Below are 42,265 nucleotides of genomic sequence, written 5' to 3' on the forward strand. Positions count from 1 at the left end.
GTCCGCCACCGGCACGCCCGCCTCCTGCTCCCGCAGGATCCCAATGATCTGCTCTTCCGTGAACCTTGATCGCTTCATTCGTCCGTCCTTCCATGGGGCGGACTCTAGCTATTTCTGGCTGAGTTTCAGGGGGTCACGTCATGACCCCGCACCAGCCGAGCACCTCACCGTCCGAGCGCCGCTCGACGCAAAACCGGCCATAGCCCAGGCGATCGAAGGTCTCCTCGACCCGCGCCAGCCGGGCGTCGGCCTCCTCAGGGCTCAGCACGCCGCCCAGCCATTCCATCACCTGCGGGTCGGCGCAGATGGCGTGAAAGGCGGGGCGGTCGTCTTCGCGCCAGCGCCGTAGAACGAGCCGCTCGGTGTCGATCATGGGGCGAGCCTAGGGCGCAAGCTCGGTCCCCGCCAGGGTTCAGGCCGGCCGCGGTCCCGTGAGATCGCCATAGAGGTCGGTGCGGCGATCCCGGAAGAAGCCCCAGGCGGCCCGGTGGGTGGTCAGGAAGTCCAGGTCGAACTCGGCGGCCAGCACCCCTTCCTCGTCAGCGCCGAACTCGGCCACCAGGTCTCCGCGGTGATCGGCGATGAAGGACGAGCCATAGAAGCGCTGGCCGCCGCCGGGATAGTCCGCCCAGGGTTCGAACCCCGTGCGGTTGGCGCCGACCACCGGGATCACGTTGGAGACCGCATGCCCCTGCATGGCCCGGCGCCAGGGGGCGGCGGTGTCCAGGGTCTCGTCATGGGGCTCAGAGCCGATGGCGGTGGGATAGAACAGCACCTCGGCGCCCATGAGCGCCATGGCCCGGGCGGCCTCGGGGTACCACTGGTCCCAGCAGATGCCGACGCCGACCTTGCCGAACCGGGTGTCCCAGACGCGGAAGCCCGTGTCGCCGGGGCGGAAATAGTACTTCTCCTGATAGCCCGGCCCGTCGGGGATATGGCTCTTGCGATAGACGCCCATGGGCGAGCCGTCGGCGTCGATCATCACCACGCTGTTGAAGTAGTGCGGGCCTTCGCGCTCATAGATCGAGATCGGCAGGACGATCCCCAGCTCAGCCGCCAGGGGGGCGAGCGCGGTGACGCAGGGGTGCTCGCGCCAGGGATGGGCTGTGGAGAACCAGCGCTCCTCCTGGGTCACGCAGAAATAGGGGCCCTGGAACAGCTCGGACGGCAGGATCACCTGGGCGCCCTGGCCGGCGGCCTGCCGGATGAAGTCGGCGGTCTTCTTGATGTTGGCGGCGAGGTCCAGATCATAGGCGGTCTGGATGGCGGCGACCTTGATGATGCGGGCCATCAGGCGGGCTCCTGCTGGGTGATGCAGTGGAAAGAACCGCCGCCGGTGAGGATGGCGGCGGACGGCAGGCCGATGACCTCGCGCCCAGGAAACACGGTCTTGAGGGCCTCCATGGCCATCTCAGCCGGACGCTGCGCATAGGTGGGCACGATCACCGCCCCATTGGCGATGATGAAGTTCATGTGCGAGGCCGGCACGTAGTCGCCCTCAGCATTCTCGATCCAGCCGGGCGAGGGAATCCGCACCACCTTCAGCCGCTCACCTCGAGCATCCGTCATGCCAGACAGGCGCCGGGCGGCGTCGTCATAGGCGTCCATATTGGGGTCGCCGCGGCCGTAGGCGACGGGACAGACCACCACGCCGGGGGCCACGAACCGGGCCAGATTGTCCACATGGCCGTCGGTGTGGTCATTCTGCAGACCGTCCCCCAGCCAGAGGGTCTTCCGGACCCCAAGGGCCTCGGAAAGCGCAGCCTCGGCGGCCTGTTCGCTCCAGCCGGGATTGCGGTTGGAATTCAGCAGGCACTGGCCGGTGGTGAGCACCGTGCCGAAGCCGTCATGGTCCAGCGCCCCGCCTTCCAGGATGAAGTCGTTGGCCGCCAGCGGCAGGCCGGCGTGATCGGCGATCTGACCGGCCACGGTCTCGTCATGGGGATAGACATACTTGCCGCCCCAGCCGTTGAAGCGGAAACCCCGCGCGCTCCAGCCCTCGCCGTGGCGGGCGAAGATCGGGCCAGTGTCCCGCAGCCAGATGTCGCCGAAGGCGCCGGCTGTGATCTCGATCCCGGCCTCATCGCCCAGCCGGCGGCGGGCCTCGGCCTCCCCCTCGGGCGAGCCGGTCATCAGCCGCACACGCTCGGCCCCAGGCCCGGTGAGGGCGCGGGCCAGGGCGGCCACCTCGGCCTGGGCCTGGGCGTAGTCCTCGCCCCAAAGATCCTCATGGCTGGGAAAGCCCAGCCACATGGCCCGGTGCGGCGCCCACTCGGCAGGAACGATCAGGGGCATGGCCATCTCGCGGTTAAAGGTGGAGGCCAGATGGAGGCGGGCGCCCCCGGCGTCAAGCAGCACCACGCCAACAAAAAAGGGCGGCCGCGTCTCCGCGACCGCCCCTTCATTTGAGTGCGCCTGACTTAGAACTCAGCGTGCAGGGTCAGCACGTAGGTCCGGCGGTAGCCGGGCTGGGCCAGGGCGGTCCCCGTCAGGTTGGCGGAGATGTCGCCCAGGAAGCGCTCGTCGAAGAGATTGCGGACGTTGGCCTGGATGTAGGTCCGCTCAAGACCGAAGGTGTCCAGTTTGAACCGGACATCCAGGTCCCAGAGCGAGTAGCCTGGGAACTTCTCGGTGTTGACCAGGTTCGACCAACGATCGCCGACGAACTTGCCCTGGACGCCGAAGCTCACCAGTTCGATGGGGTCAAACTGAACCCGGACCCCACCCTGAAGCTTCGGGATCTCGTAGAGAGACTTGCCCTTAGTCTGCAGCGTCAGCCCCGCGCTGGCGCCGGGAATATTGTTTTGGATTTCGGACTCGATGTAGGAGGCCGAGGCATAGACGCTGAGTTCTTCAATCGGCTTGTAGCCGATTTGGCCGTCAATACCCCAGAGCTGCACATCGCCCACGTTCTGCGAGAAGGCGATGCCCGCAGGTTCGTCGAAGACGCGCTCAATGCGGTTGCTGAAGTCATTCCGCCAGATCGAGAGCGCGCCCATCACCGTTGGGGTGGTGTAGCGCAGGCCAAGATCGTAGGCGGCGGCTTCTTCGGGGCCCGGATCGACATCGTCCCGATCATAAAGATCGTCCGTCCGCGGCGCCGACAGGGTCTGGGCGTAGGAGGCGAACACCGTCAGGTCGGGCGTGAGGTCGAAGCTGACGCCGACGTTCGGCAGCACCTTGTTGTACTCCCGCTCGAACGAACGGGGGCGCGCATAGAAGGGGCTGTTGGCGGCCGTCGTGTTGAAGAAGGCGCGGTAGGCGGCGAGGTTGGCGCCCGTCAGCGCCTGCGCGCCAGAGCCGGTGCCGGCCAGCGCCGATGTCGGGAAGACCACCAGGGGATTGCCCGAGCCGTCATTGGTCCCCGGCACAACGAAGCCGCTCTGGGTCGTGCAGTAGGCGTTGAACGTGTCACGCTGGAAGCAGAAGTTGGTCAATTCGCGCTTGAAGAAGGGCGCGCGCAGGCCAGCGTTGAGCAGCAGGCGGTCTTCGACGAAGCGGCCGCGATACTCCAGAGCCACCTGATTCAGCAGGGCGACTGAAGCCCGGTCACGTCGCCGGAGATTGGTGCCGTCGGGGAGCGCAACTTGGCGGCCGTAACCGTCCTTGCCAGCGAACACATCCTCGACATTGCCATTGGCGTCGATGTAGCCGGCGTCGCCGGTCTGGCGATGCTTGGCCCGGTCAAAGGTGTAGGCCATCCGGACGCTCTGGTTGTCCGCGAACTTCCAGATCAAGGACGAGCTGACGCCATAGCGGCGGGTGTTGGTGGTGTTGGGACGATACAGATAGACAGTGTCGAGGAAGTCCCCGTCGCCGTTCAAATCCACGCCCAAGGCGCTGGAGTTGCCGATGAGCTGGCGATCGGTCTCGGAGAAGGCCGCGACGCCGCCGCCGTTCGCCAGGACATACTGGAAGGACGGGTCGACCGTCAGGGTCAGGCTGTCGCTCAGATTCCAGCTCGAGAGACCGCGAATATTGCCGGTGTTCGAGGGATTGATGTTGAAGTCATAGTAGCTGGTCGGGCAGTTGGCGGCTGAATCGGCTTGAACTGTGCCAGCCTGGGGAGTCGGACGCACGCAGTTGCTGGGGCTGACCATCCCAGTGTCGGGCAGACCTGCAGCCGTGACACCCTGGCGGTTGAAGGTCGCCAGATTGATGCGGTTGATGAAGTTGTTGCGGTTTTCGTTGTAGTGGAAGATCAGGCTACCCTGACCTACGACACCAAATTCCTGGTCGATCCGCGCGTTGAACTGCTTCTTTTCGATCTCGCCCGGCGCCTTCAGCGGCGAATTGTGGGGCTTGAACAGATCATTGGTGGCGTAGAGGCCGGAAATCCAAGCCCGAGTGCCAAAGGGGCCGATCGCGCCGGTTTCCACGGTCGCGTAATAGCGTTGGAAGTTGTTCGAACCACCCGCCACCTGGGCGCGGACGCCGAAGTTTTCCGATGCGCGCCGGGTGACATAGTTGATCGTGCCACCAGCCGCAGCGGCGGTGGGGCTGTCAACGTCCGTAGTGCCGAGATTGACCGTCGCCCGGGCGATCAGGTCAGAGTCGAGCTGCTGGTTGGGATAAATCTGGTAGTTGCCGCTGTCGTTCAGCGGGACGCCATCCTGCAGAAGCGCAACGCGCTGCGAGTCGAAGCCGCGAACGGTCAGATCGCCGCCGGCGGAACCAAAGGCGTCATTGTTCGTGAAGTTGACGCCCGGCAGCAGATTGATGGAGTCCAGGACCGTGAGGCCCGGGGCCTGACGGGAGATGAACTCTTCGGTGATAGACGAACGGGACTTGGGTTCGGTCTCAGCGACGATCGCGCCGTCCAGGCCGCGCGGCCCCCCGCCGGTGACAACCAGCTCTTCCACCACCGTGGTGCCGGTCGATTGCGCCAGCACAGGGCTGGTGATGAGAAGGCCTGTCGCGGCCGCCGTCGTTGCGCACAGCAGGCGCTTGAGCGTCATATTCATGAGTAGATATCCCCTTTTGACCCGTCGGGCCCGCCTTCAACGGACCGCCCCTAGATTTGTCCGTCCTATACGCCGAAATCCGCTGGTATTAGGTGATGGATTTATGACGGCCCCGACCTGTTGTTGCGGCGCCACACACAGGGGCGCCTGGGGCTTTACAGCGCCTCTTGCACGGGCAACGGTCCGCGCGGTTTCGGGAGCCGTCCTTGTCCAACTCGCCCTCTGATCCGTCCCTGTCCGCCTGGCGTATGGCGCTATGGATCACCGTGGCCCTGACCGCGGTGCGACTGGCGGCGATCTTCATCACCCCCCTGGAGCTCTATCCCGACGAGGCGCAGTACTGGCTTTGGTCGCGGACACTCGATTTTGGCTACTTCTCCAAGCCGCCCATGGTGGCCTGGAGCATCTGGGCGACCACCCTGGGCAGCGACGCCGAGCCCTTTGTGCGCCTGTCAGCGCCGCTGTTTCAGGCGACGACGGCCCTGGGCGTCTTCATCCTGGCGCGGCGGCTCTATGGGGCGGAGGTCGGCCTGGCCGCCTGCGTCCTCTATCACCTGATGCCTGGGGTTCAGCTCTCCTCGGCCGTGGTCGCCACCGACGCGCCCCTGCTGGCGGCCCTGGTCTGGGCCCTGGCGCTCTATGTTTACCTTCCGCAGGCGGAGGGACGGCGGCGATGGGTCGCAGCCGGGGGGGCGGGTGTCCTCCTGGGTCTGGCCTTCCTGTCGAAGTATGCGGCCATCTACGCCCTGATCGGGGTGGGATTGCATCTGGTCCTCAGCCGCGAGGCCCGCCGGGTCTGGACTCCGGGCGTCATCGCCGCGGCGGCTGGCGCCGCCCTCCTGGTCATGGCGCCCAATCTGATCTGGAACGCCCGGCATGGCTTTTCCACGGTCACGCACACGGCCGCCAACGCCAACTGGCGCGCGAGCGACCTCTTCCACCCCGGCGCCATGCTGGAGTTTCTCGGCTCCCAGTTCGGGGTGTTCGGCCCCATTCCCTTCGCGGTGTTGGTCGGGGGCGCGGTCCTGCTGGCCTGGCGGCGGCGACTGACGGCGGCGGACATCACCCTGCTCTGCTTCGCCCTGCCGCCTTTTCTCATCGTCACGCTCCAGGCCCTGCTCAGCCGGGCCAACGCCAACTGGACGGCGGCGGGCTATGTGGCCGGCGTCATCCTGGTGGCCGCCTGGCTGCTGCGTTGGCGGGCAAGGGGCTGGTTCATCGCCGCCCTCGCCACGCAAGGCGTGCTGGCGGCCGCCTTCCTGGCCTTCGTCATCTCGCCGGACCTGGCGGAACGGGCAGGGATGGCCAATGGGTTCAAGCGCGCCAAGGGCTGGTCGCAGATGACCGAGGCCCTGACCAACCGGGCCATGCACGACCTGCGGGTCTCCGCCATCGCGGTGGATGACCGCTTCATGTTCAACGCCGCGGCCTATTACGGCCGGAACTATTTCGCCCGGCCGGACGCCGCGCCCCTGCGGATGTGGGTGCGCACCGCCAGCCCGCAGAACCAGGCCGAGGCCGAGACGCCCCTGAGCTCGGCCGACGGCGAGCGTATCCTGGCCCTGAGCCTTGAGCCCGACTTCACCCCGGAGATGAAGGCCGACTTCGCCACGGTCGGCGAGGTGGAGTTCGTCAATGTTCGGCTCGACCGTGAGCGAAGCCGGCGGGCGGAGATCTTTGTCGGCGAGGGCTTCGCCCCTCAACCGCGGGACCCGGTCACCGGCCTGCCCATACGGCCTTGATCGCCCGCTCACGGCCGCAGCCGGTCTTGTAGGCCTGGTAGCGGCCGGGATTCTTCTCAGCGAAGTCCTGATGATAGGCCTCGCCCATCCAGAAACGGGCGGCGGGACGAATCTCGGTGGCCACCGGCTTGCCCAGGGTCCGGGCCACCTCGCCCTTGACCCGCAGGGCTGCGTCGCGCTCGACGCCGGTCGAGTAGAAGACCGCCGTGCGATAGGAGGGCCCCTGATCGCAGATCTGCCCGTTGGGATCGGTGGGGTCGATGCGACGGAAGAAACCCATGGTCAGCTGTTCATAGCTCAGCCGCGCCGGGTCATAGGTCACCTGAACCGCCTCAAGATGCCCTTGGTGATCGCGATAGGTGGGATTGGCCTTGGCGCCGCCGGCATAGCCCACCACCACATCAACCACCCCGGGGATCTGCTCGAGCTCGTGCTCCACCGACCAGAAGCAGCCGCCGGCGAAGATCGCCGTGCTGTGGCCAGCCTTCGGAGCTGGCGGCGCCTGGGCCGGGGCGGCCGCGGCGGTAAGCAGGGCGAGCGGGCCGAGCACCATGGCCGCCAGGGTCTTGGTCTTCATGGACGTCCTCTCCGAAGTGCGCGCAGCCTCAGAGGCCTGACGCTCCATCTCTGAGCGCCCCTTGAACTAGGTTACGCGCCAGGCGCCTCAAAGGACGCTTCGGTCTTGGCCCGAATCTCGTCCAGCCCGACTCCATCGGCCAATTCCAGCAGCCGGAGAGGCGATCGCCCGCGATTCACCTCAAAGACGCCCAGGTCGGTGATGATCAGGTCCACCACCCCTTGGCCGGTCAGCGGCAGGGAACAGGCGTTCACCAGTTTGGGCGCGCCGGACTTCTCGGTGTGCTCCATGACGATGACCACGCGCTTGACGCCGGCCACCAGGTCCATGGCCCCGCCCATGCCCTTGACCATCTTGCCCGGCACCATCCAGTTGGCCAGGTCCCCATTGGCGGCCACCTGCATGGCGCCCAGGATCGACAGGTCGATGTGCCCGCCGCGGATCATGGCGAAGCTATCGGCTGAGGAGAAATAGGAGGATGAGGCCAACTCGGTGATGGTCTGCTTGCCGGCGTTGATCAGGTCGGCGTCCTCTTCCCCCTCAAAGGGAAAGGGGCCCATGCCCAACATGCCGTTTTCGCTCTGCAGGGTGACCTCGACGCCATCGGGGATGTAGTTGGCCACCAGGGTCGGAATGCCGATGCCCAGGTTCACATAGAAGCCGTCCTGCAGTTCGCGGGCCGCACGGGCGGCCATCTGGTCCCTTGTCCAGGCCATCAGACTTCCCCTCCGGCGGCGGCGCCCTCGACGGCCTTGGGCCGCGTGGTCACTCGCTCGATGCGTTTCTCGAAGGCCGCGCCCTGGAAGATGGCGTCCACATAGATGCCCGGCGTGTGGATGTGGTCCTTGTCCAGGTCCCCAGGCGCCACCAGGCGCTCCACCTCGACCACCGTCCTGGCGCCGGCCGTGGCCATCATCGGATTGAAGTTCCGGGCGGTCTTGCGGAAGACCAGATTGCCGGCGGTGTCGCCCACATCGGCCTTGATGATGGAGAGGTCAGCGGTGAGGCCGCGCTCCATCACATAGAGCTCGCCGTCGAACTCGCGGACTTCCTTGCCCTCGGCGACCAGGGTCCCGACGCCGGTCTTGGTGAAGAAGGCCGGTATGCCGGCGCCGCCGGCGCGGATGCGTTCGGCCAGGGTGCCCTGGGGATTGAACTCCAGCTCAAGCTCTCCGGAGAGATAGAGCTGCTCGAACAGCTTGTTCTCACCCACATAGGAGCTGATCATCTTCTTGATCTGCCGGTTCTCCAGCAGGACGCCCAGGCCGAAGCCGTCGATCCCGCAATTGTTGGAGATGACCGTCAGGTCCTTCGCCCCGTGGGCACGGATCGCTGCGATCAGATTCTCAGGAATGCCGCAGAGGCCAAAGCCCCCGGCCATGATGGTCATGCCGTCGAACAGCAGCCCTTCCAGGGCCTCGCCGGCGTCTTTGCGAACCTTGTTTGCCATGGCCCCATACTACGCCGCAGCGCAGCAATTGGGAAAGTCCTGAAAACCGGCGACCCTATGGGGGCCGCCGGTCTCAGGTCACGTCCTGATCGATCGTTCGATCAGTTGGTCAGGGGCCGCAGGATGATCTCCACCCGACGGTTCTGGGCGCGGCCCTCAGGGGTCGCGTTGGTGGCGCGGGGCTCATTGATCCCACGGCCGGCCACATAGAGACGATCGGGCATCACGCGGCCGCGGCTGACCAGATAGTTGGCCACCGAGCCCGCACGGCGCTCGGACAGGGCCTGATTGTAGGCCGCAGCGCCGGTGGAATCGGCGTGACCGATCACATCCACCAGGGTCTGGGGATAGGCGTTGATGGTGCGGGCGACGTCGTCCAGCACGGTGTAGAACCGCGGCTGAATGTCTGACTGATCGACGGCGAAGGTCACATCGCCGGGCATGTTGAGGATGATGTTGTCGCCCTGACGGGTGACGTCCACGCCCGTGCCGGCCAGCTGCTGACGCAGTTCGGCCTGCTGGCGATCCATGTAGCTGCCAGCCGCCGCCCCGGCGAGGGCGCCGACGCCGGCGCCGATCAGGGCGTTCTTGCGGCCCTCAGAGCTCTTGTTGGTGTTGGTGAGATAGCCGAGCGCCGCGCCGCCCAGGGCGCCAGCCAGGGCGCCGGTGCCGGTGTTGTTTCGGACCTGCTGGCCCGTATAAGGGTCTGTGGTGGCGCAGGCGGTAAGGGCGAAGGCCCCGAGAAGCCCCACCGAGGCTGCGGTCAGGTGACGCATCTGGTCTCTCCATAGGTTGATAGCGCTACAGCAACGCTAGGCCAGCTTAATAAGTTCCGATATGGCGCTTTTAAGTCCGCCCCCGCCGGTCACATCTCGCTCAAAGGCCCAATCTTGACAGCTGACTCCATCTCACCGGTCTCATTCAACGCCTTCGAGGCCGACTTTGAAGGCTTCGCCCAGGCCCTGGGGGACTCCTTCACCCGTTACGGGTTCGCGGTGATCAGCGACCACCCCCTGGCGCAGGGCCAGATTGACGGGACGCTGGAGGCCGCCAAGGCCTTCTTCGCCCTGCCCGAGACCGCCAAGCGGGCCTATGTGGTCGGCCAGGGCGGGCAGCGGGGCTACACCCCGTTCGGGGTGGAGACCGCGAAGGGGGAGGCGCACCACGACCTCAAGGAGTTCTGGCACATGGGCCGCGACCTGCCTGCGGGTCACCCCTATGCCGGGTTCATGCCGCCCAATGTCTGGCCTGCGGAGGTTCCGGAGTTCCAGCCGCAGGTGAGCTGGCTCTACAACGCCCTGGACGCCATGGGCCTGAAGGTTCTGGAGGCCCTGGCGGTCTATCTGGGGCTGGATCGACAGTTCTTCGACCCCACGGTGAACGACGGCAATTCTGTGCTGCGCCTGCTGCACTACCCGCCCACCGCCGGCGACGGCCCGCACATTCGGGCCGCGGCCCATGAGGACATCAATGTCATCACCCTGCTGCTCGGCGCCGAGGAGGCCGGGCTGGAGGTGCGACGCCGGGACGGCGGCTGGCTGGCCATCAACCCGCCCCCAGGCGCCCTGGTCTGCAATATCGGCGACATGCTGCAGAGATTGACCAATCACCGCCTGCCCTCGACCACCCACAGGGTGGTCAATCCGGCCCCTGAGCGACGCGGGGTCGCCCGCTATTCGACGCCCTTCTTCCTGCACTTCAATCCAGACTACGAGATTCGCACCCTGGCCGGCTGCGTGGATACGGACCATCCTGATCGCTACCCCGAACCGATCACCGCCGACGGCTACCTCCAGCAGCGCCTGCGGGAGATCAAGCTGCTTTAGCGGCATCTGGATTTTTGGCGCCGCCACAGAAATTTAACCGGCTGTGCGCGACTCTGCCCGATCACCAGGAGGCAGACGCTCAGGTCCATGGTCGATTTCCCAGCCGCCATTGAGGCTCGCGCCCGTAAGATCGCGGTGATGGACGCCCTTGACCTTGCGTCGCTGAAATCGCCTTTCGAGCGGATCGGCCGACTGGCCCGGGCCCTGATGGGAGGGGGGCTTGGGGATGTGATTCTCGTCGACGGAGACCGGACCTGGCACGCCAGCGCCGGGGAGGGGTTCACCCAGCAGGTCCGCCAGGGTCAGTCCTTCGCCGCCTACGCCGCCCAGTCCGAGGACGTCCTGTGGGTCGCAGACACCCATGCAGATCCCAGATTCGCCGATCATCCCTATGTGACGGCGGAGCCCCATGTGCGGTTCTTTGCCGGCGCGCCCATCCTGCTGGCCGACGGCTCGACGCTGGGAGCCGTCGTCGTCGCCGGAACCGAGATTCGCCCCTTTGATTCCGCAGTGGCGGACTGCCTGAAAGACATGGCCGCCCTGGCGGCGGGCGAGTGCCGTCGCCATCAGGCGGTCACGGACCTGGCGCAGGCCCATCTGCAGACCCAGGCGGCCAGGACGCTGATGGCCGCCTTCGTCGAAACCGCGCCGGTGGCCCTGTGCCTGACCGACGCCGACATGCGGATCATCCAGGCCAGTCCCCGCTGGCGGGCCGAGCGTGGACTGACCGAACCCCTGGGGCATGTGCTCTACGACATTCATCCCCGCACAGCGCGCTGGCGGTCGGTCTATGAGAAGTGCCTGCAGGGCCAGCCGGCCCAGTATGACCGGGTGTCCGTGGAGACCGCCACGGGGGACCCACGCTGGTTGCGGGTCGAGATCTCCCCGTGGAGGGACGCCGCCGGTGCGGTCGGGGGTCTGCTGATCATGTCGGTGGACATCACCGATTCCGTTGTCGCCCTGGAAGAGGCGCAGCGCTCGGAGGAGCGTCTGAAATTCGCCCTGGAGATCGGCGACCTGCAGATGTGGGAGATGGACTACCGGCGCAGCATCCTCACCGCCGCCGGCGCCAAGTCGATGCATGGGGGGGCGACCTTCCGAGATGTCGACCGCGGAATATGGGACGCTGTCCACGCCGCAGACCGTCCCAGACTGATGGCCGCGTGGGATCGGCATATTCGCCGCGACGAACCCTTCCGCGAGACCTACCGGCTCGTCCCGCCAGATGGCGGCCGCGCTCGCTGGGCGACCTCTGCGGCCCGGGCGTTCAAGGACGCCGAAGGGCGCATCGAGCGGGTGATCGGCGTCATTCGGGATATCGACCGGCAGAAGCAGGACGAACTGGAACTGCTGCAGGCCAAGGAGGCGGCTGAGGCCGCCAATCAGGCCAAGAGTGAGTTCCTGGCCAATATGAGCCATGAAATCCGCACGCCCCTGAACGGCGTCATGGGGGTGGCCGGCGCCCTGGCCCGCACAGAGCTGGCGCCTCGCCAGGCCGAGATGGTCGGCCTGATCGAGACCTCGGCCCAGACTCTTGAGACCCTGCTCTCGGACATTCTGGACCTCGCCCGGATCGAAGCTGGACGCCTGGAGCTGCGTCCCGAACCGTTTGATCTGGCCACATCCGTCGCCGCCTGCGCCGCCCTCTTCCAACCGAGCGCCGAGGCCAAGGGCCTTGAATTCCGCGTAACCATCCACCCTGGAGCCCAGGGCGCCTACGAGGGCGACGCCGCCCGGCTTCGCCAGATCCTGTCCAACCTGTTGGGCAATGCGGTCAAGTTCACCACCCAGGGCCAGGTGAGCCTTGAGGTGCTGGCCGAGCGGGGAGAGACCGGGTCGCGGCTGATCTTCCAGGTCGCCGATACCGGCATCGGTTTCGATGAAGCCACCCGCCAGCGCCTGTTCAGCCGCTTTGAGCAGGCCGACGGCTCCATCACCCGACGCTTCGGCGGGACCGGTCTTGGCCTGGCCATTTCAAGGTCCCTGGCCGAGGCCATGGGGGGAAGCCTGACGGCGGAGTCAACGGGCGGCGAAGGTTCCGTCTTCGTCCTGAGCCTGGACCTGCCGCGTTGCGCCGGCGCCGTCGAGGTCTGGGAAGACCAGGCCGCCGAGGCCGCCGCCCGGGCGCCCCTGGACGGAATGAGAGTGCTGCTGGCCGAGGACCACCCGACCAATCGCCGGGTGGTGGAATTGATCCTGGGGGCGGCGGGCGTCCAGCTGACCTGCGTCGAGGACGGCGCCCAGGCGGTGGAGGCCTGGGACTCCGGCGCCTATGATCTGGTGCTGATGGACATGCAGATGCCAGTGATGGACGGCCTGACCGCCATTGGCGAGATCCGTCGGCGGGAGCAGGCCAGCGGCCGCGCCCGGACCACCATCTATACGCTCACCGCCAACGCCATGCGTGAGCATGGCGCCGCCGCCGCCACAGCCGGAGCTGACGGCCATGTGACCAAGCCGGTCACCGCCGAGCGCCTGTTGGCGACTGTTGATGAGGTCTGGGCCGCCCGACGCCCCGATGGGGCCGGCGAAGGCGCCCTGCAGGCCGCCGTCAGTTAAAGACCTGATGGCATTGAGGGCGCGCCCGACATCGCGGCCCATCTACGCGCCTTTTGATCGAGGAAGGGGGGCGGTCCACGGGCCGCCCAGCCTCACTTGGTCAGGCGCAGGTTGTCGATGGAGCCGGCGATGGCGTCGAATGCGGCGCCCAACTGGGCCACGTTCTGGACGTCAAAGAACTTGTCGGGGTCGGTGGCGCAGTCGCGCAGCAGGGCGCTGGAGCCGGTCTTGACCTCCACCCGGACGGTATAGAGGACAATCTCCTTGTCCTTGATGTTCTTGCACAACAGAGCGAGGCGATCGTCCATCCTTTGGGCGCGCGCGCTGTTGGAGCCGCTGGTCATGCCAAGGAGGCCCTGCCACATATAGCCCAGACCATTGTAGCGCGATGCGTTGTGGTTGGAGACCGATCCATAGACATTGTCGCCGTCGGTCATCAGGATGATTATCTTACGGTGGTTCTTTGTGCCATAGGCGACGCCGTCCGCCAGGGGCGCATTGGGCGACAGGGTGTGCCAGCCCCAGACCAGTCCCATGGGGATGTTGGTCTCACCGACCGCGACCATCCCGTCGATGGCGGTCTTCAAGGCGTTCATATTGGTGGTCAGCGGCATGATCGGCTGCAGGTCGCAGCCCTGGTTGGGGCCGCCGCCGCTGGGGGTGGCGTTGTTGTATTTGGCGACGTTTCCCTGGCGTTGCTGACTGGTGCCGGTGTTTCCGTCGCTCAGATAGTTGTTGTAATAGGGCGTCCACCAGGTCCCGTTGTCCGGCTCATCCGGAGCGAAGTAGGGCACGAAATAGCTGTTCACATTGCCCGAATAGGGCGCGGTGTCCTGGACATCGAAGGGCTGGCGTCGGCTCTCGACACATCCGCCCCAGACCTGACCGCCCTTCATGGATTTCAGGACGGCGAACCGGTCGGTGTTGATGGTGGTGAAGATGTCCACGCCGGCCGCGCCGTGGCCGCGGGCGCGGCTGTCCACCCAATTGGGAATGCCGGGGCCGGTCCGGGTCGAGGTGTTATAGTTAGTCAGGCTTACGGCCGGGTACACCCGCACGGTGCTGGAAAAGGGCACCAGGGAAATCTGGATGGGGTCCTTGGCGGTGCTTCGCTGGCCGGCGGCATGCAGCTTGTCCACCAGATCCTTGGCCGCGCTCTTCAAGGTGGTCATCTTCGTCCCGGCCATGGAGCCGGTGGTGTCCAGGACAAGGGCGACCTCGAGCCGGTCCATGGCCCGCAGCACCTCGGCGCCGGCCTTGACGTTGCCGTGCTGGAAGAAGCCGGTCGCCACCGCCATGGGCGTCATCTCGGCCGAGGCCACCACCTTGGGACCATCCAGCACGAAGCTTGAGGTGATCAGGGCCGAGCCGGGGAAGGCGGTCAGATTGGCCTTCAGGGCCCGCTGACCGACCTCGTTGATCTCCTGCTGGGTCTGAGCCGAGGACCGGGCGGCGAACAGGGCCGCGGCGTCCAGGGCGTCCTGCAGCTTCTGCTTCTGATTGGCGCCGAGATAGAGATCGAACACGCCCAGGGTCAGCGGCGCCAACAGCACCAGGGCCACGGCGAAAATGATCGCCGCCGCCCCGCTCTCGTCGCGGGCGCCCGATTTCAGCCGGGCCGTCAGGCCCTTGAGGATAGAGGTTCGCACGTCTGCGCCCCGCTCATGCTTAGGTTTCAAGACGGCATGATGGGCGCTCAGGGTAAACGAACCCTCCGCAGAACACGGTAAACAAGCCCTGCCCCCGATTGACGGGGACATGGGCCTGGGGCTCCACTAAACCGCTGCAAAAGGCGAGGGCGGGGGAAAGCTGATGACGCCGAGCGACGAAACGCCCACGGAAACGGCCCATGAGCCGGTGGGTCCCGACAGCGCCCCCCCGGCCCCGAAGGCGCCCTGGTGGCGCACCTTTGGCCGCCGAATGACCCAGGGTCGCGGCCCCGTGGTTCTGGCCGGCGTGCTCATCATCGTCGCCTTTGGCAGCGGTTTCCTGACCGCCAAAGGCGTGGACATCCTGAGCATCCCCCGGGCGGCGGTGTCCGGCGGCGAGGTCCTGCCCGGCGGCTGGTCCCTGTTCGGCCGCCCCCGGGCGGCGGATGCGCCCCGGCGGGGAGAGCCCATGCCAGAGGGCTTCGCCGTTTGGCGCACCCGGGTCGACACCACCGGCGCCCAGCCCAGGGCCTGCGTGGAAATGAGCCGCCCCCTCGATCCCGAGGCCTCCTATGGCGACTTCGTCCTGGTCTCCCCGGACCTGGGTGAGACGCCGGCCATCGCCGTGCAGGGCTCCGAGCTCTGTCTGGCCGGCCTGGGCTTCAGCGAGCGGCGGGTCACCCTGCTCAAGGGGCTGCCGGCCCGGGGCGGTGAGACCCTGGCGGCGAACGCCGACATCGACTTCACCTTCGGAGAAAAGCCGCCCTTCGTCGGCTTCGCCGGCGACGGGGTCATCCTGCCCCGGGAGGATTCAGACGGGGTCGGCATTGAGACGGTCAATGTCACCCGCCTGCAGGTCGAGGTCTGGCGCGTCGCCGACCGCAATCTCGTGCGCACATCGATCAGCGCCCCGGAGCCCACCGCGGAGGGAGAGTGGCCCTATGACTGGGGCTCAGACAGCCCCGACCAGGAGGGCCAGAAGGTCTGGACCGGTGAAATCGCCGTCGCCGGCGAGGCCGGGCGGCGGAGCACCACGGTCTTCCCCCTGGGCGCCGTCCTGCGGGAAATGAAGCCCGGGGGCTATGTGATCCGGGCCCGCGACGCCTCGGGCGGGCGCAGCCTGACCGGTGGGGACGACGGAAATCCGCCTGCCCAGGCGCGGCGATGGATCATGTTCACCGACCTGGCCCTGAGCGCCTATGCCGGCGCCGAGGCCACCGACGTGGTGGTCCGATCCCTGAAATCCGCCCGACCTCAGTCCGGGCTGCGTGTCGCGCTTGTGGCGGCCAATGGCGAAGACCTGGCTGAGGCGCGCACTGACGGCCAGGGCCGGGCCCAGTTTCCCGCCGCCCTGAGCAAGGGGAGCGGCGCCCTGCGTCCCAAGATGATCATGGCCTATGGTCCCCAGGGCGACCTGGCGGTCCTGGACCTCGACCGGCCCCCTGCGGACCTGTCGCGCCTCGGCGTGGGCGGCCGTATCGAGACCGCTGCGGTCAGCACCTCCGGCCGGGCCGCGGGCGCGGTGGTGGACGCCTATCTCTACGCCGATCGGGGGGTCTACCGCCCTGGCGAAACCGTCCATCTGAACGCCCTGCTGCGCGACCGTGAGGCCCGAGCCGTCAAGGATCGGAAGGGCGCCATCGTGGTCCGCCGGCCCTCGGGCGTGGAGTTCCGTCGCTACGCCTTCGACGGCGCGCCCCTGGGGTCGGCCGCCGCTGACATCGCCCTGCCCCGCAGCGCCCCCCGCGGCCGCTGGCGGGCGACCCTGGAGATCGAAGGGCTGGAGAGTCCGGCCGGGGAGGTCACCTTCTCCGTCGAGGACTTCGCCCCCCAGCGTCTGGCGGTCACCGCCACCGGACAGGAGGCCAGCCCCGTCGCCGTCGGACAGAGCCGCAATCTCGATATCAGCGCCCGCTTCCTCTATGGGGCGCCGGGTTCTGGCCTGCAGGCTGAGGGCGAAGCCAGGCTGCGGGTTGATCCCAATCCCTTCCCGGCCTTCGAGGCCTATCAGTGGGGCGACCAGCGCGAGCCCTTCCAGGAGCTGTTCGTCGACCTGGGCCGCACCGTCACGGACGGCGACGGCCGGGCGATCATCACCTTGCCGCCGCAGGCCCAGGACAGCGCCCAGCCCCTCGTGGCGGCGACCACGGTCAGCGTCTTTGAGCCCGGCGGACGCCCGGTCCGGGAGTCCCTGAACCTCAAGATCCGGCCTCGCTCGACCTATCTGGGGGTCAAGGTTGATCAGGCCGAGGCCGCCCGCGGCGGCGATCCTACGGTCAGCCTCGACCTGATCGCCGTCGATCCCACCGGCCGGCGCATCGCCGCCCCTGGGGTCACCTGGCGCCTGGTGTCGGAAAACTGGGACTATGACTGGTTCCAGCAAGACGGCCGCTGGCAGTGGCGACGGACCAGCCGTGACACCCTGGTCGATCAGGGCACGGTCAATCTCGCCGCCGGCGAGCCGGCCCGTCTGAGCCGTCGATTGGGCTGGGGGGACTACCGGATCGAACTCACCGGGCCGGACGGCGCAGCCAGCGTCATCCGCTTCACCTCCGGCTGGGGCGCGCCGGCAGAGGATGTCGAAGCCCCCGACATCGTCCGGGTCAGCGCCGGCGACCGGACCTACGCCCAGGGCGACACCGTCGAGATCACCCTGAAGCCGCCCTATGCCGGCGAGGTTCAGGTGGCCGTGGCCACCGACCGCGTGCTCGACTTTCGCACCCTGACCGTGGGCGCGAACGGCGCCACCGTGCGCTTCCAGACCAACGCCGCCTGGGGGGGCGGGGCCTATGTGATGGTCACGGTCGTCCAGCCCCGGGACCCTGTCCAGACGCCCAAGCCCCGACGGGCGCTGGGCCTGGTCTATGTCCCCCTCGACCCAAAGGGCCGCAAGCTGGAGGTCGATCTGGGCACGCCGGAGAAGGTTGGCGCCCGGGACGCCCTCTCGGTGCCCGTCACCATCCGCGGGGCCGGCCTGGGGCAGCGGGTGCGCGTCACCCTGGCGGCTGTCGATGAAGGCATACTGCGCCTGACGAAGTTTGAGAGCCCCGACCCGGCCAAATGGTACTTCGGCAAACGGGCCCTGGGGGTCGACTATCGCGACGACTATGGCCGGCTGCTGGACCCCAATCTGGGGGCGCCGGCCAATGTGAGCTTTGGCGGCGATGAGATCGGCGGCGAAGGGCTGACGGTCACGCCGATCAAGACCGTCGCCCTGTGGTCCGGTGTCGTGGAGACCGGCCGGGACGGCAAGGCGACCATCCAACTGCCCGCCCCCGACTTCAACGGCGAGCTGCGGCTGATGGCCGTGGCCTGGACCGACGACGCCGTCGGCTCGGCCTCCAAACCCCTGGTGGTGCGCGAGCCGGTGGTGGCCGAGCTGGCCCTGCCCCGCTTCCTGGCGCCGGGCGACAAGGCCTTCGCCACCCTGGAGCTGCACAATATCGAGGGCCGGGCTGGCGAATATATCGCCCAGCTGACCGGCGAGGGGGGCGTTCTGGCTCCCTTCCGCAAGGCCTATCAGCTGATCATCGGCCAGCGATGGGCCGAGCGCGTCCCCCTGGAGGCGCCGCGCACGGCAGGCATTGGCAAGGTCAGCCTGGCTGTGACCGGGCCCGGCTTCTCCAGCACCAGGGACTATCCGTTGGAGACCCGGCTGGGCTGGGGCCGGGTGACGCGGACCACGGTGGCCCTGCAACAGCCCGGAGCCGTTTTCACGCCGACGCCGGACCTGCTGGCCGGACTGGCGGCGGGGGATGCGACCCTTCAGGTCAGCTATTCTCCGTTCCGCGGCTTCGACCCGGGGCCGATCGCGGTGTCCCTGCTGCGCTATCCCTATGGCTGCACAGAGCAACTGGTCTCGGCGGCCTATCCCCTGCTGTACGCCGCCAACGTCTCCCAGGACCCCAGGGCGCGGCGCTCCAGCGCAGGGCTGAACGCTGCGGTCAGTCGATTGCTGGATCGCCAGACCCTGGATGGCGCCTTTGGCATGTGGCGCGCTGGCGACGGGGAGGCTGACGCCTGGCTCGGCGCCTACGCCACCGACTTCCTGATCGAGGCCCAGAAGGCCGGCGCCCCGGTGCCGGCCGCGGCCCTGGACCGGGCCTTGGGGGCCATGCGGCACATCTCCCGGCCTGACGGCTGGGCCAACATCTCCTACCGGCTGGAATATCCCCGCTGGTGGGCAGGTTCGCCCCAGGCCTCGGAGGTCGCGACGGCCACCATGCGCCGCCGGGCTTCGGCCTATGCGCTCTATGTCCTGGCCAAGGGCGGTCGTGGCGACCTGGGTCGCCTGCGGTGGTGGCACGACGTGCAGATGAAGACCGAGGCCTCGCCCCTGGCCAAGGCGCATGTGGGGGCCGGTCTCGCCCTGATGGGCGACAAGGCCCGCGCCCGTTCATCCTTCCGCCAAGCGGTCCGTTCATTGAACTATCGCGAGGAGAGCGACTGGTATCAAAGCCCGCTGCGGGACCTCGCCGCGGTGATCGCGCTGGCCTATGAGGCCGGGGAGACCGAGATCGCCCGCGAGCTACAGGGCCGGCTGGAAAACGCCGTCACCGACCCCGAGGCGCTCAACACCCAGGAGCAGGCGAGACTGTTGCAGGCGGCCAACGCCATGATGGCGGCGGCCGGTCCCCTGAAGATCGAGGGCGCCGGCGCCATTCCCCTGGCCGCCGTGGCCGGCGGACCCCGCTGGGCGGTGGGCAAGCTGGCGGAGTCCCGCTTCACCAATTCCGGTGAAGGCGAGGTCTGGCGCACGGTGACCGTCACCGGCGCCCCGGTGGCGGCCCCAGCGGCGACCAGCAATGGCCTGACCTTGCAGAAGCGCCTGTTGAGCTTCACCGGCGGGGCGGTCAACCCAGCTGACCTCACCCAGGGCGACCGGGTGATCATCATCGTCTCGGGGCGGGCCCAACAGGCGCGCTCCATGGCCCTGGTGATCGACGATCCGCTGCCGGCGGGCTTCGAGATCGAGACGGTGCTCGGCCCGGACGACGCCCAGAGCGGGCCCTTCCGCTTCCTGGGCGCGCTGTCCTCGGCCGATGTCCAGGAGGCCCGGGATGACCGCTATGTGGCGGCCATGGACCTGCCCGGTCGTGAGGACTTCGCCTTCGCCTATGTGGCGCGGGCCGTCACGGCGGGGGACTTCCTGCTGCCCGGGGCCGAGGCTCGGGACATGTACCGGCCGGCGGTCAACGCCCGCACCAGCGTCGGGCGCACGGTCATCGCGCCGGCCCAGTGACGGCCGGCGCCGCCATCAGGGCCTGGGGCCGGCGAACGGCGGAGTCCCCCGTCGTGATCCGGGGCCTGACACTGGCCCTGATGGGCGCCTTGGGGCTTCAGGTCGCAGCGCTTGGCCTGGACGCCCTGTCGCCCCCGGACATGTCACGGGGGGCGGACGCCTCGCCCGTGGCCCTCGACCGCCGGGGCGCCTGGCTGCGCGCCCTGCCCGTGGAGGACGGCCGCTGGAGAATCCGCGCTGATCTGGCCCGGACGGATGCGAGCTTTGTCGAGCGCCTGATCGCGGTGGAAGACGCCCGCTTCTGGCGCCACCCAGGCGTCGATCCCCTGGCGGTGTTCCGGGCCGCCGGCTCGGCGGCGCTCACCGGGCAGGTTTCCTCCGGCGCCTCCACCCTCACCATGCAGACCGCCCGCCTGCTGACGCCCCGTCCCCGCACGCTGAGCGCCAAGCTGGTGGAGATGATCCGCGCGGTGCAGATCGAGGCGCGGCTGTCGAAACGCGAAATCCTGGCCCTCTATCTGACGCTGGCCCCCTATGGCGGCAATCTGGAGGGCGTTCGGGCCGCCAGCCTCTCCTATTTCGGCCATGAGCCAGCAAGCCTGACCCCTGGCGAGCAGGCCCTGCTGATCGCCCTGCCCCAGTCGCCGGAGGCCCGCCGGCCAGACCGGCGGCCCGAGGCGTCCCGCCGGGCCCGGGACCTGGTCCTCGACAAGATGGTTCGGGCAGGCGTGCTGAGCCCGGTGGAGGCCGCCGAGGCCGCCGAGGAGCCGATGCCAGGCCGCGCTCCCTTCCCGGCCCTGGCCTGGCATGCGGCGGGCGAGTTGGCGCGCAGCGCCCGGTCCGATCAGGCCTCAGTCATCTCAACCCTGGACGCCGGCCTCCAGTCCAGGCTTGAACCCCTTGTCGCCCGCGCCGCCCGGGCGCAGGGGCTCGAGGCCACCGCAGCGGTGATGGTGGTGGAGCTGGACGGGCGGGCGGTGCGCGCCTCGGTCGGCTCAGCGGGCCTGGATCGGGCCGGCGGGTGGATCGACATGACCCGCGCCCTGCGCTCGCCCGGCTCGGCGCTGAAGCCCTTCATCTACGCCATGGCCTTCGAGCAGGGCCTGGCGGCGCCCGACACCCGTATGGCGGACGCCCCGCGGCGATACGCCGACTACCAGCCCGAGAATTTCGACCGGGTCTTTCACGACCAGGTCACCGCGCGAGAAGCCCTGACCCACTCGCTGAACGTGCCGGCCGTCGACACCTTGGCGCGCCTGGGGCCGGCGGCCTTCGAGGGTCGGCTTGAGGCGGCCGGGGTTCGACTTTGGCGGCCCAGGGCTGAAACCCGGGACGCAGGTCTGGCCATCGCCTTGGGGGGAGTGGGCGTCACCTTGCGGGATCTGGCCGTCCTCTACGGCGCCTTGGGCGACGGCGGCCTGGCGCGGCCCCTGTCCTGGACCGAGGCCCAGGCCCAGGCGCAGCGCGAAGAACGGGGGGTGCGGCTGGTGAGCCCCTCCGCCGCCGATGAGGTTCTGGCTATCCTGCGTGAAACCCCGCCGCCGGCCGGGGTGACCCCCGCCGCCCTGAGCCAGGGCCGCCCGCTGATGGCCTACAAGACCGGCACCTCCTACGGCTTCCGCGACGCCGTGGCGGCGGCTGTGGTCGGCGGCTATGTGATCGTCGTCTGGAGCGGCCGCGCCGATGGGGGCGCCCGGGCGGGGCTGACCGGTCGGGACGCAGCCCTGCCCTTGCTGTTCGAGGTGGCCGACCTGCTGCAGGCCCCGCCGGCCGCAGCGCCGCCCCTGGCGCCCCGCGCCGCGCCGGTCGCCCTGGACGACCAGACCCGCGCCACCGAAGGCCCCCGGCTGATCTTCCCACCGGACGGGGCTGTGGTGCAGGTGGACGCCTATGGCCCGGCCTCCCGGGGCCTCGTCCTGGCCGCCAGCGGTCAGGATCTGTCCTGGTATGTGGCCGGTCGCCCCCTGACCCCTGATCCGCTCAGCGGCCAGGTGCTGTGGCGACCCGATGGGCCGGGCTTTTACGACTTGAACGTCGTCGACGGCGCCGGCCGCACCGCCCGCGCGCAGGTGCGTATCCGCGGCGGCTAGTAGAGGCGGGCCACATCCTCAGGCCCGCTGCAGGTGACGTTCATGTCGTTCACCAGTCCGTCGGAGAGAGCGTAAACCCATCCGTGCACGCTGATCGGCTGGCCCCGCAGCCAGGCCTCGCGGATGAAGACGTCGGAGGCCACATTGCGCACTTGGCGGATGACGTTCAGCTCGCACAGGCGGTCGTGGCGGGCGTGCTCGTCCATGGCTTCCAGTTCCGCCCGATTGGCGGCGTAGACCTCGCGGATCGGATGCAGCCAGTGATCCACCAGCCCGCGCCGCTGGCCATCGATGGCGGCGACCACGCCCCCGCAGCCGTAGTGGCCCACAACCATGATGTGCTTCACCTTCAGCACGTCGACGGCGAACTGCAGCACCGACAGGTAGTTGGCGTCCTGGGGCGGGGCGAGGTTGGCCACATTGCGGTGGACGAACAGCTCGCCCGGATCGAGGCCGACAATCTCATTGGCGGGCACCCGGCTGTCGGCGCAGCCGATCCAGAGATATTCCGGGCTCTGCTGGCCCACCAGGCGCTGGAAGAAGCTGGGGTCGACCGCGAGCTTGCCTTCCGCCCAGGCGCGGTTGTTGTCCTTCAGGTGGTCGAGCATCTTAGTGGCCCCTCGCCCTACGCTATACAAGTCCGGGATCAGGCCGACGCCGGGGCGTCTGGCTGTCGATCGGGATGGGCGGCCACAAAGGCGGGAAGCGTCTGGGCCGCCGCAGCCGCGGCCCTTATGGCGGGATAGGGCGAAAGGTCCACCCCATAGCGCTCGGCCGAATAGACCTGGGGGACCAGGCAGCAGTCGGCCAGTCCAGGGGTCGACCCAAAGGCGAAGCCATCGCCGTGACGGGCGACCATCGGCTCCAGAGCCTCAAACCCCTCATGCATCCAGCGGGCGACCCAGGTCTGCCGGTCGGCTTCGCTGACGCCGAAGGCCGCCAACTGCTGCTGGATTCGCAGATTGTTCAGGGGGTGGATGTCGCAGGCGATGATCCCAGCCATGGCCCGGACCACCTGACGTCCCGCCGGATCAGCCGGAAGCAGCGAGGGCTGCGGGTGCGTCTCATCCAGCCATTCCATCAGGGAGAGGCTCTGGGTCATGGCCGTGTCCCCATCGACCAGCATCGGGGTCAGACCCTGGGGGTTTTGTTGGAGATAGTCGGCGGCCCGCTGCTCGCCCTTCGGCAGGCTCACGGGGATGTAGTCATAGGCCAGGCCTTTGAGCCCAAGCGCGATGCGAACCCGGTAGGGAGCGGTGGCCCGCCAGTAGCTGTAGAGGGTGAGCCCCATGGTCAGACCACCTTGAAGCTGAGTTCGCCGACGCCCTCGACGGCGCCCTGGACCAGATCGCCCCGGGCGATGGGGCCGACGCCCTCCGGCGTGCCGGTGAAGATCAGGTCGCCGGGGGCCAGCCGCCAAAGACGCGAGGCCTGGGCGATGATCTCGGCGACATTCCAGATCATGTCGGACACCACCGCGTCCTGACGGGCTTGGCCGTTGACGGTGGCCGATATCCGCCCCTGGGGGGTTGGACCGCTCCAGCGGCGGATTGCTGAAATGGGCGCGGACTGATCGAATCCCTTGGCGGCGTCCCAGGGATGGCCCTTGTCCTTGGCGGCGGCCTGCAGATCGCGCCGGGTCAGGTCAAAGCCCACCGCATAACCGAAGACGAGGGCCAGGGCCTGGTCCACCGGCACGTCGGCGCCGCCGCTGGCCAGGGCCACGACCAGTTCCACCTCATGATGGAGATCCTGAGTCAGGGGCGGATAGGCCACCTCGGCGCCCGCCCCCACGAGGGCGTCGGCCGGTTTGGCGAAGAAGAACGGCGGATCGCGATCATCCCCACCCATTTCCGCGCGATGGGCCGCGTAGTTGCGGCCGACGCAGAGGATGCGGCGAACGGGAAACACCACGGGCTCTCCCAGCACGGGCAGGGTGACAGGGGTCGGCGGCGAGATCGCGTGTTCGGTCATGCCGAAGGTCTATTCCGGGCCTCAGCCAAAGAAAAGGCTCCCGCCGGGAGGCGGGAGCCTGATCATTGTAGAGAAAGCCGAGCCTACATGGCCGAGAGGCGGTCCTGGATCGCCTTGGCTTCGTCCAGGTGCTGCTGGATCGACGGGGCTGTGGCCGCAGCGAAGGCCTGCAGGCCCGGGGTGTCGCCGTCGTTGGCATAGCGCTGCATCAGGTTGAGCGCCGACTGATGGGCGTCGACCTGCATGTCGATATACTTCTTGTCGAAGTCGGCGGCGTTGGCTTCCCGCAGATCGTTGACCTTGCGGCTCACGTCCTCGTCCGGGGTGGTGGGGAGGGTGATGGCCTGGCCAGTGGCGCCCACGGCGGTCTGCAGATCCTGAGTGGTCCGGGTGTGGGCGTCGACCATCTTGCGGGCGAAGGCCTTGACGTCATCATGCTGGGCGCGCTCGACGGCGAGTTGCGAGCTGCGGATTTCAAGCATGTCGCTCTGGGCCGCCAAACGGGTGAAGTCGGGGGCGGAGGCCTCGTCGGCAGGGGTCGGAATGGTGGCGGCGGGATTGGCGTCAGGCACGACGCTCTCGGCCGGAGCGGTGGCGGACTGGTCGGCCGGCTGACCGCAAGCGGCGAGCGAAAGCGCGGCGATCGCGGCGCCCGCGATAAGCAGGTGGCGAGTCATGTGAACTCCTGGGACGTTGACAAAATCAGACGCCGCATCCGAACGATGTGGCTGCCGTCAAAACTCACGACGCCGTGATCTGTTCCCAGAAAGTCGGAATCATCCATGACCGAAACCGCCGCCGCCGGCCCCTTGAGTGGGCTCAGGGTCATAGAGATGGGCACCCTGATCGCTGGTCCCTTCTGTGGTCAGATCCTCGGGGATTTCGGCGCCGACGTGATCAAGATCGAAGATCCGCGCAAGGGCGACCCCATGCGTCAGTGGGGCCGCAGCCTGCCGCAGGGCCTGTCGCCCTGGTGGCCGGTGATCGGCCGCAACAAGAAGTCAGTTGGCCTGGACCTCCGCCAGCCGGAAGGGCAGGACATCGCCAGGACCCTGATCGCCAAGGCCGATGTGCTGATCGAGAACTTCCGCCCCGGCGCCATGGAGAAGTGGGGGCTAGGCTATGAGGTCCTTGCGGCGACGAACCCGGGTCTGGTGATGGCGCGCATCTCGGGTTACGGCCAGACGGGGCCGCTGTCAGGGCGGGCTGGATATGGCTTGATCGGCGAGGCCATGGGCGGCCTGCGCCACATCACCGGCGAACCGGATCGGCCGCCGGCGCGGGCCGGCATCTCCATCGGCGACAGCCTTGCGGCCATGCATGCGGTGATGGGAATCACCATGGCGCTGCACGCCCGCCACAGCACCGGCAAGGGCCAGGTGATCGACGCGGCCCTCTATGAGAGCGTGCTGGGCGTCATGGAGAACCTGGTCACAGAATATGACCTGACCGGCTATGTGCGGGAGCGGTCCGGCTCGATCCTTCCAGGCATCGCGCCCTCCAACGCCTATCCCTGCGCAGGCGGCGACATGGCGGTGATCGGCGGGAACGGCGACACCGTCTTCGCCCGCCTTTGCGAGGCCATGGGCCAGCCCGATCTGGCCACGGACCCTCGCTTCGTCACCCACGCCGCCCGCGGCCAGCGACAGGGGGAGTTGGACGAGATCATCGGCGCCTGGACCTCAGGCCTGACCCTGGAGGATCTGTTGGCCCAGCTTGAACGCCATGGTGTTCCGGCCGGGCGCATCTATCGCGCGCCCGACATGCTGGTGGATCCGCACTTCATCGCTCGGGAGGCGATCATCAGTGTTCCGCATCCGGTCTTTGGGGAGATCCAGATGCAGAACGCCTTCCCCAAACTGTCCGCCACGCCCGGCAAGGTCCGTTGGCCTGGACCCGAATTGGGCGCCCATACAGATGAGGTGCTGCAGGATCTGGCCGGTCTGTCGACCAACGCCCTGGCGGAGCTGCGCGCCCGCGGCGTGATCTGACCCTCAGTCTCGAGGGGTCAAGAGATCAGCGACCGCAGCCGTCACCTGGGTGACGTCATAGGGCTTGCGAATGACAGGGGCGTCGAAGCCGCTTGGCGCTCCGCCAGCATCCCCATAGCCGGTGGCGAAGACGAAGGGCACGCCCCGTTCGGCCAAAATCTCGGCCACGGGACTCACCGAGAGACCATTGAGGTTGGCGTCCAGGGGCTGGTCAAGGAGGGCCAGGGCCTCTTCCAACTCATAGGCCGGCCCCACCACGAGGGCGCCGGCCTCTGACAGACCTGTCTCCAGCTCCATGGCCAGCAGGGCCGCATCTTCGACGATCAGCACCCGCGCGCCAGCCAGATTCACCGGCCCGGCCGGTCCGGCCGCCGTCTCCGGCGCGCGCCGCGCCGGGGTCTCTGGAATGGTGTCGGGACGCGCGACGACAGCGGCGGCGCCGGCCTCAAGAAAGGCCCGTGCGCCCGTGGGGGGGAAGTCCAGCCGGGTCTGGCCGTTGAGTTCCCGCCGGGTCACCTGGCTCAGAAGGGTGGCGCCAAATCCGGTCCGCAGGGGCGGCGAGACCACCGGCCCGCCAGACTCGGTCCAATCAAGGGTGAAGCCCCCCGATGGGCTAGCGCGCCAGGCGACGTCAACCTGTCCGGTCTCGACCGAGAGGGCGCCGTATTTCAGGGCGTTGGTGGCCAGTTCATGCAGGGCCAGGGAAAGGGCGTTGGCCGCCCGAGGGGTCAGAAAAAGCTCCGGGCCCGCCCAGCGGGTCTGGCTTGGCGCCAAGCCCCCAAGCTCGGCGGCGACCAGATGATCGATGGCCGCGCCCCGCCAGCGGGCCGCCGTCAGCAACTCGTTGGCCGACCCCATGGATTTCAGGCGACCGAGAAAGGTCTGCAGAAAGCCGTCCATGGATGATGTGCGCTTGGCGGTCTGAACCGCCAGGGCCTGGACGGTCGCCAGGACGTTTTTCACCCGATGGTCGATCTCGGCCATCAGGGCATGGCGCTGCTGCTCTTCAACCTTTCGGGCGGTGATGTCCTCGACAATGCCGATGACCCCTTGGATGTCGCCCTCATCGTCGCGGATTCGTTGGCCGACGATGCGCAACCAGACGACAGGGTGGTCCGGGCGGGGCGCAGCGCGGCATTCCACCTCATAGCGGTCGGCCCCTTCAAAGCCTGCGAGCATCTGGCCCAGGGTGTCTTCGAGGTCGTCTGGGTGAATGCGCGGCAGCAGGGCCCGCCCCCCATCGGCAGGCAAATAGCCCGATGGGCCGCCCGTAATGGCCGCCATGCGCTCGCTGACAATGCAGAAGTCGCCAGGAACATCATACTGGAACTCCCCCAGACCCGCGGTCTGAAGCGCCAGCTCAAGATGCTCCATTGTCAGGCGCGCGCGCCTCGGATCAGCGGCCATGCATAAAGCCTAGCGCCGGGTGGCGCCGGAAGCGACAAGAACCGTGCAGCTGATGCGAAGATTTGTCGCAGCTTGGCCTGGAACCTGGAACCGCGCTGGCCTATGTGACGTTGTGGCAGAGCCCTGTGCGAGGCGTGCGGGGACCTCGAACCTCAGGAGATACTGCATGTCGAACGCTGCTGAACGCGCCACAAGCGAGGCCAAGGCCGCCGCCACCTCTGCGGCTGCGTCCGCCCAGGTTCTGGCTGAAGACGCCCAGCGCACCTTCCGTGACGCGGCCCACCATTTTGAGCGCGCCGTCCAGGAAGGCGTAGAGCAAATCCGCGCCCAGTCGCGCGCCTATGCCGACACCGCCGGTGAACAGATCGAAGAGGCCCAGCGCTACGTGGTCGAACACGTGCGTGAACGTCCCCTGGCCGCCACTGGCGTCGCCGTGGGTCTTGGCGTGGTCATCGGCATGCTGCTCGCGGGCGGCCGCCGTTGATTGAAAAGGCGCTTATCGCCGTCATCGCACTGGCCGCCCTGTCGGCCCTGACCGTTCTCTGTGTCGGGGCTGCGGGGTTCGCTCTGTTCGCTGTGCTGGATGGACCCCTGGGTCCGGCGGGGGCCGCGGGCGTTGTGGCCCTGGTCTGCGCCCTGCTTTTGCTGGTCGCCGTCTTTGCGGTCCGCGGTAAGGGTCCTGCCCTGCCCGCGGCGCTTCAAGATGATGACAGTCTCGCCGCCCGGGCCTTCGAACTTGCAAGGCAGCATCCGATGGCGGCCAGCGGCGCGGCTCTCCTGGCCGCCCTGGCGGCCGGAGTGTTGGCTGTGAAGAACCCCAAGGTGATCGCCACCGCCCTCAGCGCCTATCTTGCAGGTCGGTCGTCAGGTCGCCATTAGGCCCCCGGCCCGCCCCATCTGAGCATTCTCCGACCATCCTGCAGAGGACAGGTCGGAGAATGTTCGAGGCCACCAGTGTGGCCGCGACTGTAGCCAAGCCACGGCGCCCGCCCCATCTGCCAGGCCATCCGTAGCGCGCCCAACTGGCGCGTCGTTCGCCGTTAAGCCTCCCCATAGGATGACACATGTTCAAGCTTCCGGACCTTCCCTACGCCTATGACGCCCTTTCGCCGGTGATCTCGGCGCAGACCATGGGCTTCCACCATGACAAGCACCACGCCAAGTATGTGGACACGCTCAACGACCTCCTGAAGGCTGCTGGCGAAACCCCGGCGACCCTGGAAGAGGTGGTGAAGGCCGCCGCCGGCGACCCCGCCAAGAAGAAACTCTTCAACAACGCCGCCCAGACCTACAACCACACCTTCTTCTGGACCTGCATGATCGGCGAGAAGCAGCAGCCGCAGGGCGATCTGGCCGCCGCCATTGATCGGGACTTCGGTGGGCTGGACAAGCTGAAGGAGGCCTTTGTCACCGAGTCGGTGAACCATTTCGCTTCGGGCTGGGGCTGGCTGGCCGCCGAGGGCGACAAGCTGAAGGTGCTGTCGACCCATGACGCCGACGACCTGCTGACCCATCAGGGCCTGACGCCGCTGCTGACCTGCGATGTGTGGGAGCATGCCTACTATCTGGACCACCAGAACGATCGTAAGGCCTTCGTGGAAGCCTGGTTCGACAACCTGCCTCACTGGACCTTCGCCGCCGCCCAGTACGATGCGGCCCGGGGCAAGGGTCAGGCTTGGCGCCACCCGGTTCCCGCATATTGATCAGGATCGTTCAAGCCGGGAACGGCCTACAGTCAAGCACGTTGAAATCCCGCGGCCTCCGACGGCCGCGGGATTTCTTTTTGCCGGGGCCAACGCCCCCTCTCACAGGAGCATGACAGATGCTGAACTGGGCCCTGATCTTTCTGGTGGTCGCCCTGATCGCCGGCCTTCTTGGATTCACCTCGATCGCCGGCACAGCCATCGGCATCGCCAAGATTCTGTTCGTCGTTTTCCTGGCGCTATTCCTGGTCTCGGCGATCATGCACATGGTGCGCGGCCGCCGGGTCTAGCTCCGGCGGCGGTCCAGGGACCAGGTCCGGTATGCCTCGAACTGGCTGCCGGACCAGGTCATGGCCTTCACCCTGATGGCCTCGGGGTCGACCTCGATCATATTGAAGCTGGCGGCCACACCACGTTCGCGCACCGACAAGGTTCCGCAGCCCACCGCATAGGTGCGCTCGTCCGCAAAGGGATAGGGCAGGGCGAAGGGGGCGTGCACATGTCCCGAAAGAACAAGATCCACCTTGGCCTCACTGAAGGCGCGGGCGGCGTCCCTGCCCCCCCAGACCTTGGCGGTCATCGGCCCGGCGATCATCTCCGTCAGGGGATGATGCAGGGCCACGAGGCGGAGGTGGGTGGCCGGCGCCCCGTCGAGGATACTGACCGCCGTCCGGACCTGATCACGGGAGATTTGCCCCTTTGACCAGTTGAACCGCCACTGCGCGCCCCGGGCTGTATTGATCCCCGCCACCACCAGCTGGTCGTCGATATGAGACTGGCTCCAGGCGGGACCAATGATCCGCTCGAAGCGGGAAAACGGCGCGAAAAGCCGCTCGATCCAGGCGAGATAGGGGGCGTCATGGTTACCCGGGGTGACCAGCCACGGTCGCGGCAGCTGCTCCAGCCAGTCCCGCGCCGCTTCAAGTTCGCCCACCTCGGCAAAGCGGGTCACGTCACCGGTGACCAGCACCAGGTCTGGGGGGTCGCTCTGCAGCAGCGCCGTAGCGGCCTCCACCGCCGGCAGGTTTTCGTCGCCGAAATGAATGTCCGAAAGCTGGGCGATCCTGATCATGCCGCCCCCGAATTTGCCACACCCATCATCACCGCCTTCTCGGCGCCGGCGGGCTCATCGGGGGGGGCCAGCACCCGGGCGACATGGGGGACGAAGGTGACGTCGGCGAAGGAGCCGACCTGTACGGTCTCGCCATCCAGCAGGGCCGGAATGCTCCGCGGCGCCCATACCCGAGCCTTGCGGCACAGTCCCAGGTCAACGGCCGGATCGTCGCGCCAATCGCCGACAGCCGCATGAAGGCCCAGGCGAAAGGCTTCCAGCGCCCCGTTCAGGTCGAGGCCCGCGGCCTCGAGCGCCTGCTCGTCGTCAGACAGCCGTCGACTGGCCGTCGGACACAGGAAGATCACCGCCTCGCCCTTCTGCCGGGGACCATCGCCGATCACATAGCGGAGTCGGCTGGAGAAGGCTCTTGACCAGGCGGTGCGGGCCCGCTGCAAGGCCAGCCTCGCCTTGCCCTCGCGCATGGCCTCACGGGCCGGCGCCCAAAGGGCGGGCGTTCCCAGGATAGCGGCCACAAGGAAGAGCTTTCCGTCCACAGCTCCCCCAGCCAGCGGACGTTCGACCCCGTTTTCGAGAATATCGGCCAGGGCCTCCTGCCAGGGCCGAGCGCCATAGATGGCGTGGGGGAGCATGTTCATGGTCCCTCCGGCGAGGGGCGCAAACAGTGGACCGTCCGGTCCGCACATCTCGGCCGCCGCCCGCGCGGTGCCGTCGCCGGCGACCACGGCGAGCAGGTCTGGGCCAGAGTCGAGGGCTGTCCTCAGGCAGCGCTCCAGATCGCCGGACGAAGAGGCGCACACCCTCGCGCTTAGCCCATAGTTCGCCAGGATCGCCTCGGCCTCCATCGGCGCGGTCTCCGACACGCTGCCAGACGCCAGGTTGAGAACCACTTCTATCTTGCGCACGCCCCCGATCACCGCGTGGCCTTAGAGATTCTGTTCAGGAGGGATGACGGCCGGCGCTTCGCCGTCCAACGGCGCGGTGGGGGTGGAGCTTCCCTGCTGATCGCGTCCGGCGCCGCTGATCACCGCACCGGCCTCGTCAGCGGCGGCGCGCAGGGTTGGTTCGGCGCGATCGGCCGCGACCGCAAGTTTCTGGTCCACCACCTCACCGCCCTTGCCGAACGAGCCGTACCAGGCCGCCACGCCCAGAACCGCGCCCCCGGCCAGGGCAAAGACGCCGATCAACAGATTGCGGATCGGATGGCTACGGCGGCGGCGCTCAGCGCGCTGGCCCTCAAGGAGCCCCTGCTCATACGCCCTTTCCACATCCCGCGGACCTACAGCGATCGGATCCACAGCTTCCGCCGGAATGCCCGTGTGCCGGGGACGTCCAAATCGAGGCCACATTTGAGGCGCTCCATAATTAATCTGCGGCCAAGCTAACGGCGGGGACTGCCCTCGGTTCCCGCCGCCCCCTCCCGAAACGGTCAAGCTTGTGTCGCGGGAGGGGAACCTGACCGAGTGGATGGACGTTTTGTTGTCGGCACAAGCTCAAGGAGAGCCTGAAATGATGAAATCTCTTATCGCTGTCGCAGGCGCGGGCCTCTTGGCCGCGGCCTGCACTTCGACCGGAACCGTGGAGCGTAACGCCGCTGGCGGCGCCGCCCTCGGCGCCCTCGCCGGCGCTGTGATCGGCAACAATGTCGGTTCGGGCAGCGCGGCTACGGGCGCGGCCATCGGCGCCGTCGCCGGCGGCGCGGCCGGGGCCTACAAGGGCTGTCGCGAAGATGGCGGCTGCGGCGCCAATGTTCCTAATCGGCGTCAGTACTATGACGAGCGCGCCGGTCGGTATTATTTCTATGACTCAGCCAGCCAGCGCTACTACTGGGAAGATGGTCAGCCCCGCTATTGATCGGGACTGAAGTTTAAAGAAGATCAGGAATGGGCGGTCAGCAAGCTGGCCGCCCTTTTCGTGTGCGCGGCCGGCATGGTCCGCGTCTAGAGGGGTGATGGGACGATGCGAGCCAAAACATATGCCGTCGCAGGGGCGCTCTGTGTCACAGGCGTTCTGCTGTTGGGGGGCTGTCAGAGCTGGCGGCAGGGCCTGGCCCTGGACAATCGCTGCGAGCCGGTCACTGCGGAAATCTATTTTGAGCCGGACTCCGCTGAGCTGGGCCCCGAGGCTCGGGGTCTGATCGCCGAGACGGCTCGGCGTTCAAGCGAATGCGTGGTTGAGGCGGTCGAGGTCCTGGGGTTGGCGGACGCCAGCGGCGCGGCGGACGCCAATCTGGTTCTGTCCCAGGCGCGCGCCGCCGCGGTGGCCGAGGCCCTGACCGCTGCGGGCCTTCCCGAAGCCGCCTTCGACACTCGGGCCGCGGGTCAGGCCGGGGCCGTCACCACCGATGGTGTGAACCGTCCCATGCGACGCCGGGTGGAGATCGTTCTGCGGATGGCCAACCCTTCCTGAGCCTGGCGGCGACAGAAAGAGAGTGGCGGACCCGAAGGGTCCGCCAAGTGGGTATCATCGAGAAAAGGGGGGGTGCGGAGGCGGCAGACTGGCGGAGTATCGCCAGCCTCAAGTCGGGGGGGGCGTCGCCGCCTCCGCAGGTTGAATAACTCGCCGCTTCCGAACCCGTTCCACCCGTCGCTCACTTTTTTGCGCCTGCCTGTCTCCGCCCCATCTGAGCGCAAAGCACGGGGAACAGAGGCCGGGCGCCTGCGTTCTTTCCATAGCGAAGCCTGTGCTTTGTATTGAACGGGGCTGGCGGATGATCCGAGGCTACATCGCAGCCCATGGGGGGCTCGCCTATCTTGAGACGCCCTCTCGCAGGGCGGCGGTCGCCCATCGGCGGGCCGCAGCACTCACCGCGATTTTGACCATGGCCAGCGCCGTCGGCCTGCTCGTCGCGGTCACGCGGGACGATCCCGGCGGTCCCGCGCCGCCGGCCCCCTTCCCCTTCGTACGCCTCTAAGCCAAGGAAGCCCCTCATGGCCCAAACGCCTGAAAACGACGCCCCGAAGATCCCTGCGACCCCAGCGCGCCAGGGCGCCTTGGGAAGGCCGGTCATGGTCGTGCTGCTGGTTTCTGTGACCCTGGCCTTTGTCGGCCTGATGGCCGCCTGGCTTTTCCGGGCCGATGATCTGGCGGAGGGCGACGCCCACGCTGGCCGGCAGGCCACCGACGCCGCGATGTTCGAGCAGGACGCCCCGGCCCCTCGCATCGCCGAGGACGACGGATCGGATGGCCCCAGCACCGCCCCCTAAACCCGGCGGCCCGGCGTCCAATGAAAAGCGGCCCCCGACCGGTTGGTCGGGGGCCGCTTGTTTCGTCCCAAAGCCCCTGAGAAGGGGATTCGGGTGGTCAAACGACCGACTGACCTCGGATAGCCCGGACCACAAAGCTGGCCACCAGCAGCACGAGGAAGATGACGAACAACACCTTGGCGATGGTCGCCGCCAGGCCCGCCAGGCCCATAAAGCCCAGATAGCCGGCGCCCAGGGCCAGAACTGCGAAAACGATCGCCCAACCTAGCATGGCGTTGATCCTTCGAGCTTAGGGGGCGCCGGCCAGATGGGCCAACGCCTATCCCCCTGAAACGCTCTCTGGCCCGCGCTGTTCCAATGGCCCGGGCCGCTCCGATGGGAGCTGGCCCGGGGGTCTCGGATCAGGCCGCGACTTTGGCCTTGCGACGGGGATGGAAAAAGAGCGCTTGTCCAATGGCCGCCTTCACCGTTTCCGGCTGGAACGGCTTGGTGATCAGGAAGGTCGGCTCTGGACGTTCGCCGGTCAGCAGGCGCTCGGGGAAGGCGGTGATGAAGATCACCGGAACGTCGAGCTCGGCCAGGATGTCCCTGACCGCATCAATGCCTGACGATCCATCGGCCAGCTGAATGTCGGCCAGGACGAGACCCGGGCGATTGCGGCTCACGGCGTCCACGGCCTCGGTCCGGGTGGCGGCGATATCCACCACGGTGTGACCAAGCTCCTTCACCAGGGCTTCGATATCCGCCGCGATCACGGGCTCATCCTCAATGATGAGGACATCGGTGGCGAGTTCGGCGTCTATTTCGGACTGGGCCTCAGCGATCAACGCCCCAACCTCTTCGAAGGTCGCGCCGAGGATCTCTGCGGTTTCACTGTGGGTGAAGCCCTCCAGAGCCGTCAGCAGAAAGGCTTGGCGCGACCGCGGCGCGATGCGCATGAGGCGCGAATTGGCGTCGTCATCGGCCAGGTCGCTCACCGCGCGCGACTCCAGCTGAGCCCCCGTGGAGCACCAGATGGCGTGGAACACATGGTAGAGGGCGACCCTGGGCGTCAGCCCCGCCTCCAAGACGCGTTCGCCGGCCGCAAGGGCCTCAAGGGCGACGCGGACATAATGATCACCAGTAGTTTGATCGCCGGTGAGCGCACGCGCATAACGCCGGACATAAGGCAGATGCGGCGCCAGTCGGGCTAGAAGACTCAATGACCCCTCCCGTAGAGCAAGGATGAACACGCGAGCGCGAATGGTGCGACCGCGTTTGATCCATCAACGGCATAAAACGTCGCCGGAGGGAACCGGTTCCCCCCGTCTTGCGTTTTCGACATTCTCACATCGGGCGGCTTTGTTTAGCCCGAAGGAACTCGACGGGGGGCCGAGCGTTTGAGCGATCAGAACGACAGCATGAAGGGGCGATCACCGCCAAAGCGGGACGCCGGGGAAATGATTCAACATCAAGCTGAGCCGCAGGCGACCGGACCAGACGTCAGCGCTGCGGCGCTGGACGAGGCGCGGTTGCGCCAGCAAGCCATCGGCGTTCGCCTACGACAGATGTTCGATGAGGTGGTCAACGAACCTGTGCCTGATGAGTTTCTCGACATCCTTCGCCGTGCGGACAAGTCGGCGGAGAAGGGCTGATGGTTGACCGCAGTCCCCGAGACCCGGCGTTGGACAATGCGTTCAAGGCCGAGATCGTCACCTTGATCCCGCATCTGCGCGCCTTCGCCCGCACCCTGTGTGGCGACGCCACAGCCGCCGACGACCTCGCCCAGGACGCCATGATGAAGGCTTGGGACGCGCGCGCCAGCTTCCAGATGGGCACCAATATGAAGGCCTGGACCTTCATGATCCTGCGCAATCAGTTCTATTCGGAGAAGCGTCGCTCCTGGCGTCAGAGCCAGCTTGACCAGGAGGCCGCCGAACGGACCCTGGTGGCGGTGGATGATCCCGAAGCCCCCGTGGCCCTGGACGAACTGCGGTTGAGCCTGGGGATGCTGCCGCCCGAACAGCGGGAAGCTCTGATTCTCGTCGGCGCGGGCGGGTTCGCCTATGAAGAGGCCGCCGAGATCTGCGGTGTGGCCGTGGGCACGGTGAAGAGCCGTGTCAGCCGGGCCCGGCGAGCCCTGCAATCCATCCTCGAGGCCGGCGCCTATGACCGCGATGGCGGCGCGGCCGGTGATGCGATGCGGTCTATCCTGGCCGACGCCGAGCGTCTCAGCACCGCTCGCTGACGGCCCGGGGGGGCTGGGACATGAATGAAGATCCCTGGGCCGCCCTCGGCACCATTCGCGTACGGCTGATCGCCGCCATGGCGGCGGCTCTGCTTCCCGTCCTGGTTCTAGGCGCCATCCAGACGAGCCTGGCCTTCCATCATGAGGCCGAACGGGTTCGCGAGACCCTGGGCTCGGCCGCCCAACGCAGCGCGGCCGACGCACGGGCCCGCATGGAGTCTGCCGACATTCTGCTTGAGACGCTGGCGCCCGGCTCGGTGGGGTTCGCCTGCGCCCAGCGGCTGGGCGAGGTGACCGAACGGATACCCGGTTACGCCAACCTCATTCGGTTTGATCGGTCAGGTCGGGTCGCCTGCGCAGCCGGCAACGTGCCCTCTGACCCGGCTCGCGGGGACCGGCCCTGGTTCAGTCAGGTTCGCAACACCGGTGACATGGTGATCACCCGCGACCCTGGAGTCAGCTATTCCGAAGCTCCGGCCCTGATGGCCGTGGTGCCCGCCTATACCGCCGCCGGGGAGTTCGATGGAGCCCTGGCCGCCATCATCTCTCTCTCAAGCCTGCAACCAAACACCGCGGCGGCGGCGCTCCCGGAAGGCGCCGAGGTCGCGCTTCTGGACGGCGCAGGCAACTATCTCAGCCTGACCGATCCTGCAGCCTTCGGGCCGCCTCCAAGCGGCTGGCAGGCGCGGACCCAGGCGGTCGGATCTCATGTCTGGTACGCCAATGCGGGCGGGGAGCGCCGGGTGCACATCGCCGCCCCCCTGGTCGGCGAAAGCCTGTTCGTCATTCTCTCGGCAGAATCGCCCAGTCTGTTTTCGTGGGCGCGTCTTAACCCGCTGACCGGGCTCGTCCTGCCCCTGTTGACCTTCGCCCTGGTCCTGGGATCGGTGTTCGTCGCCGTGGACAGGGTCGTGGTGCGCTGGCTGATCTATCTGCAACGGATCGCGGGCCTGTACGCCCGAGGACGGCTCACCGTTCGCCCGGCCCAGGTGGAGGACATGCCGTCAGAAATCCGCGATCTGGCGGAGGCGATGGAGAATATGGCCGACGCCATTGTCGGCCGAGACGCCTCCCTGAAGGACTCCCTGGCCCACAAGGACGCCCTGATGCGGGAGATCCATCATCGGGTGAAGAACAATCTCCAGGTGATTTCCAGCCTGCTCAGCATGCAGCAGCGGGCCTTGAGCGATCCTGGCGCGCGGGCGGCCATGTCCGACACGCGCCAACGGATTTCCGCCCTCGCCCTCGTCTATCGCGCCCTTTATCAGGGACCCGACCTGAAGCGGGTCGATCTGCGCCCCTTCCTTGAGGAGCTAACCGCCCAGCTGGTGGCGGGGGAATCGATGCATGGACCGGCGGTCCGCACCGAGCTTCATGCCGACACCCTAATGATCGATCCTGATCGCCTGGCGCCCTTGGCCCTGTTCGCTGTCGAGGCCATCACCAACGCCCAGAAGCACGCCTTCTCGGGACGCGGGGGGACGCTTGGGGTCGACTTCCGCGTGAAGGGAGAGGAGGCGGTTCTGGAGATCGCCGATGACGGAGTGGCCAGCGATCAGGCCCTGGCCGGGACCGGGGTCGGTAGAACCTTGATGACGGCCTTTGCGCGCCAGCTCCGGGGCCGGTCTGAACTGGTGCGAAACCCAGCCGGCGGCGTGACGGTGCGCCTGGTCTTCCCCGTCCCTGAGCCCGGAAATCAAAGCGTGCCGGCTGGGAACCAGCAGGTCGCCTGACCGTTAAGCTTGGCGAAGTCGCCTTCCCTCAAATCGGAGACACCCATGCGCAAGCTCTTCCTCCTGGCCGCCTTGACCGCCAGCCTCGGCGTGACCGCCTGCAACACCATCTCTGGCGCTGGCCGGGACGTGGGCGCCGCTGGTGACGCGGTCACCCGCACCGCCGAAGAAGCCAAGAATTAGGACTGTCAAAAGGCTGGCCCCACAGGGGCCACGCTGTCTGATCGAAAAACCCCGCCCGGCTCAGCCGCGGCGGGGTTTATTTCAGGACAGAGAGTGATGGTGTCTCAGGCGGCGGCGCGGTCTGTGGCGCTGAGCGCGAAGAGGCCCGGCGCCCCTTCGACCTGTCTCAGGGGCTCAGCGCCGGCGACCGGATCTTCATCTACGCCGAACACCACCTGACCACCCGGGTTCAGAGCCGCCGCAAGGTTCTCGACCAGACGCTGACGGGCCGGCTCGATCATGCCGCCGATCACATTTCGACAGAAGATCAGATCGAATCCCCGCACCCGCGACAGGTCGCCGATGAGATTGAGCCGGCGCCAGCGGATGGATTGGCGCAGTTGGGGGGAGATGACCCACATGTCGTCGACCTTTTCGAAGTGTCGGACCAGACTGCGGATCGGAAGTCCCCGTTGCACCTCAAACTGGGTGTAGAGCCCGCTTTGAGCTTTTTCCAAGGCCCGCTCCGAAAGGTCTGAGCCAAACAGCTCGAAGCGCGCGTCGGGCCACTGACCGGCCATGTCGTCCACCAGCATGGCCAGGGAGTGCACTTCCTGGCCCGTTGAACAGGCCGCGCTCCAGATTCGGATCGGCTGCTCGCCACGACGGCGCGCCAGTTCGGGCGCCTGAACCTCACGGAAATGGTCGAAGGGCGTGCGATCGCGGAAGAAGCTCGTGTCCCCGGCGGCCATGGCCTCGACAATGGCCCAGATCAGCCGATCCTCACGTTGCGCCCGCAAGCCCGTCATGAGGTCGCCGATACTGTCAAAACCCTCGCGCCTGGCCACGGCCCCAAGGCGGGTTTCAATCAGATAGTCCTTGGCCGGATCCACCTTTTGCCCCGAGCGGGCGGCGCAAAGCTGGGCGACGAGTTCGCGATCTTCAGGCTTCATGCCAGGCCTGCCTGGGCGAACTTGGCGGCGATGATCTCGCTGTCGAAGGGCTTCATGATGTACTCATCTGCGCCGCTCTCCAGGGCCTCTCGGATGGCGCCCAGCTCGTTTTCCACCGTGCAGAAGACGACCTTGGGCGCCGCGCCGCCGGGCTCCATGCGCAGACCACGCAGAAATTCCAGGCCGTTCATGACCGGCATGTTCCAGTCGAGCAGCACCACCTCGGGCATGGTGGTTCGGCACCAGGCAAGCGCCTCCGCCCCGTCAGCAGCCTCAGCCACATCGAAGCCGAGGTCCTCCAGGATCCGGCGGGCGACCTTTCGGATCACCCGGCTGTCATCGACGATGAGGCAGGTCCTCAACGAAATTTACTCCCAACCAGACCCCCTTAGTTTTCGGGCCTGCTGGTTAAGGAGCCGTATGGTTTTGATCTTTAGCTGGGACCGGACGCCCGTTTTAGGGCGCCAGGGCGGGGATGACCGCGGCAAAGGTGGCCTTGTCCCCCTCGGCCTCTGCATACACTCGGCCGCCGGCGTCAGTGAGGAAGAGGTGCACATAATAGGCCTGGACCCAATGGCCGTGGAGCGCGCCGTCCGGCAGCCGCTCACCGCGAAGCCCGGCGGCGACCTCGGGGCGAAGCCTGGCCTTGGGGCCCACCGATTCAGCGGCGATGACGGTGCTTTGCCCGTCCTGGGCGGCCTTGAGCTGGACCGTCCCCCCCAGGGGGAGGGCTGCGCCGGCCATCTGGGCGATATTCAGCACGGCGCGGGCCGAGGCCTTGTCCAGGCTGGCGGCCTCCACCGCCCATTCCAGCTGGGCGCGTTGATGAGCGAAGACGCCCTGGGCGAGTTTCTCCAGCTCCCGCGGGTCAAAAACCTCTGCGGAGGACGAGGCGCCGAAGGCGACCCGGGTGAAGGACAGCATTTCGGCCAACTTGCGGCCTGAGGCCGCGATCAGGCCCATGGCGTCCTCACGCATGTCCTGGGCGTCTGGATCCTCCAACAGATCGAGGCCAGATACGATCGCACTGACCGGGCTGATGAAATCGTGGCACATGCGCGCCGCCAGATAGGCGGCGATCTGCGCCGCTGCGGGCTGCGGCCCATGACCCTCTGTAGAGTCGGCGGGGGTGTCAGGATCTGTCATCGCCCGCAGATTGGCGTGATTGCACGGGCCTGAACAGAGCCTCTAGATGGCCTTTTCGAAGGTCCAGGGGTCTTGAGGCGGAGCGAGTCGCACCGGCGAAAGCTCCGCGGCGGGCGGGCTATAGGCCAGGCGGCTGTTAGAGGTCTTTCCGCCAAGACTGATGGCCAGATACCCCATGAAGCCGACGAAAAAGGCGAAGACGCCGATCCACAGGAGGGCGCTCAAAGGGTTCGGCCGGGCGACAAGGCTCTCTTCCATGTCGACCTAACTCGCCGGACTGCAGCTTGGTTGCAGCCGGGGTTGAGGACGCCCCATATGCGACTCGTTCTTATTGCGGACGACGTCAGATCGTCGTAAGAATAACTCGCAACAAGCAAGTCCCCGCGGACTTCTCTTGTCTGCGCACCCTCGGCGTTCCTCCCCGCCAGGCTCTCGCCCCGCCCGCCCCCGGGCGGGGCGCCTTTTCCGCCCTGACCAGGCGGGCTATCGCTGGACTGTATGTCGCGACGAATTGGGTTCATAAGCGCAACAAGGATAATTGCCGCAGACCAAGGAGGCGCGCCGTGGCCCTGGATTCCGGAGACACTCAGAAAACATTCCGCTGGGAAGACCCGCTGGATCTGGCCAGCCGGCTTTCGGAGGATGAGCGCATGGTCTGGGACGCCGCCCGGGCCTATTGCCGCGACAAGCTCCTGCCCCGGGTGGTCTCGGCCTATGCCGAGGAGCGCTTCGACCGCGAGATCATGACGGAGATGGGGGCCCTGGGTTTTCTTGGCCCGACCATTCCTGAGGAATACGGCGGCGCCGGCGTCAATCATGTGGCCTATGGGCTGATCGCCCGGGAGGTCGAGGCGATCGATTCCGGCTACCGGTCGGCCATGAGCGTGCAGTCCTCGCTGGTCATGTACCCGATCTACGCCTTCGGCTCTGAAGCCCAGAAGCAAAAGTACCTGCCGGGCATGGCCAAGGGGGAGATCATTGGCTGTTTTGGCCTGACGGAGGCCGACGGCGGCTCCGACCCCGCCTCCATGCGCACCGTGGCCAAGAAGGTGGACGGCGGCTTCGTTCTCAACGGGGCCAAGATGTGGATCACCAACAGCCCGATCAGCGATGTGGCCCTGGTCTGGGCCAAGCTGGACGGCGTGATCCGGGGCTTCCTGGTGGACCGGGACTCAGACGGCCTGACCACGCCCAAGATCAACAACAAGCTCTCCCTGCGCGCTTCGGTGACCGGCGAGATTGCGCTGGCCGACGTTTTCGTGCCGGAAGACCAGATGCTGCCTGGGGTTTCCGGCCTGCGGGGGCCGTTCTCCTGCCTGAACAAGGCCCGCTACGGCATCGCCTGGGGGGCCATGGGAGCCGCCGAGTTCTGCCTGCACGCCAGCCGGGACTATGTGGCCAGCCGCCAGGTGTTCGGAAAGCCTCTGGCCGCTAGGCAGCTGGTGCAGAAGAAGCTGGCTGACATGCAGACTGAGATCGCGCTGGGCTTTGAAGGCGCCCTGGCGCTGGGCCGGCTCATCGATGAGGGCGCGTGGGTGCCTGAGGCCATCAGCCTGATGAAGCGCAACAACTGCGGCAAGGCCCTGGCCATCGCCCGGGAGGCCCGGGACATCCACGGCGGGAACGGCATCAGCGGCGAGTACCACGTCATGCGGCACGCGGCGAACCTGGAGACCGTCAACACCTATGAGGGCGCCCACGACGTCCACGCCCTGATCCTGGGCCGGGCCATCACCGGCGAGAACGCCTTCTAGGAGGCCATGCGGGCGCCAAGGGCGGCCTGGGGCGTTGTAACCGCGCAGCGCCCCAGGAGCCCCCATGACTGAAACCCCGAGAAGCCTCGACGAGGTGGTGCTGTGCGTCTGCGAGGCCGCCAGCGCCGCCGAGGGCAAGATCACCCTGGAAGAGGTCCGCGACGCCATCGGCGGCCGGGCCTATGGGCCGCTGTTGTTCATGGCCGGCCTGATCACCATGACTCCGGTCAGCGCCGTGCCCGGAGTCCCGTCCATCCTGGCCCTGACCGTCGTGCTGATCGCCGGCCAGATGCTGGTGGGCAGCGATCAGGTCTGGCTGCCGCGCTGGCTGCTCAGGCTGAAGGTCAAGGGCGAGTCCCTGGAGAAGGGCGCACGACGGGCGCGGAAGCCGGCGCAACTTCTGGATCGCCTGGTCCGTCCGCGGCTCTTGGCCATGACCCAAGGGCCTGGGCGCAAGGGCGTGGCGGTGATCTGCGTCCTGGTTGGCCTGATGACGCCGCCCCTGGAATTGATCCCGTTCTCGACCGCCATTCCCGCGGCCACGATCACGGTCTTTGGGTTGGGCCTGACCGCCCGGGACGGGGTGGTTGTGCTGGTCGCTCTCAGCATCGGTGTCGTGGCGATCAGCCTGGTCGGCTGGGCGGTGCTTGGCTGAGGAGGTGATCGGACAGCAGAAAGCCGCCGGACGTGGTGCGTTCGGCGGCTTTGAGTTGATTTGGGTGCGGGGACAGGATTTGAACCTGTGACCTTCAGGTTATGAGCCTGACGAGCTACCGGGCTGCTCCACCCCGCGGCAGATGGTTTGGCGCGTGGAGGTGCGCCGTATTGTGCTGGCAAG

General features: G+C 67.4%; 44 protein-coding genes and 1 tRNA gene. 20 read left to right on the top strand and 25 right to left on the bottom strand.

All coding sequences use genetic code 11. The annotated features are described in order from the left end of the window. The 5 genes from Q7V15_RS16490 to Q7V15_RS06840 all read right to left on the bottom strand — a co-directional run. The coding region (locus Q7V15_RS16490) for a transposase (RefSeq protein WP_370689787.1) at positions 1 to 78 on the bottom strand (78 nt) is incomplete at its 3' end. Between the two features lie 55 nt (positions 79 to 133). Then, positions 134 to 373 carry a GNAT family N-acetyltransferase gene (locus Q7V15_RS06825; protein WP_304754681.1) on the bottom strand — a complete coding sequence of 80 codons (240 nt, stop codon included), beginning with the start codon at positions 371 to 373 and terminating at the stop codon, positions 134 to 136. Positions 374 to 412: 39 nt separating this feature from the next. After that, positions 413 to 1,291 (bottom strand): N-carbamoylputrescine amidase, encoded by an 879-nt coding sequence (aguB, locus tag Q7V15_RS06830; RefSeq protein ID WP_304754682.1) that lies wholly within the window; start codon positions 1,289 to 1,291, stop codon positions 413 to 415. Further along, the gene (locus Q7V15_RS06835; RefSeq protein ID WP_304754728.1) at positions 1,291 to 2,295 is read right to left on the bottom strand and encodes an agmatine deiminase family protein; all 1,005 of its coding nucleotides are present in this window, start codon (positions 2,293 to 2,295) and stop codon (positions 1,291 to 1,293) included. Before Q7V15_RS06835 ends, aguB begins: the two co-directional genes overlap by 1 nt. A 125-nt stretch (positions 2,296 to 2,420) precedes the next feature. After that, positions 2,421 to 4,964, bottom strand: a complete 2,544-nt coding sequence (locus Q7V15_RS06840) for a TonB-dependent receptor (protein ID WP_304754683.1) — start codon at positions 4,962 to 4,964, stop codon at positions 2,421 to 2,423. A gap of 206 nt (positions 4,965 to 5,170) precedes the next feature. Between Q7V15_RS06840 and Q7V15_RS06845 the strand changes: the two genes are divergently transcribed. After that, positions 5,171 to 6,706 carry an ArnT family glycosyltransferase gene (locus Q7V15_RS06845; RefSeq protein WP_370689784.1) on the top strand — a complete coding sequence of 512 codons (1,536 nt, stop codon included), beginning with the start codon at positions 5,171 to 5,173 and terminating at the stop codon, positions 6,704 to 6,706. Here the strand turns inward: Q7V15_RS06845 and msrA are convergent. The 4 genes from msrA to Q7V15_RS06865 form a co-directional block, all read right to left on the bottom strand. Further along, positions 6,681 to 7,283, bottom strand: coding sequence for a peptide-methionine (S)-S-oxide reductase MsrA (gene msrA, locus Q7V15_RS06850; protein ID WP_304754684.1), 603 nt, complete (start codon positions 7,281 to 7,283; stop codon positions 6,681 to 6,683). The two genes, Q7V15_RS06845 and msrA, sit on opposite strands and share 26 nt — an antisense overlap. Before the next feature lie 71 nt (positions 7,284 to 7,354). Then, positions 7,355 to 7,999 (bottom strand): 3-oxoacid CoA-transferase subunit B, encoded by a 645-nt coding sequence (locus Q7V15_RS06855; RefSeq protein ID WP_304754685.1) that lies wholly within the window; start codon positions 7,997 to 7,999, stop codon positions 7,355 to 7,357. Further along, a complete protein-coding gene (locus tag Q7V15_RS06860; protein ID WP_304754686.1) occupies positions 7,999 to 8,733 on the bottom strand; it encodes a CoA transferase subunit A in 735 nt (244 codons plus the stop codon). Before Q7V15_RS06860 ends, Q7V15_RS06855 begins: the two co-directional genes overlap by 1 nt. Positions 8,734 to 8,834: 101 nt before the next feature. After that, positions 8,835 to 9,509, bottom strand: a complete 675-nt coding sequence (locus Q7V15_RS06865; protein ID WP_304754688.1) for an OmpA family protein — start codon at positions 9,507 to 9,509, stop codon at positions 8,835 to 8,837. Positions 9,510 to 9,623: 114 nt separating this feature from the next. On the opposite strand from Q7V15_RS06865, the gene Q7V15_RS06870 reads away from it, so the two are divergent. Further along, positions 9,624 to 10,559 (top strand): isopenicillin N synthase family oxygenase, encoded by a 936-nt coding sequence (locus tag Q7V15_RS06870; protein ID WP_304754690.1) that lies wholly within the window; start codon positions 9,624 to 9,626, stop codon positions 10,557 to 10,559. A gap of 87 nt (positions 10,560 to 10,646) precedes the next feature. Beyond that, positions 10,647 to 13,118: an ATP-binding protein gene (locus tag Q7V15_RS06875; protein ID WP_304754692.1), complete on the top strand. Its 2,472-nt coding sequence runs from the start codon at positions 10,647 to 10,649 to the stop codon at positions 13,116 to 13,118. A 92-nt stretch (positions 13,119 to 13,210) separates the two neighbouring features. Here Q7V15_RS06875 and Q7V15_RS06880 read toward each other — a convergent pair whose 3' ends face one another. Continuing rightward, entirely contained in the window at positions 13,211 to 14,767 is a 1,557-nt protein-coding gene (locus Q7V15_RS06880; RefSeq protein WP_304754693.1) for a TadE/TadG family type IV pilus assembly protein, read from the bottom strand. Between the two features lie 163 nt (positions 14,768 to 14,930). On the opposite strand from Q7V15_RS06880, the gene Q7V15_RS06885 reads away from it, so the two are divergent. Together Q7V15_RS06885 and pbpC are read left to right on the top strand one after the other, a co-directional pair. Then, positions 14,931 to 20,009: an alpha-2-macroglobulin gene (locus Q7V15_RS06885; protein ID WP_370689785.1), complete on the top strand. Its 5,079-nt coding sequence runs from the start codon at positions 14,931 to 14,933 to the stop codon at positions 20,007 to 20,009. Positions 20,010 to 20,062: 53 nt separating this feature from the next. Next, complete coding sequence (pbpC, locus tag Q7V15_RS06890) at positions 20,063 to 22,099, top strand: penicillin-binding protein 1C (RefSeq protein WP_370689786.1); 2,037 nt, start codon at positions 20,063 to 20,065, stop codon at positions 22,097 to 22,099. On the opposite strand, the gene Q7V15_RS06895 is transcribed toward pbpC, so the two are convergent. The 4 genes from Q7V15_RS06895 to Q7V15_RS06910 all read right to left on the bottom strand — a co-directional run bounded on the left by Q7V15_RS06895 (position 22,096) and on the right by Q7V15_RS06910 (position 24,750). Next, complete coding sequence (locus tag Q7V15_RS06895; protein ID WP_304754694.1) at positions 22,096 to 22,707, bottom strand: carbonic anhydrase; 612 nt, start codon at positions 22,705 to 22,707, stop codon at positions 22,096 to 22,098. The genes pbpC and Q7V15_RS06895 overlap by 4 nt on opposite strands. Positions 22,708 to 22,745: 38 nt before the next feature. Further along, a complete protein-coding gene (gene maiA / locus Q7V15_RS06900; protein ID WP_304754695.1) occupies positions 22,746 to 23,390 on the bottom strand; it encodes a maleylacetoacetate isomerase in 645 nt (214 codons plus the stop codon). Positions 23,391 to 23,392: 2 nt separating this feature from the next. Next, the gene (locus Q7V15_RS06905) at positions 23,393 to 24,073 is read right to left on the bottom strand and encodes a fumarylacetoacetate hydrolase family protein (RefSeq protein ID WP_304754696.1); all 681 of its coding nucleotides are present in this window, start codon (positions 24,071 to 24,073) and stop codon (positions 23,393 to 23,395) included. Positions 24,074 to 24,156: 83 nt separating this feature from the next. Further along, entirely contained in the window at positions 24,157 to 24,750 is a 594-nt protein-coding gene (locus Q7V15_RS06910; RefSeq protein WP_304754697.1) for a DUF4142 domain-containing protein, read from the bottom strand. 105 nt (positions 24,751 to 24,855) lie between these two features. Between Q7V15_RS06910 and Q7V15_RS06915 the strand changes: the two genes are divergently transcribed. After that, positions 24,856 to 26,064 (top strand): CaiB/BaiF CoA-transferase family protein, encoded by a 1,209-nt coding sequence (locus tag Q7V15_RS06915; protein ID WP_304754698.1) that lies wholly within the window; start codon positions 24,856 to 24,858, stop codon positions 26,062 to 26,064. Positions 26,065 to 26,067: 3 nt separating this feature from the next. Here Q7V15_RS06915 and Q7V15_RS06920 read toward each other — a convergent pair whose 3' ends face one another. Continuing rightward, a complete protein-coding gene (locus Q7V15_RS06920) occupies positions 26,068 to 27,471 on the bottom strand; it encodes an HWE histidine kinase domain-containing protein (RefSeq protein WP_304754699.1) in 1,404 nt (467 codons plus the stop codon). 166 nt (positions 27,472 to 27,637) lie between these two features. On the opposite strand from Q7V15_RS06920, the gene Q7V15_RS06925 reads away from it, so the two are divergent. From Q7V15_RS06925 to Q7V15_RS06940, 4 genes are all read left to right on the top strand, one after another. Next, a complete protein-coding gene (locus tag Q7V15_RS06925; RefSeq protein ID WP_304754701.1) occupies positions 27,638 to 27,955 on the top strand; it encodes a hypothetical protein in 318 nt (105 codons plus the stop codon). Next, the gene (locus Q7V15_RS06930) at positions 27,952 to 28,350 is read left to right on the top strand and encodes a hypothetical protein (protein WP_304754702.1); all 399 of its coding nucleotides are present in this window, start codon (positions 27,952 to 27,954) and stop codon (positions 28,348 to 28,350) included. The genes Q7V15_RS06925 and Q7V15_RS06930 overlap by 4 nt, the downstream gene beginning before the upstream one ends. Positions 28,351 to 28,535: 185 nt before the next feature. Beyond that, entirely contained in the window at positions 28,536 to 29,174 is a 639-nt protein-coding gene (locus Q7V15_RS06935; RefSeq protein ID WP_304754704.1) for a superoxide dismutase, read from the top strand. A gap of 119 nt (positions 29,175 to 29,293) precedes the next feature. Then, positions 29,294 to 29,464, top strand: coding sequence for a DUF1328 domain-containing protein (locus tag Q7V15_RS06940; RefSeq protein WP_304754705.1), 171 nt, complete (start codon positions 29,294 to 29,296; stop codon positions 29,462 to 29,464). On the opposite strand, the gene Q7V15_RS06945 is transcribed toward Q7V15_RS06940, so the two are convergent. From Q7V15_RS06945 to Q7V15_RS06955, 3 genes are read right to left on the bottom strand one after another with little or no spacing between them, the layout of a single operon-like run. Next, positions 29,461 to 30,246, bottom strand: coding sequence for a metallophosphoesterase (locus tag Q7V15_RS06945; protein ID WP_304754706.1), 786 nt, complete (start codon positions 30,244 to 30,246; stop codon positions 29,461 to 29,463). The two genes, Q7V15_RS06940 and Q7V15_RS06945, sit on opposite strands and share 4 nt — an antisense overlap. Continuing rightward, positions 30,243 to 31,151 (bottom strand): diacylglycerol kinase family protein, encoded by a 909-nt coding sequence (locus Q7V15_RS06950; protein ID WP_304754707.1) that lies wholly within the window; start codon positions 31,149 to 31,151, stop codon positions 30,243 to 30,245. The genes Q7V15_RS06945 and Q7V15_RS06950 overlap by 4 nt, the downstream gene beginning before the upstream one ends. A gap of 21 nt (positions 31,152 to 31,172) precedes the next feature. Further along, complete coding sequence (locus Q7V15_RS06955; RefSeq protein ID WP_304754708.1) at positions 31,173 to 31,595, bottom strand: hypothetical protein; 423 nt, start codon at positions 31,593 to 31,595, stop codon at positions 31,173 to 31,175. A 160-nt stretch (positions 31,596 to 31,755) separates the two neighbouring features. Here Q7V15_RS06955 and Q7V15_RS06960 point away from each other — a divergent pair, with 160 nt between their 5' ends. The 4 genes from Q7V15_RS06960 (at position 31,756) to Q7V15_RS06975 (ending at position 33,452) form a co-directional block, all read left to right on the top strand. Beyond that, positions 31,756 to 32,100, top strand: coding sequence for a YMGG-like glycine zipper-containing protein (locus tag Q7V15_RS06960; RefSeq protein WP_304754709.1), 345 nt, complete (start codon positions 31,756 to 31,758; stop codon positions 32,098 to 32,100). 105 nt (positions 32,101 to 32,205) lie between these two features. Next, positions 32,206 to 32,655: an OmpA family protein gene (locus Q7V15_RS06965; RefSeq protein WP_304754710.1), complete on the top strand. Its 450-nt coding sequence runs from the start codon at positions 32,206 to 32,208 to the stop codon at positions 32,653 to 32,655. A 274-nt stretch (positions 32,656 to 32,929) separates the two neighbouring features. Continuing rightward, a complete protein-coding gene (locus Q7V15_RS06970; RefSeq protein ID WP_304754711.1) occupies positions 32,930 to 33,160 on the top strand; it encodes a hypothetical protein in 231 nt (76 codons plus the stop codon). A gap of 16 nt (positions 33,161 to 33,176) precedes the next feature. Then, positions 33,177 to 33,452, top strand: a complete 276-nt coding sequence (locus tag Q7V15_RS06975; RefSeq protein WP_304754712.1) for a hypothetical protein — start codon at positions 33,177 to 33,179, stop codon at positions 33,450 to 33,452. 97 nt (positions 33,453 to 33,549) lie between these two features. On the opposite strand, the gene Q7V15_RS06980 is transcribed toward Q7V15_RS06975, so the two are convergent. Both Q7V15_RS06980 and Q7V15_RS06985 read right to left on the bottom strand, forming a co-directional pair. After that, the gene (locus tag Q7V15_RS06980) at positions 33,550 to 33,723 is read right to left on the bottom strand and encodes a DUF1328 domain-containing protein (RefSeq protein WP_304754714.1); all 174 of its coding nucleotides are present in this window, start codon (positions 33,721 to 33,723) and stop codon (positions 33,550 to 33,552) included. A 130-nt stretch (positions 33,724 to 33,853) separates the two neighbouring features. Further along, complete coding sequence (locus tag Q7V15_RS06985; protein ID WP_304754715.1) at positions 33,854 to 34,654, bottom strand: response regulator; 801 nt, start codon at positions 34,652 to 34,654, stop codon at positions 33,854 to 33,856. 237 nt (positions 34,655 to 34,891) lie between these two features. Here Q7V15_RS06985 and Q7V15_RS06990 point away from each other — a divergent pair, with 237 nt between their 5' ends. From Q7V15_RS06990 to Q7V15_RS07005, 4 genes are read left to right on the top strand one after another with little or no spacing between them, the layout of a single operon-like run. After that, positions 34,892 to 35,086, top strand: coding sequence for a NepR family anti-sigma factor (locus tag Q7V15_RS06990; RefSeq protein ID WP_304754716.1), 195 nt, complete (start codon positions 34,892 to 34,894; stop codon positions 35,084 to 35,086). After that, positions 35,086 to 35,679 carry a sigma-70 family RNA polymerase sigma factor gene (locus tag Q7V15_RS06995; RefSeq protein ID WP_304754717.1) on the top strand — a complete coding sequence of 198 codons (594 nt, stop codon included), beginning with the start codon at positions 35,086 to 35,088 and terminating at the stop codon, positions 35,677 to 35,679. Before Q7V15_RS06990 ends, Q7V15_RS06995 begins: the two co-directional genes overlap by 1 nt. A 20-nt stretch (positions 35,680 to 35,699) precedes the next feature. Next, positions 35,700 to 37,412 (top strand): sensor histidine kinase, encoded by a 1,713-nt coding sequence (locus Q7V15_RS07000; protein WP_304754718.1) that lies wholly within the window; start codon positions 35,700 to 35,702, stop codon positions 37,410 to 37,412. A gap of 45 nt (positions 37,413 to 37,457) precedes the next feature. Next, positions 37,458 to 37,595 carry an entericidin A/B family lipoprotein gene (locus Q7V15_RS07005; protein ID WP_304754719.1) on the top strand — a complete coding sequence of 46 codons (138 nt, stop codon included), beginning with the start codon at positions 37,458 to 37,460 and terminating at the stop codon, positions 37,593 to 37,595. 104 nt (positions 37,596 to 37,699) lie between these two features. Here the strand turns inward: Q7V15_RS07005 and Q7V15_RS07010 are convergent, their stop codons facing one another. The 4 genes from Q7V15_RS07010 to Q7V15_RS07025 all read right to left on the bottom strand — a co-directional run bounded on the left by Q7V15_RS07010 (position 37,700) and on the right by Q7V15_RS07025 (position 39,931). Further along, positions 37,700 to 38,527 carry a protein-glutamate O-methyltransferase CheR gene (locus Q7V15_RS07010; RefSeq protein ID WP_304754721.1) on the bottom strand — a complete coding sequence of 276 codons (828 nt, stop codon included), beginning with the start codon at positions 38,525 to 38,527 and terminating at the stop codon, positions 37,700 to 37,702. Then, positions 38,524 to 38,895, bottom strand: coding sequence for a response regulator (locus Q7V15_RS07015; RefSeq protein WP_304754733.1), 372 nt, complete (start codon positions 38,893 to 38,895; stop codon positions 38,524 to 38,526). The genes Q7V15_RS07010 and Q7V15_RS07015 overlap by 4 nt, the downstream gene beginning before the upstream one ends. Before the next feature lie 88 nt (positions 38,896 to 38,983). Next, positions 38,984 to 39,673 (bottom strand): histidine phosphotransferase ChpT, encoded by a 690-nt coding sequence (gene chpT / locus Q7V15_RS07020; protein WP_304754722.1) that lies wholly within the window; start codon positions 39,671 to 39,673, stop codon positions 38,984 to 38,986. Between the two features lie 42 nt (positions 39,674 to 39,715). After that, positions 39,716 to 39,931, bottom strand: coding sequence for a hypothetical protein (locus Q7V15_RS07025; protein WP_304754724.1), 216 nt, complete (start codon positions 39,929 to 39,931; stop codon positions 39,716 to 39,718). Positions 39,932 to 40,242: 311 nt separating this feature from the next. Here Q7V15_RS07025 and Q7V15_RS07030 point away from each other — a divergent pair, with 311 nt between their 5' ends. Then, complete coding sequence (locus tag Q7V15_RS07030) at positions 40,243 to 41,427, top strand: acyl-CoA dehydrogenase (RefSeq protein WP_370689788.1); 1,185 nt, start codon at positions 40,243 to 40,245, stop codon at positions 41,425 to 41,427. Positions 41,428 to 41,491: 64 nt separating this feature from the next. Then, positions 41,492 to 42,082: an exopolysaccharide biosynthesis protein gene (locus Q7V15_RS07035; protein ID WP_304754727.1), complete on the top strand. Its 591-nt coding sequence runs from the start codon at positions 41,492 to 41,494 to the stop codon at positions 42,080 to 42,082. Between the two features lie 61 nt (positions 42,083 to 42,143). Here the strand turns inward: Q7V15_RS07035 and Q7V15_RS07040 are convergent. Further along, a tRNA-Met gene (locus Q7V15_RS07040) sits at positions 42,144 to 42,220 on the bottom strand. Positions 42,221 to 42,265 lie beyond the last annotated feature (45 nt).

It is taken from the genome of Phenylobacterium sp. (assembly GCF_030651755.1).
Lineage (GTDB): Bacteria > Pseudomonadota > Alphaproteobacteria > Caulobacterales > Caulobacteraceae > Phenylobacterium.

Excerpts from the sequence above, each read along its gene's own strand:
- Q7V15_RS06825 (WP_304754681.1), bottom strand. The coding sequence starts at position 373 with ATGATCGACACCGAGCGGCTCGTTCTACGGCGCTGGCGCGAAGACGAC.
- aguB (WP_304754682.1), bottom strand. The coding sequence starts at position 1,291 with ATGGCCCGCATCATCAAGGTCGCCGCCATCCAGACCGCCTATGATCTG.
- Q7V15_RS06835 (WP_304754728.1), bottom strand. The coding sequence starts at position 2,295 with ATGCCCCTGATCGTTCCTGCCGAGTGGGCGCCGCACCGGGCCATGTGG.
- Q7V15_RS06840 (WP_304754683.1), bottom strand. The coding sequence starts at position 4,964 with ATGAATATGACGCTCAAGCGCCTGCTGTGCGCAACGACGGCGGCCGCG.
- msrA (WP_304754684.1), bottom strand. The coding sequence starts at position 7,283 with ATGAAGACCAAGACCCTGGCGGCCATGGTGCTCGGCCCGCTCGCCCTG.
- Q7V15_RS06855 (WP_304754685.1), bottom strand. The coding sequence starts at position 7,999 with ATGGCCTGGACAAGGGACCAGATGGCCGCCCGTGCGGCCCGCGAACTG.
- Q7V15_RS06860 (WP_304754686.1), bottom strand. The coding sequence starts at position 8,733 with ATGGCAAACAAGGTTCGCAAAGACGCCGGCGAGGCCCTGGAAGGGCTG.
- Q7V15_RS06865 (WP_304754688.1), bottom strand. The coding sequence starts at position 9,509 with ATGCGTCACCTGACCGCAGCCTCGGTGGGGCTTCTCGGGGCCTTCGCC.
- Q7V15_RS06875 (WP_304754692.1), top strand. The coding sequence starts at position 10,647 with ATGGTCGATTTCCCAGCCGCCATTGAGGCTCGCGCCCGTAAGATCGCG.
- Q7V15_RS06885 (WP_370689785.1), top strand. The coding sequence starts at position 14,931 with ATGACGCCGAGCGACGAAACGCCCACGGAAACGGCCCATGAGCCGGTG.
- Q7V15_RS06895 (WP_304754694.1), bottom strand. The coding sequence starts at position 22,707 with ATGCTCGACCACCTGAAGGACAACAACCGCGCCTGGGCGGAAGGCAAG.
- maiA (WP_304754695.1), bottom strand. The coding sequence starts at position 23,390 with ATGGGGCTCACCCTCTACAGCTACTGGCGGGCCACCGCTCCCTACCGG.
- Q7V15_RS06905 (WP_304754696.1), bottom strand. The coding sequence starts at position 24,073 with ATGACCGAACACGCGATCTCGCCGCCGACCCCTGTCACCCTGCCCGTG.
- Q7V15_RS06910 (WP_304754697.1), bottom strand. The coding sequence starts at position 24,750 with ATGACTCGCCACCTGCTTATCGCGGGCGCCGCGATCGCCGCGCTTTCG.
- Q7V15_RS06915 (WP_304754698.1), top strand. The coding sequence starts at position 24,856 with ATGACCGAAACCGCCGCCGCCGGCCCCTTGAGTGGGCTCAGGGTCATA.
- Q7V15_RS06920 (WP_304754699.1), bottom strand. The coding sequence starts at position 27,471 with ATGGCCGCTGATCCGAGGCGCGCGCGCCTGACAATGGAGCATCTTGAG.
- Q7V15_RS06925 (WP_304754701.1), top strand. The coding sequence starts at position 27,638 with ATGTCGAACGCTGCTGAACGCGCCACAAGCGAGGCCAAGGCCGCCGCC.
- Q7V15_RS06935 (WP_304754704.1), top strand. The coding sequence starts at position 28,536 with ATGTTCAAGCTTCCGGACCTTCCCTACGCCTATGACGCCCTTTCGCCG.
- Q7V15_RS06940 (WP_304754705.1), top strand. The coding sequence starts at position 29,294 with ATGCTGAACTGGGCCCTGATCTTTCTGGTGGTCGCCCTGATCGCCGGC.
- Q7V15_RS06945 (WP_304754706.1), bottom strand. The coding sequence starts at position 30,246 with ATGATCAGGATCGCCCAGCTTTCGGACATTCATTTCGGCGACGAAAAC.
- Q7V15_RS06955 (WP_304754708.1), bottom strand. The coding sequence starts at position 31,595 with ATGTGGCCTCGATTTGGACGTCCCCGGCACACGGGCATTCCGGCGGAA.
- Q7V15_RS06960 (WP_304754709.1), top strand. The coding sequence starts at position 31,756 with ATGATGAAATCTCTTATCGCTGTCGCAGGCGCGGGCCTCTTGGCCGCG.
- Q7V15_RS06965 (WP_304754710.1), top strand. The coding sequence starts at position 32,206 with ATGCGAGCCAAAACATATGCCGTCGCAGGGGCGCTCTGTGTCACAGGC.
- Q7V15_RS06975 (WP_304754712.1), top strand. The coding sequence starts at position 33,177 with ATGGCCCAAACGCCTGAAAACGACGCCCCGAAGATCCCTGCGACCCCA.
- Q7V15_RS06980 (WP_304754714.1), bottom strand. The coding sequence starts at position 33,723 with ATGCTAGGTTGGGCGATCGTTTTCGCAGTTCTGGCCCTGGGCGCCGGC.
- Q7V15_RS06990 (WP_304754716.1), top strand. The coding sequence starts at position 34,892 with ATGATTCAACATCAAGCTGAGCCGCAGGCGACCGGACCAGACGTCAGC.
- Q7V15_RS06995 (WP_304754717.1), top strand. The coding sequence starts at position 35,086 with ATGGTTGACCGCAGTCCCCGAGACCCGGCGTTGGACAATGCGTTCAAG.
- Q7V15_RS07000 (WP_304754718.1), top strand. The coding sequence starts at position 35,700 with ATGAATGAAGATCCCTGGGCCGCCCTCGGCACCATTCGCGTACGGCTG.
- Q7V15_RS07005 (WP_304754719.1), top strand. The coding sequence starts at position 37,458 with ATGCGCAAGCTCTTCCTCCTGGCCGCCTTGACCGCCAGCCTCGGCGTG.
- Q7V15_RS07010 (WP_304754721.1), bottom strand. The coding sequence starts at position 38,527 with ATGAAGCCTGAAGATCGCGAACTCGTCGCCCAGCTTTGCGCCGCCCGC.
- chpT (WP_304754722.1), bottom strand. The coding sequence starts at position 39,673 with ATGACAGATCCTGACACCCCCGCCGACTCTACAGAGGGTCATGGGCCG.
- Q7V15_RS07025 (WP_304754724.1), bottom strand. The coding sequence starts at position 39,931 with ATGGAAGAGAGCCTTGTCGCCCGGCCGAACCCTTTGAGCGCCCTCCTG.
- Q7V15_RS07035 (WP_304754727.1), top strand. The coding sequence starts at position 41,492 with ATGACTGAAACCCCGAGAAGCCTCGACGAGGTGGTGCTGTGCGTCTGC.